This is a genomic window from Ruegeria sp. C10, from assembly GCF_056537805.1.
The window spans coordinates 223804-280882 of the sequence record NZ_JBQFSC010000004.1; the positions used below are offsets into that span (position 1 = coordinate 223804).

The window sequence follows — 57079 nt, forward strand, 5'->3', positions numbered from 1 at the left end:
CGCAGCTGTTGTTGGCCTGGCAGCCGTTGCTTACAACCAGATCCACAATGGTGCCAGCAGCCTGGCAGGCAACATCGATGACGCTCTGGGTTCGGTAACTGTGACAGTTCCGGATACCGAATAATCTGTTATCGGTCTAGCATAACAACTTGGGGCCATGTCTTTACTCAAAGGCGTGGCCCCTTTGTTTTCAGAAGAAAGCCACCCGGTATAGTCCAATGTTAAAAAGAGTACATAGTTTCCGAACCGATGAGACCGGCGCGATAACCGTAGACTGGGTGGTTTTAACTGCTGCAATCGCAGGTCTCGCCGCAATAATCTACTTCATCCTGAGCCAAGGACTTCTAACAGCGGGACAGCCGATCGCAAATGTAGAAGTAGAAGAGATGGTCTTTGAGTAGCGCGGGCCCGTTCCCATTTACTAGCGAGACGGCAACCCTGCGAATAAGCGTATTTTCTGCCAAAAATTACCGGGATTGTCCGCTTTTTCGACACAATTGAAAAATATCTTGGATCCTGAATCGATGTGACTTCAAGAGTCGCGGTCTACGGAAAATAAAGAGGGACAAATGCGAGCTGTTTTTGGACTTGTTCTTATCATCGGGGTCGCGTTGGCCGGTGGTGCTGTCTATATGGCACGCGAATACATCACGGACAATCAGGCCAAACTTGCACAGGAACGCAAGTTGCGCGAAGAGGCGCTTGCCAATGCGCAGGCGGGCATCGTCCCGACCGTAGGCGTTTTGGTTTCGAATCGCTCCTTCAAATACGGCGAACGTTTGAACCAGGAAGATATCCGCGTCGTTCAGTGGCCAGAGGATGCGATTCCCGAGGGTGCCTTCGTGGACATGACAACCCTATTCCCGGAAATCAAAAACAATGAACGATTCGTTCTCCGCGCGATGGAGAAAGACGAAGCGATTATGGAAGTCAAAGTCACCAATCCAGGCGAGACTGCTGGCCTCAGGTCACAATTGCCCAAGGGAATGCGCGCATTTGCGATAAGCGTTGATGTGGCATCTGGCGTATCGGGCTTTTTGCGCCCGGGCGATACGGTGGACGTGTATTGGACCGGCTCATTACGTGGCACCAGCGATTCTGGCCGCGGTGAGATTACTCGTTTGGTGCTGACGAACATCGAATTGGTCGCTGTTGATCAGTCGGCGGGTCTGGATGTGACCGGCACAACCATTGCTCGCACGGTCACAGTTGCAGCGACGCCACAACAGATCGCCGCTTTGGCACAGGCTCAGAACACGGGTCGCATGTCGCTGGCACTGGTTGGCGCTCAAGATGACAAGGTGGCAGAGGTGGTTGAAGTCGATCAGCAGTCTTTGCTTGGCATTGAAGAGAGGGCCCCGGCCCCCGTCGCGGCTCCGGAGAAGGTCTGCACAATCCGCACCCGTCGTGGCGGCGAGACGGTAGAGACCCCAATTCCCTGCACAAACTAACTAAGTTTCAGACCTTTACGAGACAAAGACCGCGCATTTTGCGCGGTCTCTTTCTTTGTGTTGTTGCGCATAATCCACATAAGGAACTTTCCAGAAACCATTGATTATTGCAATAAATCTGGTTCTGTCGCAGGGTTTCATAGCATAGGGCATAAGACCCAAAAAAAATCGAGTGGTGATCGGAGAGGCAGGTCACATGACAATACGTTCCTGGATCAGCGCAACCCTGCTGGGGTTGTCGCTAGTTGTGAGCCCAATCGGCGATGCCGCTTGGGCCCAAAATCTTCGCGTGGTTAAAAAGGGTACAGCGGAAACGCTGGATGTCCCCGTAAATCGCGCAATCGTGGTGGAAAGCGAACAACCGTTCGCAGACATCAGCATTGCCAATGCAGGCATAGCGGATATTTCGACCCTGTCGGACCGCACTATCTATGTTCTCGGTCGGGCACCGGGTACAACCACCCTGACAATGTTCGACGGCGCGGGTAATCTGATTACCAACGTGCGTGTGCGTGTTTCCCCTGATGTTTCGGAATTCAAAGAACGCTTGCGTCAGATTCTTCCCAGTGAGCGAATCGAGGTTCGGACCGCCAATGATGGGATCGTCTTGTCGGGAACAGTTTCCAGCAGTGCCAAACTGGCGCGTGCGCTTGAGTTGGCAGAACGGTATGCCCCTGAACGTGTATCGAACCTGATGAATGTCGGTGGCGTGCAGCAGGTCATGCTGAAAGTGCGCTTTGCGGAAATGAACCGCTCTGTAGCCAAAAACTTGTCGGCATCGTTGGGCTTTGGCGGTGGCGACACCACTGCGGGCTTCAATTCCTTGAATAACCAGGGCGCACTGAACAACGCACTGGCGAACAACATCCCGTTTGTTCAGACAAATTCCGGTGCCATTCTCTTCGGTTTCGGCGCGGGGTCGACACAGGTTAGACTGCTTTTGGAAGCCCTTGAAACCAAGGGTTTGGTTCGCAGCTTGGCAGAACCGAATCTTTCTGCACTGTCTGGCCAAGAGGCGGAGTTCCTTGCAGGTGGTGAGGTGCCAATCCCAGTACCCCAAGGCGACGGTGTTGTTGCGATCGAGTATCGTCAGTTTGGCGTACAGCTCCTGTTTGTTCCGCGCGTCGTCGATGGCAACCTGATCAACCTGGAACTGGGTGCATCAGTATCGAGCATCGACCAGAGTGCGAACTTCACGATTAACGGCGACAATGTTCCCAGCTTCATCACGCGTCAAACACGGACAACCATCGAGTTGCGCGACGGTGAGAGCTTTGCCATTGCAGGCCTAATCCAGGATGATTTCACGGATCTGAACAGCCAGGTTCCCTGGCTTGGCGATGTGCCTGTATTGGGCGCGTTGTTCAGGAGCGCTCAGTATCAGCGTGAGCAGAGTGAATTGATCATCATCATTACCGCGCATCTGGTGTCGCCCACTCGTGGCGAGGCGCTTGCCCTGCCGACCGATCGCGTGAAACCGCCCAGCGAGTTCGATCTGTTCGTAAACGGCAAGATCTCTCGGACTGAACGCGCCGGAAATGGTGCAGCCTCTGAAGTTGCCAATCAGGATTTTGGCACCTCTTACGGCTACGTGCTGGACTGATAGAGAGGATAGAACCAATGGAAAAGTGGATCATCACACTGGGTCTTTCGGTTGCTGTCGCCGGTTGTACACGCGAGGCCGGGTACGAAATCGATCAGGGCACGTTTGGTAACGCTACACTGAACAACATTCAGGTCATGAATGGTGAGTTGACGTATGGCCAAATCCTCGCGCGGCGTTTCGCTGCCGAGGTGCCAACACAGATCAACTTTGCCTTCGATAGCGCGCAATTGGACGCTTCGGCGCAACGAATCCTGTTGCAGCAGGCGGCCTGGATCAAACAGTTCCCCGAGGCGCGGTTCCGTGTCTATGGGCACACGGATGCCGTTGGCTCTGACGCATATAACAAGCGATTGGGCCAGCGCCGCGCCAATGCCGCCGTTGCATTCCTGACACGACAAGGAATATCGCGCTCACGGTTGGAAGCCGTTGTTTCCTTTGGTAAATCCAGGCCGTTGGTTGCCACCCAAGATCGGGATCGACGCAATCGGCGGACAGTGACCGAGGTATCGGGCTTCTTCGATCGGCATCCAAATATTCTGGATGGAAAATATGCGGACGTGATCTATCGCGAATACATCTCAAGCGCGATCCCGATAAGCGATATCCAACGGCAAGAAGACGCCGGTGGTACCAGCGACTAATAAATAGGAAATGGGCGGCATTGTCGCCCATTTCCCTACAATTGGTTCTTTTGCGCCCAATTCTTGCCTAACTTCCAAGCCACTTTGTGAACAATTGGGTGACCTGCGGCCAAAATCGACCGCATCGGGCGACAGCATACCAGAACTGAATCTTCTCGCGTTCAAATGGTTTGCTCAGCCCTCTCGATGAGGATTGTGTTAATGACGAGCGCGACGCCGCAAGACGATAATAACGCCATTTTGGCCTGTACCATCAGCCGTGATGTCCAGAACTTCGACCTTTTGATCGAGGATATGGAAGCTGCGCTGGGCGAACGATGGGGTGATCTTGGATTTGCCGAAGCGCTTGCGTTCTTTAGCCAACCCGAAGCCAAGACGCTTCAATTTGTAGCGCTGGCGCTGGACGGCGATGATGAAGACAACCTGACACTGATGGGTGAGATCATCACTCAGGCCAAGGAAAAAGGCATCAAGGTTGTCTTGATCGCCGAGGATGTCACCCCTGCCGCATTGCATCAGCTGCTACGCAGAGGTGCGGACGAGTTTGTCCCCTACCCGCTTCCCGAAAATGAACTTCAGGAAGCCATCGATCGTATGCAACAACCCGATCCGGTTGTGGCACCACAAGCAGCGCCCACTGCGACGAACGGCTCCTCGAAAGAAGGGGCGCTTTTTGTCGTGCAGGGCCTGGCAGGTGGTGTCGGTTCTACAACCATGGCGGTCAATCTGGCATGGGAACTTGCAACGGTTTCAGCCAAAGAAGCCCCGAAAGTGTGCCTGATCGATCTGGATCTGCAATACGGCACTGTTTCGACCTATTTGGATCTGCCTCGTCATGAAGCCGTGTTCGAAATGCTCTCAGATACGGATTCGATGGACGAAGACTCCTTTGGACAGGCGCTCCAGACGTTTGAAGAGAAACTGCAAGTTCTAACGGCACCATCTGACATGGTGCCGCTGGACATCATCACGCCTGAGGACATTCAGCGTGTGATCGACACCGCACGCGCGAATTTTGATTATGTCGTCATAGACATGCCAAAAACACTTGTTCACTGGTCAGAAACGGTTCTGCAGGCCGCCCATGTCTATTTTGCGTTGCTTGAGCTGGATATGCGCTCGGCCCAGAACGCATTGCGTCTGAAACGGGCACTGCAGGCCGAAGAATTACCCTTCAACAAACTGCGGTTTGCTATGAACCGGGCTCCTAAATTTACCGATCTCAACGGTAAAAGCCGGGTTAAACGTATGGGTGAAAGTCTGGGTATTTCCATTGATCTGCTTCTGCCCGATGGCGGCAAACCCGTCATGCAAAGCGGCGACCACGGTTTACCGCTGGCAAATTCAGCGGCCAAGAACCCGCTGCGCCGGGAAATCGCCAAATTGGCTCAATCGCTTCATAGCCTTGGCAGTAGTGACGCCGAAGCCGCATAACTCAAAGGGGAGCTGCCGTGTTTTCAAGATACAAAAAACAGCCTTCGGCACAGCCGGTTGAAACCCAGGCGTCGAAAGTCGAGGCCCCGGCAGCAGCAGCTGCGGCACCAGCTGCCAACGCAATTGCGCGCAAGCCGGTCAAGAAAAAGGCGGCAGAAGTTGGTGGAAACGACAAGGAACGCAAGCGCAAGGAACGGCTGGGCGAAATCAAGCTTGAGCTGCACCGCGAGCTTCTTGAAAACCTGAACCTCGCAGCCCTTGAAAAAGCTGAAGAATCAGAACTGCGGACAGAAATCAGCGCGATTGCCAGCGAAGTTCTGGAAGCCCGCAACATCGTTCTGAACCGTGAAGACCGCAGCCAGCTAAACAAAGAGCTTTATGACGAGGTCACTGGCCTCGGGCCGCTGGAAGCGCTGCTACAAGACGACTCGGTCAACGATATTCTGGTCAACGGCCCCCAGCAGATTTTTGTCGAACGGGCCGGTAAGCTAGAGATCAGCGACATCACGTTCAAAGACGAAAAGCACCTGATGCGGATCATCGACAAGATCGTTTCTGCCGTTGGTCGCCGTGTCGATGAATCCAACCCGTATGTTGACGCCCGCTTGGCTGATGGCTCACGTTTCAATGCGATGGTGCCGCCGATCGCGGTGGATGGTTCGCTTGTTTCCATTCGTAAGTTTAAGAAAGACAAGCTCGGCATCGACGATCTGGTCAATTTCGGTGCGTTTACCGAAGAAATGGCAGCCTATCTGCAAGCCGCCGTGTCGACTCGTCTGAATATCATTGTTTCGGGCGGTACCGGTTCCGGTAAAACGACAACGCTGAACGCGCTGTCAAGCTTTATCGACGACGCCGAGCGCATTCTGACCATTGAGGATACTGCGGAACTTCAGCTGCAGCAGACCCATGTGGGTCGGATGGAAAGCCGTCCGCCCAACGTTGAAGGCAAAGGCGAGGTCAGTCCACGCGATTGTTTGAAAAACGCCCTGCGGATGCGCCCCGACCGCATCATCGTGGGCGAGACCCGTGGCGCCGAAGTGATCGATATGCTGCAGGCCATGAATACCGGCCACGACGGATCAATGACCACGATCCACGCGAACTCGGCCCGTGACGGCATCTCGCGTCTTGAAAACATGATCGCCATGGCGGGGATCGAAATGCCGATCAAAGCGGTCCGCAGCCAGATCTCGTCGGCTGTGAATCTGATCGTTCAGGCCAGCCGTCTGCAGGATGGTTCGCGCCGGATGACATCAATCACCGAAATTACCGGCATGGAAGGTGACGTCATCTCGATGCAGGAAATATTTAAATTTCAACGTGTTGGCCTGACCCCCGACAACAAGATCATCGGTCATTTCACCGCCACAGGTGTGCGCAGCCACTATTCCGAGCGCTTCCGTCTGTGGGGCTTCGATCTGCCCGCCTCGATCTACGATCCAACCACGATGTAGGAGAACCAAGATATGCAACTGCCTGTCGAGGCGCTCATCTACATCGTGATTTTCGTCGGGGTCTTTGCCCTGGTCGAAGGTATCTATCTCGTCGCATTCGGAAAATCGATCAGCCTGAACAGCCGCGTCAATCGCAGGCTGGACATGATCGATAAGGGCGTCGGGCGCGAGCAAGTACTGGAGCAGCTGCGCAAGGAAATGCAGCAGCACATGAAGTCGCAGAGCATACCGCTCTACTCGCTATTGGCAGACAAGGCGCAGAAGGCGGCGATCGCCTTCTCTCCTCGGCAGTTGATTGTGATCATGGCGCTGGTTTCAGGGCTGGCTTTTGTAGGTTTGAGCGTAGGAACAGCGACCGAACCGACGCTTCGGGCGGCTCTATCGGTCGCGATCGGGGTCGGAGCGGTGTACGCTTGGGTCAATAACAAAGCCAATAAACGCATGGCCTTGATTGAAGAACAATTGCCCGATGCGGTGGAACTGATGGTTCGGTCACTTCGTGTCGGAAACCCATTTGTTTCTTCGATCCAAATCGTTGCTAACGAGGTCGAGGACCCCCTTGCGACAGAGTTCGGTGTTATCTCGGATGAATCCGCTTATGGCCGGGATGTCGGTGAAGCACTCAAAGATATGGCAGAGCGGCTGGACATGCAGGATTTACGGTTTTTGGCCGTCGCCGTTTCGATCCAGCAACAATCGGGGGGTAACCTTGCCGATATTTTGGCCGGTTTGGCCAAGGTGATCCGCGCACGTTTCCGACTGTTCCGCCGGGTGAACGCTATCACCGCCGAAGCCAAATGGTCGGGCAAATTCCTGTCGGGTTTCCCGGTCGCCTGTCTTCTGTTCATCATGGTTAAGGACCCGAACTACTACGACGCCGTAATCGACGATCCGCTTTTCATTCCGGCATGTTTCTTTGTCGGCATCACGCTGACCCTGAACCTGATCGTCATGCGTATCCTGACCGACATTAAGGTTTAAGAGGCCCAAAGATGGAATTTTTGAACCAGATCAATGAGCTGTTGAAGCAGAACTTGGGTGAATTCGGTCCGCTGATTGTCGTGGGCGTTTTGGGATTGTTCATGATCCTGGTCACAATCCCGCTGATGCTGAACCAGCCGGAAGACCCACTAAAGAAGTTGCAGCGGTCAAATTCACCGCCAAAAAACAACAAGAAAGAAAAGAAAGAGCGTCTCAGAACAGCCAGCCGGAACGAACAGCTTGAGAAGTTCGCCAACTTTCTAGAACCAAAGAACGAAGAAGAGTATACCGCCGTTCAACTCAAGTTGAGGCAAGCCGGCTATCAGTCCAAGGACGCGGTTCGTTTCTATCACTTCGCTCAGTTCGCATTGGGCATAATCGGGATCCTGATCGGCGTCTCGCTGGTTACCGTGTTTGCGGGCGATCAGGAATTTGACTCGACACAAATCCTCATTCGCGTTCTGGGACCTGGTATTGCGGGTTACTTCGTGCCCAAATACTGGATCACGCGGCGCGTAGAGGAACGCAAGGAAGCGATCGTAAATGGTTTCCCTGATACGCTCGATCTGATGTTGGTATGCGTCGAGGCCGGGCAGTCCTTGGATCAGGCCATTGTACGGGTCGCGTCTGAGATGAAAGCATCTTACCCAGACATCGCGCTTGAGTTCGAGGTTGTCGCCTACGAAATGAAAGCCGGTAAAGAAAAGGACACCGTTTTGCGCGACTTCGCGACGCGATGCGGCGTTCAGGACGTTAGTGCGTTCGTCACCGTGATGATCCAATCAGCGACATTCGGGACATCCATTGCCGAAGCGTTGCGGGTTTATGCCGATGAAATGCGTGACAAACGCGTGATGCGCGCCGAAGAGGCAGCGAATAAGTTGCCAACCAAAATGACGCTTGCGACAATGATGTTGACCGTCCCTCCTCTGCTGGTCATCCTTGTTGGACCTTCGGCAAAAGGTATTATGGAGTTTGGAAACCGATAACGCCTTCCCGCTTCTTCGCTGGGTTGCCAAATCAGGTTGTTGGCACCTTCGTATGACAATTCCGGCCGCCATGGTTTTCACCATGGTGGCCTCTTGCACTGAAACAGGCGCGACAGACGATCCGTTTGCCCCTGGCGTCGATCCTGATGGGCCTGCGGTAGATGAGGTGACGGTCGGAAACCGATTGATGGCGGCGGGCGAATATGAGCTTGCACTTGAATCCTTCACCCGTGCCGCGTTGCAACAGGGTATGACCCCGCAAATCCTGACTTCGCTTGGGACAGCTAATTTGGGATTGCGCCGGATTGGCCAAGCTGAACCGCTATTGCGTCGTGCTGTCGAGGACGATCCCGAGTGGCCTGTGGCATGGAACAACCTGGGTGTCTTCTTGGTGGAAACGGGCGAATATGCCGAAGCCGCGCAGATGTTCCGCAGAGCCTATGCGCTGGACAATGGCGAAAGTGACGCAATCCGCGACAATCTGCGGTTAGCACTCGCAAAAATGGAAAATCCTGTTAATAATACCCCTCAAGAACAAGAATTTGAACTGGAGCAGCGCGGCAACGGGCAATTTGTTCTGCGTAAAATCCAGTAATAGAGGCAGAGCAGTAAAGGACGCACAAAAATGCGCCAACCCTTCTTGATTCCGACGATGCTGGCGTGCGGGCTGGTTTTGGCCGCCTGCGCAAAGGAAACCGAAGAGGAAAAGGTTGAACGTACTTTTCAGGAAGTGAACGTTATCGACGAGACCAACCTGAATGACGTGATGCTGAATGCGGCCGATCCCAATGAGGCGGTGACCTATTTCCAAAGTGCGGCCGCCAAGAACCCCGACCGCATCGACCTGCAACGAGGACTAGCGATCACGCTGACCCGTGCCAAGCGCAGCACTGAAGCTTCCGCCGCGTGGAAACGAGTGCTGAGCATGAAAGGGGCCAACAACGCCGACCGTGTCGAATACGCTGATGCGCAGATTCGCAGCGGCAACTGGGACGGCGCAAAGGCGACATTGGACAAGATCCCCCCTACATATGAAACCTTTAAACGGTATCGGCTTGAAGCGCTGGTGGCAGATGCCAAAAAAGACTGGAATCGCGCCGACCATTATTACGAAACCGCAGTGGGCCTGACGACCCGCCCTGCCGGAGTCATGAACAACTGGGGCTATTCCAAACTGACGCGCGGGCAATATGCGGAAGCTGAGCGGCTGTTTACCGACGCGATTCGGCAGGACAATTCTATGTTTACCGCCAAAAACAACCTTGTTCTGGCGCGCAGCGCACAGGGCAACTACAGCGTTCCTGTCGTCCCAATGACGCAGACCGAACGGGCGAAACTGTTGAACACCATGGCCATTTCAGCCGTGAAACAGGGGAATATCAACCTGGCCAAGAACCTCTATCGCGAGGCGATTTCCACCCACCCGCAGCATTATGACGAGGCGGTCCGCTCGCTTCGGGCCCTTGAGGACGCCTGATCCATGATCATACCAGCGGCAGCGGCGGCGTGGTTACTACCTTTTGTTCTGCCGATCTGTTTCTACGTTGCCTTTACGGATATGCGTGAGATGCGGATCAAGAACCACGCGGTCATCGCGCTGGCGGTTGTTTATCTCATCGTCGGGCTTATCGCATTGCCACCGTGGTCCGGTCCGTGGATCCCCGGCAACATCGGGCCGTTAACCCTGACCCTGCCTGTCTACGGATGGCAGCTGCTTCACATGGTTGTCGTTCTTGTTATCGGCATCGTGCTAAATGCAGCTGGGGTGATGGGGGCCGGAGACGCGAAGTTCTGCGCCGCTGCCGCAGCGTTTGTCTGGGTCGGTGACCTGATGTGGGTCATGGTGATTCTGACGGCAACTCTGCTGGGAGCGTTCTTTGCCCACCGGTTGGCGAAATACACCCGGCTGCGCCAGATCGCACCACATTGGGAAAGCTGGGATCGCGGCAAACAGTTCCCTATGGGTCTGACGCTGGCTGGCAGCCTCGTTGTTTATTTGATTTTGGGCATAATCCACGGATCGTGAACAATCATCAGCGCGCCTTGCCCGCGCCTTTGTCCTGCCACAAATCCGCGCCAAATTCTTCCAAAGCGGCCCCGCAAGGGCCTTTTGCGTGATTTTTGGATGGACGAGCCCCGCTCATGAATATGCAGACCTCCTCTGTGATTGCCCCCCCTGCCCCTAAAGGCCTGGGAGAAATGCAACTTCCGCTGGTGATGATGCGGGACATTCTGTTGAAGACCGTCTTTCGCAAGAACGTGGATACGGTCAGCGAAATTGCGGGTGCCATCTGTCTGCCCGGGTCCGTGACACAGGAACTAGTTGATATCGCACGCGAGCAGAAACTGCTTGAAGCGACCGGGACTCTGAACGCCAACTCCGGCAATGAAATGGGCTATCAGCTGACCGATGCAGGCAAGGCCCGGGCGCTGGACGCGTTGAGCCAGTCTGAGTATTTCGGCGCGATGCCCGTGCCGCTCGATGTTTACCGCGAGCAGGTCAAGCGCCAGTCGATCCGCAACATTCAAGTCACCCGCGACCAGCTAACCGGCGCGATGGGCCATCTTGTTCTGCCCGACAGCCTGCTGGATCATCTGGGCCCGGCGGTCAGCGCCGGTCGCTCAATTCTGATGTATGGCCCTCCGGGCAATGGTAAATCCTCGATCTCGAACGGCATTCGTGATGCTTTGGGGGACAACGTCTATGTTCCGCGCGCAATCGAATATGCCGGTCAGGTGATTACGGTCTACGACCCGATCGTGCACACCGCGATCGAGCAAGAAGAGGACGATCCCAACAGTCTGCGCCGTCGCAAGCGGTTCGACACTCGCTATGTTCAATGCGAACGCCCCACCGTTGTGACTGGTGGTGAACTGTCACTGAGCATGCTGGATTTGGTCTACAACCCCACCGCGCGTACCTATCAGGCGCCTTTGCAGCTGAAATCCACCGGCGGCATCTTCATCGTGGACGACCTTGGACGTCAGGCAGAGCCCCCTCAGGCCCTGATCAACCGCTGGATTGTTCCGCTTGAAGAAAGCAAGGATATCCTTGGCCTGCAATCGGGTGAGAAGTTCGAAGTACCATTCGACACGCTGGTTATATTTTCGACCAACTTCCACCCGAATGAGATTTTCGACCAAGCGGCCCTGCGCCGGATTTTCTTCAAGATCAAAATCGACGGCCCGAACCAAGAGAATTTCCTGAAGATCTTTGCCATGGTCGCCCGCAAGCGCGGTATGCCACTAGACGAGGCGGCGTTGGTGCATTTGCTGAAGGTCAAATACCCGACCATCAACAACATCTACGCAAACTATCAGCCGATCTTCCTGATCGACCAGATGATCTCAATCTGCGAGTTTGAGGGTATCCCGTATCAGATGAGTCCGGACCTGATCGACCGAGCCTGGGCCAACATGTTCGTGAAGGAAGAAAAGATCATTCACTGATCCCCTTGTCCTGGTTTCCATGGCCTGAGGGCTGCGCTAGGTTTGCCGGATGGTGCAGATTCCCCCGGCAATCCAAAACTGGTTTTCGAACAAAGGCTGGTCGATTCATCCGCATCAGCAGGAAATGTTTGAGCGGGCGAATGATCCCGCGACCCTTCTTATCGCTCCAACTGGTGGCGGCAAAACCATGGCCGGTTTTCTGCCTTCCCTGGCCGAGTTGGCGCAGGGGCAGCATGACGGATTGCACACGCTTTATGTGTCTCCTCTCAAGGCGCTGGCAGCGGATATCAGGCGCAATCTGCGCGTTCCCGTCGAGGAAATCGGCCTGCCAATTCGGATCGAAGATCGCACCGGCGACACATCGGCCACGCAGAAGAAACGCCAGCGCGCCGATCCTCCACATATCCTGCTGACCACGCCCGAAAGTCTGGCGTTACTTACTTCATACGAAGATGCTCCGCGCATGTTTGCTGGGGTCCAGCGCATTGTTGTCGACGAAATACATGCACTTGCAGAAAGCAAACGGGGTGATCAATTGATGCTGGCGCTCGCACGATTGCAGACACTCTGCCCCGATCTGCGCCGCGTAGGCTTGTCCGCCACGGTTGAAGACCCCGAAGGCATCGCACGATTTCTAGCCCGCAATCCCGATCCTTGCCGAGTTATTCAGGCTGATCCCGGCCCTGACCCCGATATCTCGATGCTGCAAACACAAGAGATGCCGCCATGGTCGGGCGGTGGCGCAGCCTATTCCATCCCCGCTGTGATGGAGCAGATCAAAAAGCACAAGACGACACTTATCTTTCACAATACTCGGGCGCAGGCCGAGATTTTCTTTCACAACCTCTGGCTCGCCAACGACGACGCTCTGCCCATCGGCATTCACCACGGCAGCCTGGATCGGCAACAACGCGAACGGGTCGAGGCTGCGATGGTCAGGGGTGATCTGAGGGCAATTGTCTGCACCGGCAGCCTCGATCTGGGGATCGACTGGGGCGATGTGGATCTGGTGATCCAGATCGGCGCGCCGAAGAACGTCAAGCGGCTAGTGCAGCGGATCGGGCGCGCAAATCACCGCTACAATGCCCCTTCCAAAGCTATTCTCGTCCCAGCCAACCGGTTCGAAGTGGTCGAATGTGTTGCTGCACTGGAAGCTGTGCAAGAACATGATCTGGATGGCGACCCCCGCGGGCCAGGACCCAGGGACGTTTTGTGCCAGCATATTCTGATCGCCGCCGCAGCGGGACCGTTTGATGCAGATGCACTCTACGCCGAAATGACGGCTGCCGGGCCTTATGCGCAGATCACCCGTGCTGAATTCGATGCCTGTTTGGAATTCTGCGCCACCGGTGGATATGCCCTGCGAGCCTATGATCGGTGGCAGAGGCTTCAGCAGCGCCCGGATGGAGCCTGGCAATTGCGCGACCCGAGGGCGGCACAGCGTATCCGCATGAACCTTGGCACGATTCAGGACACCGACACGCTGAAGGTTCGGCTTAAGCGCAAACGCGGGGGCAAGCCTCTGGGTGAGGTAGAGGAGGGATTCGCGGCCTCGCTAACCCCTGGTGATACCTTTCTGATCGGTGGTCAGATCGTCCGCTATGAGGGTCTGCGAGAGATGGTGGTCGAGGTCAGCCGCCGCGCTGACCGCAAGCCCAAGATCGCGACCTTTTCGGGTACTAAGTTCGCCACGTCCACCCAGCTGAGCGACCGAATCCTACGGATGTTCGCACAGCCGGATTGGCCTCAACTGCCCGGACATACTGCCGAATGGCTGGGTCTTCAGCGCGAGATATCACGCCTGCCGCAAAGTGACCGCCTGTTGATTGAGAGCTTCCCTGACAGGGGGCGCGAGCATCTATGCGTCTACGGATTTGCCGGCCGCAATGCGCAACAGACGCTGGGCTTGCTGTTGACCAAACGCATGGAGGAAACCGGCCTTGCGCCGCTGGGATTTGTAGCCACTGACTATGCCACCTTAATCTGGGGGCTGGATGCGGTGACCGATCCGCGCCCACTATTTCAGTTGGACGCGCTACGAGAAGGATTGGAGACTTGGCTGGCGGGTAACGCCGTGATGAAACGCACATTTCGTGCTTCGGCCACAATCGCGGGCTTGATCGAACGCAACACTGGTGGGCAGCGCAAGAGTGGTCGGCAGGCGACATTTTCGTCAGATATCCTCTATGACACCTTGCTGAAATACGATCCTGAACATCTGCTGATGCAAATCACCCGCGAAGAGGCCATGCGCGGGTTGGTCGATTTCGGACGGATCGAAGCCATGGTCGCCCGGATCGGAGACCGGATTGACCTGCTGCGGCTAGACCGCGTCTCACCCCTGGCGGCGCCTCTGTTCCTCGAAGTTGGCAAAGTCCCCGTCAAGGGTGAAGCCGAGGAACGCCTGCTTGCGGAAGAAAGTGCCCGTTTACTGCAGGCGGCCGGATTGCAACCGGCATAAACCACTTGCGCAATCCGCAAAATCGTATGAAGAACGGATCATGAACAAGATCGCGTTTTCATTTTCCGGCCAAGACCTGACTGCGCTTGGGTCGGGCGCACTATGGTGGCCGGAACAGGGCTTGCTCTGTGTTTCCGATCTGCATTTAGGCAAATCCGAACGGATCGCCCGCAGAGGCGGCCCGACCTTGCCGCCGTATGACAGCCGCGAAACATTGACCCGATTGGCAAGTGATCTTGCCCGTACCGGTGCCACGACGGTCATCTGTTTGGGGGACAGCTTTGACGATCTCGATGCCTCGGGCGCGTTGGTTGCCGAGGATAGGCAACAGATCACCGCAATGCAGGCTGGTCGACGTTGGATCTGGATCGAGGGGAACCATGACCCCGGCCCGGTAGAAATGGGCGGCACACATCTGTCCGAGTGGGCTTGCCACGATCTAATTTTTCGCCATATCGCCCAGCAAAACAGTGCAGGTGAAGTCTCGGGCCACTACCACCCTAAAGTTAACCTGAATGCCCGAGGGCGCTCGATCACCCGCCCGGCTTTTTTGTTGGATCAATCACGTCTGATCCTTCCAGCTTATGGCGCTTACACAGGGGGGTTGCGCAGTTCAGCAGAGGCTCTGAGCGGCATCATGGCGCCGGATGCGCGGGCAATTCTGACCGGTGCGCAGCCTCAACTCATCCCGATGCCCAGATAGGTTCTAGAGCAACCCGTCGTCCACGAGCTGTTGCTTGTATTTCCTGCTGACAGGAACCTGATCGCCGTTGCTTAGGTGCAAAAAGGATTTTCCCTTTTCTTTTTCGACCCCAACAATCGCCGAATCCACGACCCAGTGTGAACGGTGCGTACAATGGCCTTGTACCGGCTCCATCTCGGCAATCGCGTCGGTAAAGCGCGAGCGGATTGTAAACGTACCATCGGACGTGACCACGTCGACATAGTGATCGCGCACGGTTAACCGATAAACCTGCCCCTCGAAAGTGGCGGGCAAACGATTGAAAAGACGTGGTCTGGGTTCGAATACCGGTGCTGCGGTTTCTTCCCGCTGACGCACCAGCAAAAGTCCGGTGGCGAAGAGAAGACCATAAGGGGCGACTTTCAATATGCCCGGTGCCATCAATCCATTTAGCGTGAACAGAATCCAGGTCAGAAACCACAGTGATGGTGCAAACAATGTCAGGATCAACAGGACGAAGGCAAAATCACGGACCAGCAATCCGGATCGATTTAGCCGTTCGCGTACCAGCTTTCCAGCCGACCAAGTCGCTGCAAGCGCGAGCAGCATAACACCTGTCCAGAACACCATCCGCTGACTGAATGGCAGTGTCATATCCCGAAAGGGGGCAAAGGAATACGCCAATAAAGGAATAAAAACGAGGCCGGCCACTACCCGTTGAAGGCTTATTAACGAGAAGATCGGACTCAGCTTCATCATACCAGGTAACGCACCTCGCCAAAGGTAAAACCATGAAACACGAACAGACAGGATTATAACCCCTTAAACGGCTGGAATAGAAGGATTATCACCGACCGACGCTAGGTCAAGTCAAGATGTAGTTATATAAATATCCTAATCTAATGAAAAAGGCCGGAGAGCTTTTCGCTCTCCGGCCAATTCAATCATTGACCTTGCGCCCGAATTGAACACCGAGGCTGCTATTAAGCAGTCAGACCTTCAGGTTCAGGCAAGCCGTTTGCACGGCAAGCCGCGGTGAGCGTGTTCGCAAGAAGGCAGGCGATCGTCATAGGGCCAACTCCGCCGGGAACAGGGGTAATCGCACCAGCGCGTTCTGCCGCAGTGGCGTAGTCAACGTCGCCAACCAGCTTGTTCTTGCCGTCGCGTTCGATCCGGTTGATGCCGACATCGATCACGGTTGCGCCTTCCTTGATCCAGTCACCCGGAACCATCTCGGGGCGACCAACTGCGGCGACCACAATATCAGCACGGCGTACAACATCGGGAAGATCTTTGGTGCGGCTATGCGCGATGGTCACGGTGCAGCTGTCGCCCAGAAGCAACTGCGCCATCGGCTTACCCACGATGTTCGACCGACCGATCACTACAGCATCCATGCCGGACAAAGAGCCGTGGTGATCGCGCAACATCATCAGACAGCCCAGCGGAGTGCATGGCACCATTGACTTCTGACCTGTTCCCAGCAGGCCCACATTCGAGATGTGGAACCCGTCCACATCCTTTGCCGGATCGATCGTGTTGATCACCAGATCTTCGTTCAGATGCTTGGGCAGCGGCAGTTGCACCAGAATGCCGTGCACCGCAGGGTCATTGTTCAGTTTGTCAATCAGCGCTAGCAGGTCCGCCTCGGACGTGTCCACATCCAGCTTGTGCTCGTACGAGTTCATGCCGACCTCGACGGTCATCTTGCCCTTTGAACGGACATAGACCTGGCTGGCCGGGTCTTCGCCCACCAGAACCACCGCCAGACCGGGGGTGATGCCGTTCTCTTCTTTCAGCTTTGCAACCTGGTCAGCCACCTGCGCGCGCACTTTGGCGGCAAAGGCCTTTCCGTCGATAACCTGCGCTACCATTCTTTGATCCCTTCTTTCACAAAACGGATCGGGCGCACTAGGCGCCCGTTTCTTCAGTCTGGGCCGAGCACGCGTTCTTCGCGGGCAATCGACCAATCAATCAGTATACGCCAGAGCTTTTCGGCAAGATCGGGGTCCATACCCAACTCATCCGAGCTCTTGCGGACGCGCTGCACCACATCTTCGACACGTTCCGGGATGCGGGCGGGCAGGCCCTCGCCGGGTTTCAGCTGCGACGCGCGGTCGATATAGGTTGCGCGCGTTACCAGCAATCCAATCAATTGGCGGTCCAGCTTGTCGATCTGAGGCCGCAATTCCTGCATCGAATGACAGTCTTGCGGAGGTATCAGAGTGGGCATTTTGGTCTCCTGCGGCCCGGGGATATCCCCGGACCACGAGATGTCTTATTTGAGCGCTTAGAACAAGCCCTCGATCTCACCTGCGTCGTTAAGGCAGATGGTTTCGGCTGCCGGTTTGCGCGGCAGACCGGGCATGGTCATGATCTCACCACAGACAACGACGATGAAACCAGCACCGGCGCTCAGGCGCACCTCACGCACCGGAACCGAATGGCCGGTGGGCGCGCCACGCAGGGTTGGGTCGGTCGAGAACGAGTACTGTGTTTTCGCCATGCAGACCGGCAGGTTGCCATAGCCCGCTTCTTCCCATTCGCGCAGTTGGTTGCGGATCTTGTTGTCGGCCAGAACTTCGTCGGCGCGATAGATACGCTTGGCGATAGTTTCGATCTTCTCGAACAGCGGCATGTCGTCTGGGTAGATCGGTGAGAAGTTCGCGGCACCATTTTCGACGATTTCGACAACTTTTTCGGCCAGAGGCGCAGAGCCATCCGAACCCAGCTCCCAGTGACGCGACAGGATCGCTTCAACACCATGCTCGCCGCAGTAGTCCTTGACCGCCTGAACTTCGTCATCGGTGTCGGTGACGAAGTGGTTGATCGCGACAACAACCGGAACACCGAAGGATTTGACATTTTCGATGTGACGACCCAGGTTGGCACAACCTGATTTCACAGCGTCGACGTTTTCTGCGCCCAAGTCAGCCTTGGCCACGCCGCCATTCATTTTCATCGCGCGCACGGTGGCAACCAGTACCACTGCCGACGGAGCAATACCCGCCTTGCGGCACTTAATGTTCATGAACTTCTCGGCACCGAGGTCAGCACCAAAGCCCGCTTCGGTGACAACATAGTCGGCCACTTTCAGAGCGGTTTTGGTTGCGATAACCGAGTTACAGCCGTGCGCGATGTTTGCAAACGGGCCGCCGTGGACGAAGGCCGGGTTGTTTTCCAGCGTCTGCACCAGGTTCGGCTGCATAGCGTCTTTCAGCAGAACCGTCATAGCGCCTTCTGCCTTGATGTCGCGGCAGTAAACCGGGGTCTTGTCGCGGCGGTAAGCAACAATAATGTCGCCCAGACGCTTCTCCAGATCTTTCAAGTCGTTTGCCAAGCAGAGGATCGCCATGACTTCGGACGCCACGGTGATGTCAAAGCCTGCTTCACGCGGGAAACCATTCGACACGCCGCCCAGAGACGCCGTGATCTGACGCAGAGCACGGTCATTCATGTCGACGACGCGGCGCCATGCAACGCGGCGTGTGTCGATTTCCTGCTCGTTACCCCAATAGATATGGTTGTCGATCATCGCCGACAGCAGCGAGTGGGCCGAGGTGATGGCGTGGAAGTCACCTGTGAAGTGCAGGTTCATTTCTTCCATCGGAACAACCTGCGCGTAACCGCCACCTGCGGCGCCGCCCTTCATGCCGAAGTTCGGGCCAAGCGAAGCTTCGCGGATACAGATCATCGCGTTCTTGCCGATGCGGTTCAAGCCGTCGCCCAGACCTACGGTGGTGGTGGTCTTGCCTTCACCTGCGGGAGTTGGGTTGATCGCGGTCACCAGGATCAGTTTGCCGTCTTCGCGGTCCTGTACCGAGTTGATGAAGTCCTGGCTGACTTTGGCCTTGTCATGGCCGTAAGGCAGCAGATCATCGCTGGAGATACCCAGCTTCGCGCCGATTTCCTGAATCGGCTTTTTGTTCGCCTCGCGGGCAATCTCAATGTCGGATTTGTAGCTCATTGGGCAGGGTCCCTGATTGAATTCCGTGCAAAACCGACGCACGGGCGTCGGCGCTGCGCAACATATACTGACGTACACAACTCTGATGGCTAAGGATTCCGACATTTTCATGCCGCGAAACGGCGTTGCGAGAAATCGTAATGCGCAAATCGGAAACGGATTGAACCTATGGGTTCCAAAGGGGCTGATCCGGCACAAACAATTGCATCTTGTCGCCGCGTTTCAGAGCCCCCGGGCGTTCAACCCAAGCCGTTATCCCGCGTCGCCCTTTGGCCGCAGGTTTGAATGCCGCCCCGTAACCAGTGTGATCCGCCTCGATCTCACGGCCCGGAAGAACGCAGGGGGCGTTTTCCATGTCCACAGTGATCGTTAAACCGCTCTCGGCCTGCAACCGCGAAGATGGAGGGATATGAGAGAAATCGGGAATGCCCTTCAGGACAATCGAAGCCCCAAGGTAAGACGGATCAAGCGTTGCCAACTCCATCTCAGCCGCAATATCACCCAATTCCTCTGCCGACAGCACTGACAGTTGCCGCACATTCCGGATCTCGGTGCCCTTTTGATAGAGATTCGCTACTCGAACACAGGACGCCCTATTGAGCCCCTGATGCCGTTCCCCCTGAACGCCATCAAAATTCAGGTCCAAATCGTTGACAGGCTTGGCCCGCAAAGACTGGCCTGCTGGAACATGGCCCAGCCATACCACCTCGGCTGAATATTCTGTTTCACGCAAGAATGGCATGAGGCGCCCCCCTTCAATCACAGGTTAGCAGGCATAATGCCTAGCAAAGCCCTGATGAAAAGAGAAAACCCGGAGGCTGGCTCCGAGTTTTGCAATTATGCAGTGGGTTCTGGTTCCATACCGCCATCTGGCGGCGATTTCTTGGACTTGGTCTTCGGGATGGCAGTTACGCTGGGGGCGTTGCCCTCATCGGGGCTGTCACCCTCATCATCGCTTTCGGTGGGCGGTTCGCCATTCATGACGCGCTTGATCTCATCGCCGGTCAGGGTCTCATACTCAAGCAGGCCTTGCGCCAGTCGCTCCCATTCCTCGTTCTTGTCGGTCAGGATCTTGTGCGCGCGTTCATAGCCTTGCTGGATCAGGCGCTTTACCTCTTCTTCGATCAGCTCTTTGGTATGAGCCGATACCGAGAACCCGGCGGTGTTGCCCTGATAGCCTTCATGCGCCTCGGCATAGTCGATGTTGCCGACCTTGTCCGACATGCCCCAGCGCATCACCATGGCGCGGGCCAACTGGCTGGCCTGCATGATATCACCCGCAGGGCCGTTCGACACGTGATCTTCGCCGTATTTAATCACCTCGGCGGCCTTGCCTGCCATAGTCATGGCCAGCTTCTGCTCACACTCATCGCGGTGATAGTTCAGACGATCCATTTCGGGCAGTGACACAACCATACCCAGCGCACCACCGCGCGGAATGATGGTCGCCTTATAGACCGGATCGCACAGCGGCAGTTCCAGACCCACAACGGCATGGCCGGCCTCGTGATAGGCGGTTTTTTCCTTCTGGTCCTGCGTCAGCACCATCGAACGGCGCTCGGCCCCCATCATCACCTTGTCTTTGGCGTTCTCAAAGTCCTCCATGGTGACAAAGCGACGACCGACGCGGGCGGCCATCAATGCGGCCTCGTTCACGAGGTTCGCCAGATCAGCGCCCGAAAAGCCCGGCGTGCCGCGCGCGATAATGCGCAGGTCGACATCGGGACCCAGAGGCGTCTTGCGCGCGTGAACGCCCAGAATTTTTTCACGGCCTTTGATGTCGGGGTTGCCGACGGTCACGTTACGGTCAAACCGGCCCGGACGCAGCAGCGCGGGGTCCAGAACGTCCTTCCGGTTGGTGGCAGCCAGAATGATCACGCCTTCATTGGCCTCGAAACCGTCCATCTCAACCAGCAGCTGGTTGAGAGTCTGTTCGCGTTCGTCGTTACCGCCGCCATAGCCAGCACCACGATGGCGCCCCACGGCGTCAATTTCGTCGATGAAGACGATACAAGGCGCGTTCTTCTTGGCTTGCTCGAACATGTCACGCACACGCGATGCACCAACACCAACGAACATTTCAACGAAATCGGAACCCGAGATCGTAAAGAACGGCACACCTGCCTCGCCCGCAATCGCACGGGCAAGCAGCGTCTTACCAGTGCCCGGAGGGCCAACCAGCAGCGCGCCTTTGGGAATCTTACCGCCCAAACGCGAAAATTTCTGCGGGTTGCGCAGGAATTCCACGATCTCTTCCAGCTCTTCCTTGGCCTCGTCGATGCCCGCAACGTCGTCGAACGTCACCCGGCCGTGCTTTTCGGTCAGCATCTTGGCCTTGGACTTGCCAAAACCCATCGCGCCACCTTTGCCGCCACCCTGCATCCGGTTCATAAAATAGACCCAGACACCGATCAGCAGCAGGAAGGGCAGCAGCGTGATCAGGAACGACTGGAAACCCGATTGCTGCTGTTTTTCAGCACGTACGGGGATGTTCTTGTCGATCAGCAGCTTCGTCACCTCGGCATCGGTGGGTTTGATGGTGACAAAGTCCTGATTCTCATTCGTGCGATAGCGGATCTGTTCGCCATCCAGCGTCACGCTGGTGACGTCTCCGGCGTCCACGGCGCTGACGAATTCGGAATAGGTGCGTTCATTGTTCTGAAGCGACCCGCTGGGTCCACTGAACAGGTTGAACAGTGCCAGGATCAGCAGAAACAGAACGACCCAGAAGGCGATGTTGCGAGCGTTGCCCAAGGAAAATCTCCCGAAAGGTTTCGGCAGGTGGGGACCTGCCGGGGTTGTTCCTTAAAATAGAGAGGATTGTGGCAGGTTCAATGAGATAAAATCACCGCATCGAAGTCGGACCTTTCTGGAAGCAGTTCGGCCCGCCATTCGTTTGCAAAACCGGCCAGAGGTGCCGCCAATAGCATGCCTTCGGCCCAGACCGAGGGCGTCGACAACACTGCAGCGCGAGGTTTGCCCACAGAGCGCCAGTTTTCCAGCTGCAATATACCATCCTCACCAAGCGCCCGGATTTCCGCAACTTCAGTTTTTGGCCCGGATATAATCCAACGCCTGTCCCAAGGTTCTGAGGGGCGCGCGTGCTGATTGCTGACGGCGTTTAGCTCTCTGCAAACCCAAGTTTTTTTGCCTTCCGGGGTAAAAATACAGCCCCCCAGGGTGGCCGTCTGAGCAGACGATATCGAATCCAGCACTTGATCAACCGCTTTGTGTCGTGGCGGATACTCTCCTCCCACGATCCATGAAACCGACGCGATCACAAGCCGACGACGGATTTCTTCGGGCAGAGTTTCGAAACCTTCGCGATCAATGCAAAGATCGCCATCCGTCACCGTCATGCACCGGAAAGCGGATTCTTGCGCGTATTGCGCCAATGCTTCACGCGCTTGCGCCATATTTTCAGCGACCCGTGATAATGACTCTGCCGTGATCCCGATTTGATTTAATCCGGAAAGTGCCTGGCGGGCTTTGATCCGGTCAAAACGAGGGTCCTGATTCGACGGATCATCAATCCACGAAATACCTTGCGCAGTCAGATATTCCCGAAGATCGGAGCGTGTCGTGGACAGCAATGGGCGCAGCAATGTGACCCGACCTTCTTTTCGCGATACAGCCATGGCCGAAAGCCCCGAAACGCCCGAAGCACGGGCCAGCCGCATCAGTACCGTTTCAGCCTGATCATCCTCCGTGTGGCCCAGCGCAACTGCCTCTAGGCCCTTCGATTCGGCCCACGCGACCAGCAACCGGTATCTCGCACGCCGCGCCTGATCCTGCAGATTTCCGGATCCATCCCACCCCTGCCATTTCAGCGTTTCATGAGGAATGCCTAAGCGCTGCACCAGTGTCGCGACGGCCAAGGCCTCTGACGCAGATTCAGCTCGCAGGCCGTGATCAACGGTCGCCGCAAACAGCTCGATCTGCTCTTGTCGCGCGATATCAACAAGTAATCGCAACAGGGCAGTCGAATCACTGCCCCCTGAAACCGCCACCCCCAGACGGCGCGGCAGTGGATCGGGCAGACCTGCCCGCAAATTGGCCCGAAGCGTATCGGCGTCAGAGGTCAAGAACAGCCCAGCGTTGCCATTTCCTGTGTGGCCGAAGCAGCTGGTGCCGATGCCGGAAATCGTACGCCAACTTCGCCGAGAGTGATGCAAGCCTGATCGGTTTGGCCCAGCTGTCCAAGCGCTGCGCCCAACTCAAACAACGCCTCGGGTGCCAGAGGCCCTTCGGAGTCGCCCGTGAAGCTGGCCAGAAAGGCGCGCGCCGCTTCGCGTGTATCGCCCACCCCTTTCAGCGCCTGCCCGCGCCGCAGGTTGGCTTGACTCGCCAGCGGGCTGCCCGGATAGGACTGGTCGAATTGCGCAAACAGATCGGCCGCGGTCTGGAAATCTCCATCCACCAGGGCCTGCGAAGCGGCATCAAAATCCGCTTGTTCACCGACTGCAAGCTCACCCTGATCAGTGACCGTGGGTTGCGTAGGGTTGAGGGTGGGTGCCACAGCCACATCGGTCGATGTCTCACCACCCAGCGTTGAGGTTTCACCCAACGCGCTCAGATCACCGCCTTCAAGTTCAACCAGACGAAACTCCAAATCACCGATACGGTTGGTGCCATCGGTCACGACATTCTGCACCCTTTGGTTCAACTGCTCGGTCTGGCGTGTCAGGCGCTGCAATTCTGCCTCGATCGCATCAACGCGCTCAAGCACGGAACTGCCAGACAGGTTTGGCGCGGGGGACCCAGTGGTTGAAAACTCGCGCTTGAGACGCTGAATTTCCACATGCAGTACGGTTAATTCCTGACGGATATCCGCCAAAGTCTGCTGATCCTGTGCCTGTGCCATACCAGCGACGGTCACGACCGCCGCCAGAACCAAACCTGCAATTCGCATCATCTTACCCCAAGGTTGAACCGGTCAGCACCGTCACCGCGCGGCGGTTTTTCGAATAGCAATCCTCGGTGCTGCAAATTTCGATCGGGCGTTCCTTGCCATAGCTGACGGTGGTCAACCGGTTGCCTGCCACCCCGCGCGAGATCAGATACTCCCGCGCCGCATTGGCCCGACGAGCTCCAAGCGCAAGGTTGTATTCGCGCGTGCCCTGCTCGTCCGCATGGCCTTCGATATTGGCGACAAAATCCGGATTGGCGAGCAGCCAATCGGCCTGCCCTTGCAGAATCGTCTGCGCCTGCGGGCTGAGCGTGGACTGATCGACCGCGAACAGAACCCGGTCACCAACTGTTTGCTGGAAATAGGCTGGCGAACGCGGATCACTGGGTGAGCCCGGAACCAGTGCGCCGCTGCCACCAGCGCCGCCACCCAGAGCCGACGGATCATTATTGGAACAGGCCGCAATCAGGGTCAGCGCCCCAATTGCCGCGACTTTGCTCAACAGTTTCATCTCAAGTGCCTCGTGTTTCGTTGTTTATTGCCGCGCTTCTATCACATTGCGGGTTTGTTGTGAACTTTACCTGCGGTCTGTTCCAATCAATTCTGCAGTGGCCCCCAAGACGGGTCGCTACCGCCATCCGGCGTTCTAACAGGACGCAAGTTACGGCCCGAAATATCCACAGAGTAAAGCGTCGATCGACCGCTTGCCCCCTGAGTTTCGCGGGTGAACATTATGACCCGCCCGTTTGGCGACCAAGTGGGACCTTCGTCCAGGAACGAGGCGGTCAAAAGGCGCTCTTCGCTGCCATCTGTGCGCATAACACCGATGTGGAAGCGACCTTTGTTCTGCTTGGTAAAGGCAATCAAGTCACCACGCGGAGACCAGACCGGCGTGCCATAGCGGCCTTGCCCAAAACTGATCCGCGTTGCCTCGCCTCCGTTGGCGGGCATGATGTAAAGCTGCGGAGTGCCCGACCGGTCGCTTTCAAACACGATCCGACTGCCATCCGGCGCATAGCTTGGTGCAGTTTCAATCGCGGGCGTATTGGTCAGTCGCACGCTTTGGCCCGAGGCCAGATCCATTTTCCACAAATCCGTGTTTCCGCCTTGGGTCAACGAATAAACAATTGAACGACCATCCGGAGAGAAGCGCGGTGAGAAACTCATGGTGCCTTCCTGCGTTTTCAACTCTTGCCGCTTCACGCGGCCGACATCCAGAACGTAAATACGCGGCTGACCGGTCTCGTAGCTGGTATAGAGCAACTGGTCGCCCGTCGGTGAGAACCGAGGCGCCAGAACAATCGCTGCGCTGTCGGTCAGATACTGCACATTCGCGCCGTCATAATCCATGATCGCCAACCGCTTGCGCCGCTGATCCTTAGGGCCGCTTTCCGACACGAACGCGACTCGGCTGTCAAAGTAAGCACCCTCGCCGGTGATCCGGGTATAGACTTGATCGGCAACCTTATGCGCCATGCGACGCCAGCCGTCGGTGGTGCCCGCAAACTGCAACCCATTGCCCAGTTCCTGACCCGAGAACACGTCCCAAACCCGGAACCGCACCGTCAGCCGTTTGCCCGAAACATTGACCGCCCCTGTCACCAGTGCCTGCGCGTTGATCGCTTTCCAATCGGCAAACTGCACCGGGGCATCAAAACTGCTGACCCGGCTGATGAATGCATCCGACGAGATTTCGCGGAACAGACCCGTTCCCGTCAGGTCCGATACCACCACGCGCGAGATGTCTTGCGCATATTGTGCCGCCGAAGGTCCGTCCGGCACAAAGCTCGGCACCGCAAATGGCATCGGCTCGATGATCCCTTCATCGATTTCCAGACGCAACGGCCCGCTTTGGGCGTAGGCCGAGGTCGACAGAAGGGTCAGGCCAACGAAGAGGCTGGTCAGAAGTTTCATCATTTGATCCGCATCCTCTCGGGATTGAATGTAATCTCAATATCCTGCCATTGATCGTATTTGTCAGCAGGTAGGTCGTATCCTTTAGACCCACAGCGCAAAATTGCGCGCCGCGCGGCTTCGTAGGCTTGTTTTGCTGATGCGGCTGAGCCGCCTGAACTGTCGAGTAGCTGCAAACTGCCGCCAACCACTTTGCCATCTCTGGTTAACGAAAACCCGACAACAACCACAGTTTCCAGCGCATCCGTCGACAGGGACCCGACATTCCAACACCGCGACACCGCAACCCGCATCGCGTCTTTTTCACCGCTTGTCAGTGGTGGGCCCGAAGGTTCGGTGCCATTGCCCAATGCTTCGGCCAAGGCGTCATTGATCGCTTGCTCGTTTTGCGCAGGTTCAGTCGGCGCGGGCTGGGGCGTTTCTGCAACCTCAGGCTCTGGCTGGGGTGCCGGTCGGTTCGGGCGCACGCGCGGACGAGGAGAGGTTCGCGGGGCCGGATCTTCGACTTCTTCCGCCTCGGTCACGATCTCGGGCGCGGCCTCTTCCGGTGCCGTTTGATCCTGCTGTTCTTGTTGGATTTCCGCCCCTTCATCCAGCGAAACCGGAGGGGTTTCAATGTCATCCGGCTTGGCCTCGGGCGGAGGAGGAGCAATCTGCTCGGGCGCGATCTTATCCGCAGGGCTTGGTTCTGCCTCTGGGCCCGGAGGCGCAGGAAGCGCCGCCAGCTCAGGCTCGGGCTCTTCAAGCATTGGAGGCTGTTCTATCAGTTCGGGTTCAGGTGGGATTTCCACTGTTTCTGGTTCTGGTTCCGGTTCCGGATCCGGTTCGGGTTGAGCAACCTGCTCAGGTTCGGGCGTATCTTCCGGCGTCGGGTCCAGTATTTCGATCTCATCAGGTTCTGCAGGCTGTTGCAGTTCAGCCGGGTCAGTCGGCACCTCGGGTGCCTCGCGTTGCGCGGTCATGGCCGCAAACTGCTCAGCCGAGATCACCGAGACATCCTGTACAGCCATCGGCAGCGGCTCGGACCGGAAGGTCCCGCCGATCAGCGCCCAGCCAATCAGGCTGACATGCGCAATTGCCGAAATCTTGGTGCCGGTATCCACCGCGCAGCCTCACTCTCACCCTTCGTCCAGCGTTGGCCCGCCGGTATCGGTCACAAGGCCAACGTTGGAAAACCCGCCCGCGTTCAAAGCACCCATGACCTGCATCACTTGCGCATATGGAATCGCCCCGTCGGCACGCAAGAACACGCGGTCGCTGCTGCGCTCAGCTGCGATCGCGCGCAGCTTACCGATCAGTTCTTCGCGCAGCACATCCGTGGTCTGGATCTGCACGCGCCCATCTGCGGTCAGGGTCACAGTCAGCGGCTCTTCGTTGTCACCGGGTAAGGCACTTGCGGCAGTCTTGGGCAGATCGACAGGTACGCCGACGGTCAACAATGGGGCCGCCACCATAAAGATGATCAGCAACACTAGCATGACATCAACAAAGGGCGTCACGTTGATCTCGGCCATCGGTTGGGCGCGCCCGCGCCGCCGCCCGCGCCTGCGTCCGTTCCCGCCCGAGCTTTGCTGAACTGCCGCACCCATCGTCAGCTATCCAACTGACGCGACAGGATTGTGGCGAATTCATCGGCAAAGGCTTCATACCCACCCACGATCCGGTCGCTATCCGCGCTGAGCTTATTGTAGAAAATCACTGCCGGGATCGCGGCCAGTAGGCCCAAACCCGTAGCCAGCAGAGCCTCGGCAATACCTGGGGCGACAACAGCAAGGTTGGTATTTTGCTGCTCTGCAATTTCGATAAAGGCATTCATGATGCCCCACACCGTGCCGAAAAGGCCGATGAACGGGGCCGTTGAGCCAACGGTAGCAAGAATGGGCAACCCTTTCTGCAGCCCTTCGGCCTCTTTCGCGATCGCCACATCCATCGAGCGATCGATCCGCGCCGTCGCCCCCGCGATCAAGCCGCCATCGGTGCGGTGCGAGCGTCGCCACTCGATCATCCCCGCCGCGAAAATCTTCTCGGAACTGCCATCGGGTTGGGTTCCGATCTGCTCGAACAGCTCATCTAGCGGATTGCCAGACCAGAAGCTTTCATCGAATACCTGCGCCTCGCGCCGCGCGGCTCGGTAGTTGATCAGTTTCTGAATGATAATGCCCCAGGACCAGATGGATGCACCGATCAGCATCAACATCACCAGTTTGACGATAAAGGTCGCGCGGGCATACAGCCCCCACATGGAGAAATCGATCTCCTGCGCCAGCGCCAGCGTTTCAGCTTCCATGAACCTGCTCTTTGTTTTGCCTGATGGCCATTTGGCCTTGTTTTGCCAAACGCTAACGCAGATGGAGATGAAAAGCCAACAGAACCACCCCGGAGGCTGAAAATGTTACATCAATGCGCGAATCTCTGCCGGAAGACGAACGGGCTTACCCTGCGCATTCATGCAGACAGCCGTTACCTCGGCGCGGAAAATCTCGGTCTCGCCACGCTTGACCAATTGCGACATTGTCAACCGAGCGCCCGATAGCGAAACCATCTCGGTCTCGACCATCAGCTCGTCTTCAAACCTAGCGGCGGCGAGATAATCCGCCTCGATCCGCCGCACGACCCAGACAATGCCTGCGTCTCGCATCGCGTTCTGATCATTACCCAGTTTACGCACCCAGTCCGACCGGGCGCGTTCGATGAATCTCAGATAATTTGCGTGATAGACCACGCCTCCCATGTCGGTGTCTTCGTAATAAACACGGACCGGGTAGTGATGCTTCATTGCGACGGCTCCAATCTGGCGAACAAGCGCAACGCATGAGAGGGGTCCTGCGCGGCACCGGGCAGAACAGGATCGTAGGCGGCGCGGATCAAGGCCGCAATATCAGGCCGCAAGATCGTCGCGTCACCAGCAATCGCCAGAGGTGAGGCGCTGCGAAAAGCTGTGTCGGACCAAAGCAGGATCGTTTGTACGACCTGGTTTAGCGCTAGCGTTTCTGCCGGCACTTTCGACAGCTCTTTGTCCATGCGCAAAAACACAAATGCCGCGCGGATGGCGCCGTCTTCTTCGAACCGGAAAATGCGATACTGATTGGCATCGGCAGCCACCAGCCGGTCAACCAGTGGGGCCAGATCCGGGATCAGGCGATCCAGATCGGGCACGTCCAACAATTCCTGCCACTCACGGAAGAAGAACACCATGCAATTGGCACCCAGTTCGGGATCCGTCTCGGCCATCTTGTGATTTGCCAGAGTGACAACCGCCTCGAACGCACCTTTTACGGTCGACAGCGTTTCATCCTCGACACCAAACACGATGGGCACGATGGGTCTGCCCCAGCGCGCAAACAGAAACTCACCGCTATCGCGTGTGAACAGCGCCTCAATCTCATCGGGTGTCACGCCCAGTCCTTCTTCTCGATTTAGATACGACTGCCTGAGGCTTAAAATCTAATGCGCCCCACTTCAACCAAACAGGTCGCTCTGTCCTTTGGGTGCAGCCATCCCCAGATGCGTCCATGCCTTTTGCGCCAGCATCCGTCCGCGCGGAGTGCGCTGGATCAGGCCTTGCTGCAGGAGATAAGGCTCGATCACCTCTTCCAGCGAATCCCGGCTTTCGGACAACGCCGCCGAGAGTGTTTCAATCCCCACTGGCCCGCCCGCATAGTTCTCGGCAATCAGCTTCAAATACCGGCGGTCGGCCCCGTCCAGACCAAGGTTATCGACCCCCAGCCGGGTCAGTGACCCATCCGCCAAGTCGCGCGTAATCCGCCCATCGCCTTCAACAATGGCAAAATCCACCACGCGTCTCAGCAGACGACCGGCGATCCGTGGTGTTCCACGAGACCTGCGCGCGATCTCACGCGCGCCTTCGTCATCCGCAGGTGCGCCCAGTTTGCGGGCATTGCGGGTGACGATCTCGTGCAACTCGTCGACCGTATAGAACTGCAGCCGGGTCGGGATGCCAAACCGATCGCGCAACGGCGTGGTCAGCAACCCCATCCGCGTTGTCGCCCCGACCAGCGTAAATGGCTGCAGCTCGATCCGTACAGTCCGCGCCGCCGGACCTTCACCAATGACAAGATCCAGCTCGAAATCCTCCATCGCGGGGTACAGCACCTCTTCGACCGCCGGGTTCAGACGGTGAATCTCGTCGATGAACAAGACATCCCGCGATTCCAGATTGGTCAGAATCGCCGCCAAATCCCCCGCCTTGGCCAGAACCGGCCCCGAGGTCATGCGGAAATTCACTCCCAACTCGCGCGCCATGATCTGCGCCAGCGTGGTCTTACCCAATCCAGGTGGACCATGGAACAGCGTGTGATCCATCGCCTCACCGCGTTGGCGGGCCGACTGGATGAAGATGCGTAGGTTGGCCCGCGCCTCGGCCTGACCAATGAATTCATCCAGCCCCTGCGGGCGCAGGGCGCGGTCATTGTCCTCGGGCATCGGTTCGGGTCGCAGGGCGGGATCAGCGTCTACCATTCAGTTACCCTTTCACTCAGCCCTTGGGGGCCAGTAGCTTCAGCGCGGCGCGTATCAGATCGGCCTCGCCCGCATCTGGCATATTAGCCGCTGCCTCGGCCACGGCCGATGCCGCCTCGGACGGTCCATAGCCCAGATTGCCCAACGCCGACAGCGCATCCGCAGAAGCAGCGGCAGCGCCCGAGGCCGGTTTCGCCACCCGTTTCGGAACAGGCGCAGGCTCGGTCGTCTCAACCACTTCAAGTGCCGGGCCATCCATCGCTTCGGTCACCGTGCCGCCCATCGCCATCACACCCGGGGCCTTGTCCTTGAGGTCAAGAACGATCCGTTGCGCGGTCTTGGGGCCGACACCCTTTGCGGCCTTCACGGCCCCCCAGTCGCCCAAGGCAATCGCGCGGCTGACACCATCGGGCCCCAGCGCACTAAGAATGGCCAGCGATACCTTCGCACCCACACCCTGAACCGAGCACAGCAGACGGTGCCATTCCTTCTCGACCAAGGACAGAAAACCATAAAGCTGCATCAGGTCTTCGCGCACGACCATATCGGTGTAGATTGACATTGCCTCACCCACCCCCGGCAGGGCCGCCATGGTCCGGTCCGAGCAATAGACGATATAGCCGACCCCCCGCACGTCGATCAGAACGTGATCCGCCGCGCGGTAATCCAGCCGTCCAGTGAGCTTGCCGATCATGCGCGTACCTCTTTCATCCGTGCCTGCGGTGCGGCGCCATAGTAGGAATGGCAGATCGCAATCGCCAATGCATCCGCAGCATCCGCCCCTTTGGGGGAACAACCGGGCAGTTGAAGTTTGACCATATGCAGAACCTGCTCTTTTTCGGCGTGGCCGACGCCCACCACCGTTTTCTTGACGCGGTTGGGGGCGTACTCGCCAACCGGCAAACCCGCCTGCGCAAGCGTCAGAAGCGCAACACCACGCGCCTGACCCAGTTTCAGTGTACCGGCCCCATCTTTGTTGACGAAGGTCTGTTCAATTGCCGCCTGATCTGGATTGTGCTCGGCGATGACTTCGACGATTTGATTGTGTAGCGACAGCAGCCTTTCCCCCAGATCATCACCATCGGATTTGCACAATCCATTCGCAATGTGGCTCAGGCGGCTGCCATGCGATTCGATGACGCCCCATCCCAAGGTTCTAAGCCCTGGATCAATGCCCAGAATTCGCATGTTTTGTCTCGGCCTGCTCGGGTTTGTGTGATCTTTTTTCATCGACTAGCACGAAGCGTGAACATTTTCCAAGGAAATCAACTCAGGGTCCAAAACCGACATTCATGTCGCCTCCGGTTCCTCGCGGCCTGTTTGCGACCGGGTTAGGTTCGTTTTCGACGCTTTTCCGATCGAACTTTAACCAATGATTTAAGGGGTTTTCATCAATTTCGAGCGTTGCAAAAAATGCATAGGACACATGCAATTTCTGCGCTTGCGCACGGCGAAACTCATCACTAGATGCCGCTCAGATCGCAAGATCAGAGTTTAACACAAACCAGAAGGAAACAGGATATGGCTGCACTGGATACCACCCGCACCACCACTGGCTCATTCGGCCTCGTCGGCCGTATCGGCGCACTTTTTGCATCGGTTGTAAACGCCGTTGTTGAATGGAATGACGCCCGCGCAACCCGTAACGCGCTGAACGGTCTTTCTGACCGCGAACTGGACGATATCGGACTATGCCGCGGCGACATCGACGTTGTCGCCGAAGGCCGCCGTTACTGAGATAACGGACTACCGCATACGCCCCTTCCTCCTCCCTGTGGGGCAAACAGAAACACCGCACGCCGTGAGGCAAGCGGTGTTTTTGTTAGGAGGGTGCAAGATATCCGGTTAGAACCATACCTTGTTCAGTTGGCTCGAGAAAAACGCGGTCACCGGATCGGCCTGCATGATCCAGGCGCCAGCTTTCTCAACCGGCGTGCCCTGATTCAGGCTTTCAACACGCGTTTCGTACGCAGTCGGGCCAAGATGAGACAGTAAAAAGGCCTTGAAGGCAAAGAAGCCAACCAAACACAGCAACAAAACCCTCGCTGGAACTGCTGAACGCATACGCTGTGGTTTCATCACCACCAGCCCGTCTGAGCGCAACGTGGCGCGATAGCCGCGGCTGAGTTTCTGGTGCTTTTTGTTCAAACGCGAGATGCGTTGATCGAATTCGAGTTGTTTTCCTGTCATGGCAGCCTCCGAAAACCGCCCCCCGAGTGCATTGAAAGACGGTAATTAGAGAATGCGACAAAAACGTGGCAAAAATCCACAAAACTCCCGTAAATGGCCTAAATTCAGCCCTGTTTGCTTAAGATTAGCGTCGTCCACTCACCAATCCGATCCTGGCGAACCAGATTGAAGCCGTTTTGGAGATAAACCGAGATCACGTCATCGGCCTGTTCATTGAGGATTCCCGATAGAATCGCTTGTCCACCCCCCCGCAGGTTCGCCGAAATTTCAGGCGAAAGGGCCACGAGCGGACCTTTTAGGATATTGGCGAATATCAGATCGTAAGGCGCACGCGCCTTCAGATCCGGGTGATCGAAACCTGCCGCTTCAACGCATTTAACCGCACCCGCCATACCGTTCGCCCGAAGGTTGGCCTCGGCCACGTCGACGGCAACCTCATCAATGTCGCTGGCGACAATATCGCCCTCCCAGACCCGCGCTGCGGCCATCGCCAATACGGCGGTGCCACAGCCGATGTCGGCAACCTTGCTGGCCGTAAACCCATCATCCAGAAGATGGTCCAAAGCCGTGAGGCAACCAAGCGTTGTCCCATGGTGCCCTGTGCCAAAGGCCATCGCAGCTTCGATCAGCAGCGGAATGCGGCCTTCGGGCAGTTTGTCGGCATCATGGCTTCCATAAACAAAAAACCGACCGGCCTCGACCGGGGCTAGTTCGCGGCGGACATGGGCGACCCAATCCGTTTCGGGCAGTTCCGAGACCACAAAGGGCTTGGCCACGAACGCGGCGGCCAGAACCGCCAGCGCGGTTTCATCCGGGGTTTCGGTAAAATAGCCGCCGACTTCCCACAGGCCCGAGCCATCCTCGACCTCGAACACGCCGACGCCGGTTGGTTCCGGGTCCAGCCGTTCCATCGCCCCGCCCAATCCTTCGGCGGCTTTCTTGCCGGTCAAAGTGGTCAGAGCAGTGAATGTTGGCATGGGGGCCTCCTGTTTCGATCGAAACAGCGCCTAGGGGCACCGACCGCCAAGGTCAAGCGGAGTCGCTTATTCGGCGGGCGCGGGGGCGTATTTCGACAGGATGGTTTCGTTGCCCGGTTCCGGATGACGCGGGATCAGTAGTGACAGCAGAAGCGAGATGATCGCCATTGCAGCGGCCAAACCAAACACTGCGCCGGGCGAAACGACCCATAGCAGACCTAAAAGTGCTGGCAGGAAAACAGCGGCGATATGATTTATGGTAAATGCCACCGCCGCAGTGGGCGCAATATCCGCCGGGTCGGCGATCTTCTGGAAATAAGTTTTCAAAGCCAACGCCAGAGCAAACAGCACATGGTCGATCACATAGAGAATCGCCGCCAGCAGCACGCCCCAGCTAAACCAGTAGATGCCGCCATAGGCTGCGAAAACGATCGCGAGCCCGGCATATTCAAAGATCAGCGTGCGGCGTTCGCCAAACCGCGCGACTGCCTTGCCCAGCAGCGGAGCCGCCATCATGTTGATCATCAGATTGATCAAGTACAGGCTGGTCAGTTCGTGCACTTCAAAGCCGAATTTCTCGACCATCATGAAACCGGCGAACACGACAAAAATCTGCCGCCGCGCGCCCGCCATGAACTGTAATGCATAATACAGCCAGTAGCGGCGGCGTAGGATCAGCTTCTTGGTCTGCGGCGTCGGCGCGTCGAATTGCGGGTAAGCGATCAGGCAAAACAATGCCAGCAAGGCCGTCACGCCGCCCGCCGCCATGAACACGAAGTTATAGGACAGGTCGAAGCGGTCCCATGTCAGAACGATCAACCCATAGACCACAGCCGTCGCAGCCGAGCCCATAGCCACCAGCCAGCCAAGCACCTGCGGCGCACGGTCTTTAGGCAGCCATTGCAGCTGCAGTGACTGGTTCACCGTCTCATAGTAGTGAAACCCGATCGAGCTGAACAGCGTCACAAACAGCAGCCCGCCAAGGCTGGGAAACCAGGCCGTCACCGCCGTCGCCACGCCCAACATCATCAATGAGATCATGGCCAGTACCTGTTCGCGGATGAAAATGATCACCGCAATCACGCCAACGGCCAGAAAGCCCGGAATCTCGCGTACCGTGTGCAAAAGCCCGATATCCGCCCCGTCGAAGTTCGCCGCCTCGATGACGAAATTGTTCAGCAATGCACTCCACGCGTTAAACGCGATCGGCATGGTCAACGCCATCACGAACAAGAGCGTCATAGGGCGGCGCCAGAGCGGAAGACTCTGCGCCTCAGACAAGGGCATGGGTTTCAGCATGAGTATGCTCTACGCCCATTTGTACTTTTTGGCGAGGGGAAAGCGGCAGGCGCACAGCGGCTCTGCACTGATGCAGGGGTCAGTAGAAGCTTTGCGGATCGATATCCACGGTCAGGCGGATATCGCCTTTCAACTTCAACGGGGCGATCCAGCGGGCGATGGCGTCCTGAATAGGCGCACCTTTCGGGGCTTTGACCAACAGCCGGACGCGGTGACGCCCACGTATGCGCGCGATCGGGGCTGGAGCCGGGCCAAATACCTGAGCACCAACATCGCGCAACGGCGCATCGTTGCGCGCCATGGCGTTGCCGATGTCGAAGACCGGCCCGACCTCGGGGCCAGACAGGACAATCCCGGCCATGCGGCCATACGGCGGCACCCCGGCGGCCTGACGCCCGGCGGCTTCAGCCTTCCAGAACCCTTCTTCATCGCCCGATAGAATCGCCCGGATCACCGGATGTTCCGGCTGGAATGTCTGCAACAACGCCTGCCCCGGTTTTTCCGCACGACCTGCCCGGCCCGCCACCTGCCGCATCAATTGAAAAGTTCGTTCCGCCGCGCGCAGGTCAGCCCCATGCAGGCTGAGGTCCGCATCGATCACCCCTACAAGTGTCAGCTTTGGAAAGTTATGTCCTTTGGCCACCAGCTGCGTCCCGATAACGATATCCGCATCGCCTTCGGCAATCTCTTCGATCTTGGCCTTCAGGGCACGAGCCGAACCAAACAGATCAGAGCTGAGCATAGCGATCTTGGCTTCGGGGAACGCCGCCTCGGCTTCTTCTGCCAGCCGTTCAATCCCGGGTCCGACCGGTGCCAGTTTACCCTCGACCCCGCAGGATGGGCAGGCCTCTGGCATTGGCTTGGTCTCACCACATTGATGGCACATCAGACGCTTGAGGAACCGGTGTTCAACCATTCGCGCGTCGCAATGATCGCAGGCAATCTGCTCCCCGCACGCCCGGCATAGTGTCACGGGCGCATAGCCACGGCGGTTGATGAACAGCAGTGACTGCTCTTCGTGTTCGATACGCTGTTGCACCGCCTGCCGCAGCGAGGGGGAAATCCAAGTCCCGGCCTGCATCTGCTCGGCGCGCATGTCGATCGGCTTCATTTCGGGCAGGACTGCTGCACCAAAACGCGAGGTCAGGTCCAGCCGTTCGTATTTACCCGCCTCGGCATTGGCCCAGCTTTCCAGTGAAGGCGTCGCGCTGGCCAGAATCACCCGCGCTCCGCAGATGGCCGAACGCAGAACGGCCATATCCCGCGCACTATAATGCACCCCATCTTCTTGTTTGTACGAGGTGTCGTGTTCTTCATCGACAACTACGAGACCAAGATCGCGAAATGGAAGAAACAGTGCTGACCGGGCACCAACGACCAGTTGCGCATCACCCTGACCGACCATCCGCCAAACCCGGCGACGTTCAGTCATGGTCGCGCCCGAATGCCACTCAGCCGGACGCGCACCAAATCGCGCCTCGACACGGGTCAGAAATTCAGCCGTCAGCGCGATCTCGGGCAGCAAGACCAGTGCTTGCCGCCCCACGCGCAGGGCTTCGGCGACCGCCTCAAGATAAACCTCGGTCTTGCCCGAGCCCGTCACTCCCTTCAGAAGAGTCGTTCCATAATCTCCCGTCCGTTGCCCGGTCTGAAGCCGCATCACGGCCTCCGCCTGATCCTCGGTCAGGTCCTTTCCCGGCAATTCAGGATCAAGATGAGGATAGGGAAGATCACGCGGGCTCTCCTCTTCACGCACAGCGTTCTGTTTGACCAACCCCTTGATGACCGAAGATGTGACCCCCGCTTGCTCGGCCAGTTCCTTCAGCGTAAAGGCCAAGCCGCCATAGTCTCGCAAAACTTCAAGTACCCGCATTCGTGCGTCGGTCATTCGGTCCGGTTGACCACCGCCCAAACGATAAACCTTGCGCATCGAGGGCGGATTGCCCAACCCCGGCGCGCGCGTTGCTAGCCGCAGCATCGCAGGCATCGGCGTCAGGGTGTAATCAGCCACTTTCCCCAGAAACACCCGCATTTCTTCACGCATCGGCGCGACCTCAAGCACCCGGTTCACCGATCGCGCCTTGGCCAGATCAAAACCACCCTGCCCCGGCCCCCAAACCACACCCAAGACTTTGCGCGGGCCCAAAGGCACCTCGACAAACGCCCCAAGAAAGCACCCGCCCTCGGGCGCTTTGTAATCCAACGTCCGGTCCAGCGGCTGCGTGGTCAGCACCGCAACCAGTTCTCCTTCGTCGAAAAACCCGTTAGCGCTCACGGCATATCCTTCGCAGGGGGTTCCAGCATGGGTCTCTTTGAGGTAAAGCCATCCGCGACCAAGGCCAACCCATCAAAGGACTGCCCTCATGAAATTCTTCGTAGACACCGCCGAGATCGATGCCATCGCCGAACTGAACGATCTGGGCATGGTGGACGGCGTAACCACCAATCCCTCGCTGATCCTGAAATCGGGCCGCGACATTCTGGAAGTCACCAAAGAGATCTGTGATCTGGTCGACGGCCCCGTCTCGGCCGAAGTTGTCGCCACCGAGGCCGAAGACATGATCGCCGAAGGCCGTAAGCTGGCCAAGATCGCGCCCAACATCGCAGTCAAAGTACCGCTGACATGGGCTGGTTTGAAAACCTGTAAAACACTGACCGACGAAGGCCAGATGGTCAACGTGACCCTGTGCTTCTCGACCAATCAGGCGATTCTGGCGGCCAAAGCGGGCGCAACCTTCATCTCGCCGTTCATCGGACGTCTGGATGATATCAACCTCGATGGCATGGACCTGATCGCAGATATTCGCCAAGTTTATGACAATTACGGGTTCGAGACCGAAATCCTCGCCGCCTCGATCCGCACCGTAAACCACGTGACCGACAGTGCCCGCATCGGGGCTGACGTGATTACAGCACCTCCGGGCGTGATCAAAAAACTGGCCGACCACCCGCTGACCGACAAAGGCCTTGAAACTTTCCTGGCCGACTGGGCCAAGACAGGTCAGAAAATCCTCTGATCCCAAGCATTGCCGCGCTGTGCCATCAGGCACCGCGCCCGGCCCAACGGCAAAAGCTGATCTTTGATCAGCGCCGGGCAGGCGGGAGCGCCCGCCACAGCAACGACGAAATTCGCCTTTCGCGTGCATTTTTCCCAAGGCAAATCCAGCAACCCATGTTATAAGCCCGCCAAACAAAAAAACGACCGGACGGGACATGAGCAGCGATCCTAAACTCAAGGACAATCTCCGCGCCGCAATTCTGGCTGAGCCTGACGCCGTGCTGGATGACAAAGACCTGATGCAGGCCTTGGTGGCTGCAAATGAGCAGGCGCGCGGTGACAACGTTATCGACCTGCGCGGTATCGCCATGCAGCGGCTTGAGGCGCGTCTTGACCGCCTTGAGGACACTCATCGCTCAGTCATCGCGGCGGCGTATGAGAACTTGGCGGGCACAAATCAGGTGCATCGCGCCATTCTTCGCCTGTTGGAGCCCACCGTGTTCGAGGATTTCCTGCGCGCGCTAGGCAATGACGTGGCCGAAATCCTGCGAGTCGATCACATCACTCTGGTCCTCGAAACAACCGTCGTACGTGATGATCCGGTCGTGAACCAGCTCGGCGGCGTGCTGACTGTGGCTGAGCCCGGCTTTATCGATAGCTATCTGACCGCTGACCGCAACGGTCAGCCGCGCGAGGTTACCTTGCGCGAAATCCGCCATCCCAATCCGCAAGTTTACGGTAAACAAGCCGATCAGCTACGATCCGAGGCCTGCCTGAAACTCGATCTTGGCACTGGCCGCCTACCCGGCATGATTGTCATGGGCGCGCGCGACCCGAGGCATTTCTCACCTCAGCTTGGAACTGATCTTCTTGCCTTCTTTGCCGGCGTGTTCGAACGCTCTATGCGCCACTGGCTGTCGTGAGCCTGATTTCCCCAGCCTGCCGCGATGCTCTGCAGCATTGGCTGGACAGTCTGGGGGCGCTGGCGGGGCGGTCTGAAAATACGCTCGACGCCTATCGCGGCGACGTGACAGAATTCCTGTCCTTCATGACCTTGCATCACAGCGAGCGCCAAGGGCTGGCCGCGCTGGAACGCATCAGCGTTTCTGACATGCGGGCCTGGATGGCAGAGCAGCGAAATTCTGATGTCGGCGCGCGATCTCTGGCGCGCAAGCTTTCAGCCGTCAAAACCTTCTATCGCTGGTTGGCCGAACGCGAAGGGTTCGAACCTACTGCGGTGCTGTCCACCCGAGCGCCTAAATTTACCAAGAAACTGCCCCGACCCCTGGCCGAAGATGCCGCGCGCGCAATGATCGACACGGTCGAGCTACAATCCTCATCGGACTGGATCGCTGCACGGGATGTTGCGGTTGTGACGCTCCTCTACGGGTGCGGGTTGCGGATTTCCGAGGCGTTGTCTTTGACCGGTGTGGACGCTCCTCTGCCAGAAACGCTGCGCATATCGGGTAAGGGCGATAAGGAAAGAATCGTACCGGTCTTGCCTGCCGCTCGGGCTTCGGTGGATCGCTATCTTCACCTCTGCCCACATCCGCAATCCCCCGATAAGGCGTTGTTCCGAGGTGTCAGGGGCGGCCCGCTCAACCCCGGAATCATTCAGGCTGTGGTCGCCAAGGCACGGATGCAACTTGGCCTTCCCGCAACAGCCACCCCGCACGCGATGCGCCACAGCTTTGCCACCCATCTGCTGTCTGCGGGTGGCGACCTGCGCGCGATCCAAGAGCTTTTGGGTCACGCCTCGCTTTCGACCACGCAGACCTATACCGCAGTCGATACAGCCCGGTTGATGGAAGTCTATAACCGCACGCACCCAAAAGCCTGAAGCAAAGACCCTTTTTGCTTTGCATCTGCGCCTTGCTTCCGTCATGACACCACCATGACACTCAGATTCAAAGCGCTTTCCGTTCATCTCTTCACCGCTACAGGTGCCGTTTTCGCAATGCTCGCCATGTTGGCAGCAGTCGAAGAGAAATGGAGCCTGATGTATCTCTGGCTCGTTGTCTCGTTCATCGTCGATGGCATCGATGGCCCGCTGGCGCGGCACTATCACGTTAAGAATAACGCACCCGAGTTTGACGGAGTCTTGCTGGACCTGATCATCGACTATTTGACCTATGTTTTCATTCCCGCTTTCGCCTTGTTTAAGTCAGGTCTGATGGACGGCTGGACCGGCTGGTTCGCAATCATCGTCATCACCTTTGCAAGCGCGATGTACTTTGCGGATACCCGCATGAAAACCAAGGATAATTCCTTCTCTGGCTTTCCAGGCTGCTGGAACATGTTCGTAATTGTGATCTTCGCCCTGGAGCCCAACTTCTGGGTCATCCTGCTGCTGGTCACCTTGCTGTCTGTCGCAATGTTCCTGCCGCTGAAATTCATTCACCCAGTCCGGACCGAGCGTTGGCGCACCCTGTCATTGCCTATGGCTTTTGCGTGGACATTCTTTGCAGGCTGGGCCGCCTGGGTCGACTTTCACCCCGAAAGCTGGGCCCATTGGGGGCTGGTGATCACCAGCTTGTATTTGGTCTCGGCCGGTATTGCGCAGCAGATCATTCCGCCACGCAAGGCCCGGGATTACAAGACTTCCTGAACCTCGAACTCAGTCCCGTTATGGGTGAACACGTCACCCTCTTGCAGGCCAACCATAGCTAGATAGATCGGGCTTTGGGTCGAAATGCCCATGTAGGTTTTGCCGTCCACCTCAAACCGAGTCGTTGAGACACATACGACGAAGCGGCGATTGTTGAACTTGATTACGGCGCCGGGCTGCACCGTATCCGTGAGGCCAAAATCGGTGTTCTCGATCACGTCAATCTTGGCGTGATGCGCATGAACAGGCGCATCAAAGGCGGCAGCCAGATCTGCATTCTCGCGCGAGGCAGCGATGTCGTCCTTGTCATGCCCTTCTCGGTCATCCAACTGCGAGTCCTTAAGGAAGGCATCATAATGTGCCTGTGCGGTTGCCAGTTCCTGTTCTTCCAAAGACATCAGATGATCGATGATGGCTTTCTTACGTGCGGCGGGGTCTATCTGGCCGGTCATTCAATTCGGTCCTTCAAATTCACTATTCGATATAGGTTGGGGCCGTACCGCTCCGATTGCAACAGATAAGTACCGATCAGATCAACAGGCTGGCAGCACCTTCGTGACGCAGCAGAGCCACTTTGGTCTCAACACCGCCGTGGCCTGAAAACCCAACCATCTTCCCATCTGCACCCAGAACCCGGTGACAGGGAATAATGATGGGGATGGGATTTCCTCCGCATCCGCGCCCAACCGCTTGCGCCGAGTAGCCAAGGTCGTTAGCCAACTCGCCATAGGTGCGCGTATCACCAAATGGGATAGCATACATTGCATCGCACACCTGACGCTGAAATTCCGATCCTTTGATCCGGTAGGGCAGTTCGAACTGCTGCAAACGCCCTTCGTCATAGGCACGCAACTGCGCCGCCGCTTCTCGCAGAACCGGGGTGGCTAGACCTTCGTCACGGCCATTCCAGACAAGACGCGTGATGGCGCCGCTGGTCTCTTCGACACCAAGGCAACCAAACTGAGTTTCTACGGCGATCATCGGCATAAGAGAACGGTTGCAGATGTTTCACCACACCTGCAACCCGAATCCTGACGATCCGCCTCTTCATCTGGCCAAAAATACCTCGGAGCGCGAGGCAGAGCCTCGCATCAGCGATCTCTCTCTCGCGCTCCGTTCGAATGTCAGCTCAGCGCCTCGTTGCAGCGCCCGCATACGCCCGGATGGGCGTGCAGCCCAACATCAGGAAGGATTTTCCAGCAGCGCTGGCATTTGTCACCTTGGGCTTTTTCGAACACTACAGCTACGCCCTCGATTTCCGGCACTCGGAACGCCTCAGCCGGGGCGGGATCGCCTGTGACAGCCAGACCAGAAGTGATGCACATGTCATCCACGTCGAAGGTCGCAAGCAGATCGCGGGTTTCCTGATCTTCGACATGCACGATCGGTGCGGCCTCAAGGCTGGATCCGATCACCTTGTCCTGCCGCTGAATTTCCAGCGCTGCGGTCACGGCGCGGCGCACGCGGCGGACTTTGGCCATGCTGGCTTCCAGTTCTTCATGGCGCCAATCAGCGGGCGTTTCAGGGAAATCCATTAAATGGACCGAACTATCATCGGCCGGGAACCGTTCCAGCCAGACCTCTTCCATAGTGAAGACCAGAACTGGGGCCAGCCATGTGGTCAGACGGTGGAATAGGATATCCAGCACAGTCCGCGCGGCACGGCGGCGTAGGCTGTCACCGTCGCAATAAAGCGCGTCTTTGCGGACATCGAAATAGAACGATGACAGATCAACCGTGGCGAATGTAAATACGGCGCTGAATACACCCTGGAAGTCAAATGCTGCATAACCTTTGCGCACCTGCTCATCCAGATCGGCCAGTCGGCTTAACACCCAGCGCTCCAGGCGCGGCATATCTTCAGGCGCAACCCGATCCGCTTCGGTGAAGTCCGCCAGCGAGCCCAGCATGAACCGCATGGTATTGCGCAGGCGGCGATAGCTGTCGGCTGTCCCTTTCAGGATCTCCGGTCCGATCCGCTGGTCGGCGGTGTAATCGGTCTGAGCCACCCACAAGCGCAGGATATCGGCGCCGTATTGTTTAACGACCTCTTCCGGCACGATGGTGTTGCCCAGCGATTTGGACATCTTGTTGCCCTTGGAATCCAGCGTAAATCCGTGGGTCACTACGTTGCGGTATGGTGCACGCCCCTTGGTGCCGCAAGCCTGCAGCATCGACGAATGGAACCACCCGCGGTGCTGGTCGGTGCCTTCCATATAGACGTCAGCGATACCGTCCGCGGTCCCGTCCTCACGATCACGCAGCACAAAGGCGTGGGTCGAGCCAGAGTCGAACCACACATCCAGCACGTCGAACACCTGATCGTAGTCGTCGGGGTTCGCGATACCGTCGAGGATCTTCTCCTTGAACCCGTCCGTGTACCAGACGTCTGCGCCATCCTTCTCAAACGCCGCCTTGATACGCGCATTAAGTTCGTCGTTGCGCAGCAGGTAGTCCGCATCGGTTGGCAATGCCCCCTTCTTGGTGAAGCAGGTCAGCGGCACGCCCCAGGCGCGTTGGCGCGACAGAACCCAGTCCGGGCGTGCTTCGATCATGGAATACAGACGGTTGCGGCCGGTCTGCGGCGTCCATTTCACCAGTTCATCAATCGAGCGCAGGGCACGTTCACGGATGGAGTCGCCCATCTCGCCCATGCCGTCCTCCAGCTTGCGGTCAACCGAGGCAAACCACTGCGGCGTGTTGCGGTAGATGATCGGCGCCTTCGAGCGCCACGAATGCGGATAGCTGTGCTTGATTTTGCCACGCGCCAGCAGCCCGCCAACCTCGGCCAACTTGTCGATGACGGCCTTGTTCGCATCGCCTTCACCGCCCTTGCGGGACAGGATGTATTTACCGCCAAAGAACGGTAGATCGGCGCGGAAGCTGCCATCATCCATCACGTTGTAAGTGATGACCTGTTCCAACATCCCCAGATCACGGTAAAGCTCGAATTCCTCCATCCCGTGCGACGGCGCGCAGTGGACAAAGCCGGTGCCTTCGGTGTCGGTCACAAACTCAGCGGCACGGAAATCGCGGATGTCGTCCCATTCGCCATTGCCATCTTCGGCCCCGGCCAGCGGGTGTGCCAGTTGGATCTTGGCAAGATCCTCCTGCGTGACATCACACAGGCGGCGGTACATCGTATCGTCCAGACGCGCGCGGGCAAACACATCCGCCGCGCGGTCATCGGCCAGTAGATAGCGTTCACCGATCCGCGCCCAGCACTCCTCGGGGCGGCCGATGACTTCGTAGAGACCGTAGGAGATATCCTCGCCATAGACCACGGCCTTATTCGAAGGCATCGTCCATGGGGTCGTCGTCCAGATTACCACATAAGCGTTGTCCAGCGTCACATCGCCGGTGTTCACAACCTTGAACTTCACCCAGATGGTGAAGCTTTCCTTGTCGTGATACTCGACCTCGGCTTCGGCCAGCGCGGTTTTTTCGATGGGGGACCACATCACGGGCTTGGAGCCCTGATAGAGCGTGCCATTCATCAGGAACTTCATGAACTCGTCGGCGATCACGGCCTCGGCATGGTAATCCATGGTGATATAAGGATCGGGCCAGTTGCCGGTGATGCCCAGACGCTTGAACTCTTCGCGTTGGATGTCGATCCAGCCTTCGGCGAACTTGCGGCACTCCTGACGGAAGTCGACGATGTTCACCTCGTCTTTGTTCTTGCCCTTCTTGCGGTACTGTTCCTCGATCTTCCATTCGATGGGCAGGCCATGGCAGTCCCAGCCGGGTACATAGCGTGAATCGTAGCCCATCATCTGATGGGACCGAACAATCATGTCCTTGATGGTCTTGTTCAGTGCGTGGCCGATATGCAGATGGCCGTTCGCGTAAGGAGGGCCGTCATGCAGGGTAAAAGGTTTGCGACCCTCTTTCTCGCGCAGGCGGTCATAGACGCCGATCTTTTCCCAGCGTTCCAGCCATGCTGGCTCGCGCTTGGGCAGGCCTGCACGCATGGGGAATTCGGTTTTCGGCAGGTTCAGCGTGTCTTTGTAGTCAGGTGTTTCGGCGCACATTTGGGGCGTCCTCAGGATGTTCTGGTGGTGTATGGATCGAAGCGGTCAGTGCGATAACTCAAGCACCTTTGCCCGGCGTCTCGCGATATCAGAGCGCCGGGGATATAATTCGAATAATGATGGCCAGCCGGTCAAACATGGCCGCGCTTATAGGACGCCTGCTCTCAATGGTCCAGAGGTTCCGGGTCTTGCGACGAATGGCGCAGCTTGGCCCAGCGATTGAGCCATGCGAGACCCGCCAGTGCGAGACCGAGCGCCAACAGCGAAAACACCCGGATCAGCCCGCCCAATCCGGCAATATCGATCAGAAACACCTTGGCCACCGCGAGGCCAATCACGGCCAAACCGGCCTTACGCATCAAATCGGACCGGCGGGCCAGCGACTGGTAGAACAACCCTGCGCCGACCACCAACAAGGTGATGGTGTATGAATAAAGCTCGGGCTGGGTGACGCCGTTGCCTTCATACATGCCACCCGCCCCCTGCCAGACATGACGGATTGTAAGCCCCAGCCAAAAAGCGATCAGAGCACCGGCGACCCCATAACTGATCTGCTTCAGTAGCACGGGCTGCGTCACGACGCGCCAAGCCGAGAAGCCGATGGCCAGCGCAGGCAACAGATAGGCCACCGCCAACGTGTTCAGCACCGGCGGGCCGAGCACGGAATCGGCAAATGGGTCGAGCAACGGGTTAGCCTCAGACAAAGCCTGAACCAGACGCATCATGCCGTGTGCCGCAAAGAACGCCGCGAGCGCGTAACGCGCGTAGTTCAGCTTACCGCCAAGCTCGAACCGCTGTATTTGTGCAAAAGCCAGCAGCAGCCAGATCACCGCCAGCAGCCCCAGCCCCCAATGGCTGTCTGTCGCGCCGCCTTCTCCGAAGCTTTCCAGCCAGCGCAGCAACAAGAGCGATAGCAGTATTCCCGCCGTTGCCCAGGCCGCGCTTTCAAGCAGCAATGAGGCAATCGGGCGGTCCAAGGACCTTAGCAACGCCCACCCCATGATGAACCCGGCAACCGCTACCGCATAGACCCAGGTCATTTCGATCAACGGCGCGGTTTCGGCCCAATCGAGCCCCGGGTCGAGCACAAGCCGTACGGTCACCGTGAACACACCCGCCCAAATGAACCAACTCATCGGAGCCAGAACAAATCGCCGGTCCAGCGCCGCGGCCACAACGATCATGGCGACAAGTGCTACGGTCAAAGCGGCAGAGCTGAGTACGATGATGCAGGCAAAGCTAAGGCACGATAGCGCAGACAGAGTTGCCAGTGCAGGCCGCATCCGTTTCTCACCATCGGCCCGCGCAAACCGTTCGGCCAAAACCACCATCATCGCGCCTAATGCGATTGCGTGTAAGGCCCACGCATAAGCTCCGATCACGTTTGCAGGCTGCCATCCGACTTCAAGCGCGATCGCCAGCGTCGGAGCATATAGGGCTGCACCCCCGGCCCAGACCACAGCGTAGCGCCCGGCGTGGAAGGACCGCCACGCAGCGAGCACGCTGATCAAGGCCCCGAGGGCAACCAATAGCGTGACTACCCAAGGATAATCGGCCTCGGCCGTTTCCACGTATGTGTCGGCAAAGCCGCGCCACACGGAGCCACCGTCCAACCCGTGCAGCAGAACAAACCAGATCAGACCCAACGCAGGCAGCGCCGTCACATCCTGCAACGCACGCGCAGCTTTTGTCCAAAGGATCAGCGCCAGTATCAAAGCGGTAAACAGAGCAACGCCCAGCCAAAACTCACCGCTTGAATCCGACCAATGCAGCGACAGGATGATGGAACTGGTGAGAACTGCACCAAAGGCAATTCGGGTTGGAAACTCGGGCCATGGATCCCCTTTCCGTCGCCGAATGACTTCAGCAATCATCGGGCCGGTGTGTTCGGGCCAGATACTGCGCACGGGTATCGCCATCGCAATAAGCGCCAGTGCTGTCACACAGGTCAGATACCCCGGTTCCGTGGAGGGGGAAGACAGCACCAGCAAAAACGCCGCCCCGTATGCACCTACTAGCGTCAGAATAGAAATCCATGCCCAACGCCTGACGGTATCGATACCCAAGCCCAAAATGGCGATGATAAAGAAATAACCATAAAGCCAACTGGGATCGTCCGATGCGCCTCCAACCATAAAGGGCGCGGCAAAGGCTCCGATTAGGCCTACGGCGGCGAGCAGCGGCCCGTGGAACCATCCCAAGACCAACGCAAACAGAGCGATGATAACGAGACCGGCCAGAGCGGCCTCGGGGCCGATCAGATCATAAAGCTGGCGCGCCGCCAGAACGCCACCGAACAGGGTCACCAGACCCGCGCCCGAGAAGACCGATGGTAGATAAGCGGTCGACGCGTCCTCGTCATCGCCGAAGCGGCGGCGGATCACTTCACCTGACCCAATCAGCAGAAGGCCAAAGATCAGGGCTGCGGCGACCCGCGCGGTGGGTGGCAACAGCCCGTTCTCAACCCCGTATTGCACCAGAAATATCCCGGCCAAGGCCAGTGACAGCGCCGAAACCGCATAGAACCAGTTCTCACGCAACCACGCGCCCAGCGCGGCGATCTTTTCCTCACGAAAAACGATGGTGGCAGGAGGATCGGCGGCCTCAACGGCCTGCGGCGCATCCGATGGGCTTTCGTCAGTGGTAGACGAGGTTTTCGCCGCGGCCAAGGGATCATGCTTGTTTTGCGTCGTCTTCGGCTCCGGCCTTGATGTCTTGGAGGTTTCGGCGCCGCTTTCCGGTATTTGCCTGGCCAATTGCCGCTCAAGCTGTTCGACGCGCTTGCGCAACCGCGATTGACCAATCAGCAAAGCGATGATCGAAACAGGAATGGCCAGAACGATCAGACCAACGAGGACAAGCAAGGATTCCAACCGAAACCTCCGGGATGCGATGCGCCAAACGTACCGTGCAGACAGGCTGGTTTATAGTCTGGAAATCCACATGGATACCGCCTGCTGCACAGGTAATCGGCCTAGAAAAGCAGGATGTGAGGGCGTGCCAGCATCAGCCAAGGGATCGCCAGCACTGCAGCAAAGGCTGGAATACCGCAAGCGAACCATCTGCGGAACATTTTGTAGTAACTGCTTGGCAAGGAGGTACCATCCCGATCAGCCTGCCTTGCATAATCCCTCAGACGCACCTGAATCCAAACCACCGGCAGCCAGAACAGGCCGGTCAGTACGTAAAGCAACAGTGATATCGCGATCCGACCCTCCGACAGCAACCAGCCCAGTTGCCAGCCCAGTTGCCAGGCCAGCAACACGCCGGTGAACAGCTGGAAAATGACTGAGGTGGCCGTAATAACTGTGTCGGCCAGCACCACGATTCCCGCCGTATGAGCAATCACCCGTGCATCTGCTGTGCGGCGCGCCATCAGCATGAAAAAGGCGATCCCCGCGCCAGTGCCCAATAGAACGCATGCTCCGATCACGTGAAGCCAGTGCAAGATCAGATCCGGGTCCATCAGCGGCTCTCCAACAGGGGTCGCGCGATCAGTGACAGCATCAAAGCCGGTGCTATCTTGACCAACGGTCCCAAAGGGTCGAGCCACAGTTCAGGCACCGTCAACGTGGCGGCGATCAGATAGAAAGCGGCGATTGCAGCCTGCGCGAGGCAAGCGCGCGCGGCCCATGGACGCCACTAGATTGCCAGCCCCAGCGCGATGTCGATAATCGACCAGAACAGCACGCTCGCGTTGGCAATCCCAACGGGCCAACCATTGCACGACAGTATCTCGGCTGCCTGCGATAGCCTCGTCAATCCGCCGCCGACTTGAAATCACGTAGATCCCCCGAGATCAGCGCAATATCCGAAAGGACCCGCTCAGCCGTCTTCCGGCTGCGCACAAGACCCTTCACACAGGCACCATCCGCATGCAGCGATCGAACCACCGCAGCCCCAATGAACCCATAAGCGCCCAGCACCAAAACAGTTTTTTCAGGACGATCCGTTGCCACGAGTTGCCTCGCATTGGTTTACAACACCCTAGCGAATCAGATTCTGAGGATCAGCCTGATCACCCCGTCCGCGACAACAGCACCATTCAGGGGTGAAACAACGAGCCAACCCAGAAGGCGATAGCTGCCGCCGCACCCCCGATCAGCAGGGTTTCTCCGCCTGATCGCCACCAGGGGGCAAGCGACCACCGGCTTTTCATCGCGCCAATGGCAAAGAATACGCCCACAGTCATCCAGGCTGATACGGTGAACGCATTTGCAACGGATAAGAGGAACGGCAACAACGGAATCATCCCCGCGATCAGAAAGGCAAAGAACGTCGCCATCGCGGCTTTGAGGGGATGCGGGTCGACGCTGCCCAGCCCGTATTCGCCCTCGATCATCAGGTCGACCCAATTGTCGTGGTTCGAAGTGATTTCAGCTGTCGCGTCATCCAGAACGCTGCCTGAAAGGCCTTTTTGTGCGAGGATTTCGCGCACCTCCTTTCGCTCGCCATCCGGGTACAACTTGATATGCCGTTCCTCGATAGCGCGAATACGGTGGATGTTATCGAGCTCGGCCTTGGTTCCCGAGTAGTTGCCCGCCGCCATCGAAAAACCATCCGCCAGCACGTTGGCCAACCCAAGTGCCACGATGACAAAAGGCGATAAACCTGCCCCGGCAACCCCGGCAACGATCGCGAATGTCGTGACTGAGCCATCGATGCCGCCATAAACCACATCGCGCAGAACCCCACGACCCGGAGGCGCATTGATCCGTTCGAAAATCTCTTGCTGGCTGTGGCCGTGTTCGGTCATGGCTGGCTCCGTCCTGTTTATGCAGGACAGGTTCAGGCACTGCCTTGCGCCAGATCAAGTCCTGGAGAACAACCCGCTGAGCGCGCGTTTGATCATGCCACGGGTCGAGGGCTGGTGGCGTTTCGAGAAAGGCAAAGGTCGACAGACCTCCATCGCAGCGACACCCACGCGGGCGGTGAGCGCGCCGTTGACCAGCCCCTCACCGAACCGGCGCGACAATTTGCTGAGGACTGAGCCGCCCAAAATCGGCTCCAGAAGATCATCCCCCACTGCCACCGCGCCAGTTGCAATCAGATGCACGAATACGGCGCGGGTTAGGCGCCAACTGCCCAAGAAACCTGCACGACCGCCATAGATTTCGGCAATACGTCGGATCATTCGCAATGAGCTTGCAAGCGCGGTCGCGACATCGGCCAGCGCGAGCGGAACCAAAGCGGTAACGGTGGCAACCTGCCGGGCTGCGGCCTCGACCTCGCGGCTAGCAGCAGCGTCCAGCGGGGCCAGCAATTCGTCTTCGGCCAAGCTCAGCAGGGTTGCCGCATCGAATTGCTCTCCCATGCGTTCGGTCAAACGGTCGCGACCCCAGCGTGTTTCATCGCGTCCCTTATAGAACGCAATCAGCCGTGTGTTTACAGCGCGGGCTTGCGACAAGTCCTCGTCTGTTAAAGCTGTGTCCGCCGCGCGCCGCAGCCCGTCGACGCGAGACAGACGGCTGATTGCGGCCAACTCGCGCAGTGCAATGATCAGGACGACCAGCAACAGCGCAGCGATCAGACCGGTGACGATCCAACCCAGAATTGGTGCGCGTTCCAGCAGAGAGATGGCAAAATCCCATGCGGCGACCGAGACCACCGCCCCCACAACCGCTAGTGCCAGCCCCCAGAACCAACGCGCTAAAACCGAAGGTTTCCGCGCTGCAAACCGTACCGCTGCCTGCATCGCCTGCCCCTGCGGAGGCGCGATGTCCGGAACAGGAGGCGCGGTCGAGACATCAACTGCCGAGGCATCGTCTTCCAGATCAATCAAAACGGGGCCTTTAGCCATCGACCAACTCCTCGCGCGTCCAAACATATCTGATGTCGGGCAGGTTTTCGTCGTTCTCGGACCCATCGCCGCGTGCGACCTCGACAAAGCCGTTACGCTCATAGAACCGGCATGCGGAAGGATTGGCCTGAAACGCATACAAGTTGAGCGTGGGACGCTGCGCTTTGGCACGATCCAGTAATCGCTGCCCGATCCCCTGCCCGCGCGCCGAGGTCGCCAGATAGAGCGACTGCACTTCGTCCCCATTCAACGCCAGAAATCCGGCCACCTGCCCCTGCTTTTCGGCCACCGTGACCCAGCCGAGATCAATCATCCTGCCGCAAAACGCAATGGTCTCGGCCTCAGAATGCAGTTCAGGCATCCAGTCGTTTTCGCGGGCGAACCCGTGCAGAATAGCGCCTATGGTTCCGGCATCGGTACTGCGAGCGGGGCGAAGGATCACGTTCACAGCCGGTCTCCGATCAGAAACTGCGCAGCCCGGTCCAGCCGAATATGTGGCGGACCGTCACCGGGATTCAGGGTCAAATGTGCGGGTGCAAAGGCCATATTGCCATAGTCCTCGCCCAGCCATCGCTCGGCCCCATTGCGCGCGGGGCCCAGCAGATGGGCAGGGTCCTCTGGCAAATCACCGGGGTAAAAGGCCGCCTGCTTACCGCTGTCTAGCAGAGTGCCGCGCACGCATGGCAGTTCTACGCCGTTATGGCTGCGCATCTCTTCCGTCGTTGTCCGAAGTGAAGCCAACGATAAGGCCGCAGTTTCAGCCCCGGCAAAGCTGGCGCGGTCGCGGGCCTCACGGGTCAGGGCCTCAATGATCGCGGTCAGGCGCGGGTGCTGCAGATGGTGCAGATGGTCCGCTTTGGTGGCCGCAAACAGGATACGCTCGACCCGCTTGCCAAGCAGCAGCCTGTTGAGCCATGCGTTGCGACCGGGGCGGAAGGCCGACAGGATATCGGCCATCGCGCGGCGCATATCCTCGACCGCTTGCGGGCCTTTATGGATTGCCCCCAACGCATCTACCAGAACGATCTGCCGGTCGATCCGGGCAAAGTGGTCGCGAAAGAAAGGTTTGACCACACGCGATTTGTACGCCTCGTACCGCCGCTCCATCTCGCGGTGTAGTGAACGCCGAATTGACGCCCCCGACACCGGGAGCGGCGCGAATGTCAGCACAGGAGACCCGGCCAGATCGCCCGGCAGAAGAAACCGACCGGGAGTGCAGTCATAGAAACCGGCATCACGCGCGGCATTAAGGTAATCGGTGAAGCTGCGGGCGAGGTCCTGCGCCTGCGGCTCATCATGTGGCGCGGTTGGGTCGGTCGCCTGGACCTTTGCCAGAAATGCCCCTGCTTGTGGGCGATTGGATATGTGTTCGAGCGTGTCCCGCGACCAATCTTCATAGGATTTGTCCAGTAGGGCCAGATCCAGCAGCCACTCACCCGGATAGTCCACAATGTCCAGATGCAATGTTCGAGGGCCCTGCAATCCCGAAAGCAGACCTGCGGGCTGGACTTTGAAGGACAGGCGTAACTCGGAAACAGCACGCGTGCTGTCCGGCCAGTGCGGCGCTGGTCCGGTCAGCGCGGACAGATGGGATTCGAAATCGAAACGGGGCACGGTGTCGTCGGGTTGCGGCTGCAGATAGCTGGCGGTGACACGCCCCTCTTGCTGCGCCACAAGACCGGTCATGCGGCCCCGATCCAGCAGGTTGGCGACCAGTGATGTGATGAACACCGTCTTGCCCGACCGCGCCAATCCCGTGACGCCCAGCCGGATGACCGGCTCGAAGAATGTCTCGGACACACGGTCACCCACGGATTCGACGCCGCGCACCAGACTGTCTGCCAAAGATGAGATGACCAAGCTGTCGCCCCGCAATTATCGTTTTGCCCAAGATAGGTAGCGGTTGCGGCACTTGCCAGAGCTTTCGCCCCCTTGCCCGTCCGACCAAGGCGCGATACCAGCGCCCCATGCCCAGATACGCGCTGCAAGTCGAATACCAAGGGGAACCGTTTGCCGGATGGCAGCGGCAAAAGGAGCTGCCTTCGGTTCAGGGCGCGATCGAACTAGCGCTTTCGCGGATCGAACCCGGAGACCACACAATCGCCGCCGCCGGTCGTACCGACGCGGGGGTTCACGCGCTAGGACAAGTGGCGCATTGCGATCTAGTCAAAGAATGGGACCCATTTCGCCTGTCTGAGGCGTTGAACTATCATCTCAAGCCGCAGCCTGTCGCCATCATGAAAGCCGCATGGGTGGATGATGACTGGCACGCGCGGTTTTCGGCGCTTGAGCGGCAATATCTGTTCCGTATCCTGATGCGTCGCGCACCTGCAACCCACGACAAGGGGCAGGTCTGGCAGATCAATCATTCTCTGGACGTTGCAGCGATGCAGGCCGGGGCGGATGTGCTGATCGGGCGGCATGATTTCACCACCTTCCGGTCCTCCATCTGTCAGGCCGCCAGCCCGGTCAAAACACTGGATGAGTTGCGGGTGGAACAGGTTCAGGGCTTCTCGGGGCCCGAAATCCACTTCCATGTTCGCGCCCGGTCGTTTCTGCACAATCAGGTACGTAGCTTTGTTGGCACGTTGGAGCGTGTGGGGGCCGGAGCTTGGACGCCCGAGGACGTTCGCGATGCGCTTGAGGCGGTTGACCGTGCGGCTTGTGGGCCGGTTTGCCCGCCGCAAGGATTGTATCTGGCACGGGTAGGATATCCCGAACCGGTGTTTGGCTAAGTCTACAAGGCCCGCAGTAGCAGCCCGCTTGCAATCACGGCGATGATAAGACCCGCAACCAGTTCGATGGTCGGGGCCAGTACCGATGCAAAGCGCGTAGCCGAGGCTGAGGCCAGCAACCCGCCGCGCAACCCAAAAGATGTCCAACCGACCAAAGTGGTGACGGTTGCGGTGCCTAAAGCCATGGCGAATGCGCCTGCGATGCCGACCATTGCGATACCCATCTGCCATGTCAGGATCAGCACAAACAACGCGCCCGTACAGGGGCGTGCGGCTATACCAGCGATCAGGATCAACGCCTCGCGAAAGCTGCCGACCTGAGCGACCTCATCGGCCGTCGGGCCGTGGCGGTGGCCGCAGTCAGCGCAAACCTCGTGGTCGTGATGATGGTGGTCGTGATCATGCGCATGGTGATGGTGGTCGTGCATTTGAGAGGCTTGGTTTTTGTGACGTCGCGCAAAACTGCGGATGGCGCGGAAAACCAGCCACAGGCCTATAGCGGCAATTGCGCCGTAGCTGATCGGTGCCATGACCTGTTCGGTCGTGCCTACAAGCGACTCGCGTGACATCTGGAATACCAATACCCCGGCATAAACCAGCACAACCGCCGTCACTGCTTGCCCTAGGCTCGACAGGACACTGATTGCAGAAAGTCGCCAAAACGCAACACGACGGCCAAGCCCATATCCTCCGATCAGAACCTTGCCATGGCCCGGTCCGATGGCATGAAAAAACCCATATGCAAAACAGACCGTCAGTAGCGTTGCCACAGCTTCGGGCTGCTCGGCGCGTGCTGCGCGAAGGGCGCGGGCGATCTGGTTCTGGAATTCGCGTTGCTCTCCGGCAGCCCAAGCGGCCAGATGGTCAAAACCACCGCTGCCCCAGAACCACAGCAGCACCCCGCAGGCGATGGCAACGGGAACGATCAGGTATTTGGACATGAAAGCCGAATCTCGGTTGCGAATTTCTCACCGACCAGAGGGATATCATTTTCTTCAAGGTCATACTCGGCATCCAGCGTCAGCAAAAAAGCCTGCATTTGGGCCAGTTCGTTGTCGATATCCGGATCGCTCCGTTCGATATCACAGGTCGTGGGGCCTGAAACCAGAACCGGGCGGGTCACTTCGTATGCGGTATAAAAGCTCTCATCAAAGGCTTTGATCGACAGCGCATCCGCGGGAACGGGGTCTCCCTCGATTGCGCGCAGATGTGTGGTTACGATGCGCGCATCCTCGGTCGTAGCCTGCGGCTCAAGTGGGCCAGAGAGCGGGATCACGGTTTCGCCCATGCGGATGACCAGATCGCCATTGTAGCCTTCGACCCACTGCGCGTCGAAACCGCTTAGAAACTGCTCTTCGGCCTCGGTCAGGACGCCATCCGCGTCCTGATCCAGTCGCATGTCTTCGAGAACCAGCAATGAATAGAACTCATCATAGGCCCAGGTCACACGCACATGGGTCAGGTTGCCTGCGTCATCGACCATGAACTCCAGCCCCGTGTCGATAAAGACATGGGGATGGGCTAGAGCCGGTATCGGCAGAAGGCAGGTCAATGAGAAGGCAAGCCAGCGCATACGGCGAAGATAGGGCGTGCAATGCCATACGGCAATCCGATTGAACGCAATCATGCATAAACCTGCCGCTTTATCCCGGCGGAAACAGGACCAATGTCTGCAGCGCCGTGCCGACCGGCCCCTGCGTATCGAAAAGAACCGACTGCGACATGCCGATCCCCGAGCGCTGCCAGTGCGAGATCGAGTCAGATGCCAGCCAATCCGAGACAGGCTCGCGGTGGATTTGCACCGTTAGGTCAGTATTCATGAAACCCATCTCAGATGTGGGCGCGTTCCACGATATGCCATTGCCGCAATCTGCAAGCGGGCAGAGCGCTTGGATCGGCGATGGGTCCTCTCCTTCCAGCAAGGCAGGTGTGCGCATCCAGACGGTTTTCGGACCTGCCCCTTGCTTGCCATCAGCGGGATAGCCGATCTGGGAGTGATGGGCAAAACCGGGCAACTGATGGCGCATCTCACCGATCGGAAACGGGCCATCGACCATATCTTCGACCCTGGGCGCGGGCAGTTCGACATTGGGCACGGCCCCAAGGTCTTTGCGCACCATATGCATGGTTGTGGCGGTGGCGCAAAGCGTGTCGTCCAGATCATGTACGGTGACCCGTGTGGTCGCCAGCGTCTTGGTATGGCGTGTCGTCTCTGCCGCGACTCGCAAACCAGCCAGAGGCAATGGACGCAGCAGATCGACGGTCAACCGGGTCAACATCTTCTCAGGGCCAACTTCGGTTTCTGCCGCCCGCACGATCAATCCGCTGACTGGCCCAGCATGGCAATGATCGGCTGACCAAGGCCCGCGCGCGGGGTCATTTCCGACAAACACACCCTGCGCATTTTGGTGGAAATACGCCTGCCCCAACACATCCGATGTCATTGTGGTTCTGTCGCCTCAGACTTTTTCCTGCGTGTATTTCTTCAACTCGGCGCGAGCGACCTGACGGCGATGCACTGCGTCCGGCCCATCCGCCAGACGCAGGGTGCGCACATGGGTCCATGCATTTGCCAAGGGCGTATCCTGACTGATCCCCTGTGCGCCGAACATTTGCACGGCCTCATCGATCACCTTCAGCGCGACCTTGGGGGCAACGACCTTGATCTGGCTGATCCATGGGGCCGCCGCCCTTGCATCGCCCTGATCCATGTACCAGGCGGCCTTGAGGCACAGCAAACGGGCCATTTCGATCTCCATCCGACATTCGGCGATGATGTCGTAGTTTGCCCCCAGCTGCGCCAGTTTCTTCCCAAACGCCTGGCGCTGTAGTGAACGCTTGCACATCTGCTCCAGCGCAGACTCGGCCTGACCAATCGCGCGCATGCAATGGTGAATACGGCCCGGCCCCAAGCGACCTTGCGCAATCTCGAACCCGCGCCCTTCACCCAGTAGAGTGTTTTCGGCTGGGACCCGAACTTCTGTGAAACGGATGTGCATGTGTCCATGGGGCGCATCGTCGTGGCCATAGACCTCCATCGGGCGCAGCACTTCGATCCCGGGCGCGTCCGCTGGGACCACGATCATCGACTGGCGCTGGTGCTTTGGCAGATCGTCCCCGCCGGTTTTGACCATCACGATATAGACCTTGCAACGCGGATCGCCCGCCCCAGACGACCACCATTTTTCGCCGTTCAGAACATAGTCGGCCCCGTCCCGCACGCAGGACATCGAAATGTTGGTGGCATCTGATGAGGCCACATCGGGCTCGGTCATCAGATAGGCCGAGCGAATCTGCCCGTCGAGCAAAGGCTTCAGCCACTGCTCTTTCATCGCGCCTGACCCGTAGCGTTCAAACACCTCCATATTCCCTGTATCGGGCGCGGAGCAGTTGAAAACTTCGGCCCCCAAGGGCGTCTTGCCCATCTCCTCGGCGAAATAGGCGTATTCAACTGTACTGAGGCCAAAACCTTTGTCGCTGTCTGTCAGCCAGAAGTTCCAAAGCCCCGCCGCCTTGGCCTTGGCTTTCAGCCCCTCGAGAATCTCGGCCTGTCGCTCGGTATATTTCCAACGATCGCCTTTATTGATTTCTGCCTGATACTCATCTTCAAGCGGCATGACCTCGTCGTGAATCATATCCCTCACCCGCTGTAACAGGGCGCGGTTTTCCTCACGCAATCCGAAAGTCATGGTCATGTCTATTCCTTCCCTGTGGCGCAATGCGGGTCTTTGGCTTTGGTCCGAGGATGGCTTAGTGGCCATGAGCGTGTCCAGCTAAGTGACGGAACGTCATTCACGCAAATTGAGCCCGGTCCAGCATCAATGCGATGCCCAGCAGGGGGCCTGCGGTCAAATTAGCTGGAGCAAATCACAAGGGTGCAGCTGTGCTAGTTCGGGTGCTGGCCAGGGCACCGACCTTTAAGGTGTCAGGATCCAGTTCCCATCAGCGGTCTTGCAGCGGCGCGTTCTGATATCGCGGGCCTGTGCAGCACCTTCAGGCTGCACAAAGTGCTGAAGT

Annotated in this window: 57 protein-coding genes and 1 pseudogene (2 of these 58 running past the window's edge); 20 read left to right on the top strand and 38 right to left on the bottom strand. The window is 57.9% G+C overall.

Going from position 1 to position 57079, the window contains the following annotated elements; genetic code table 11:
• From ACR0DE_RS17435 to pdeM, 14 genes are all read left to right on the top strand, one after another.
• A protein-coding gene (locus ACR0DE_RS17435) for a hypothetical protein (RefSeq protein ID WP_170397337.1) crosses the window boundary here: on the top strand, positions 1–124 show its 3' portion. The gene continues 71 nt to the left of window position 1, outside the view; the window shows 124 of its 195 coding nt (coding positions 72–195); the start codon falls outside the window, past its left edge; its stop codon occupies positions 122–124.
• Between the two features lie 445 nt (positions 125–569).
• Complete coding sequence (gene cpaB, locus ACR0DE_RS17440; protein ID WP_170424295.1) at positions 570–1451, top strand: Flp pilus assembly protein CpaB; 882 nt, start codon at positions 570–572, stop codon at positions 1449–1451.
• A gap of 196 nt (positions 1452–1647) precedes the next feature.
• Entirely contained in the window at positions 1648–3054 is a 1407-nt protein-coding gene (locus ACR0DE_RS17445; protein WP_170397343.1) for a type II and III secretion system protein family protein, read from the top strand.
• A 17-nt stretch (positions 3055–3071) separates the two neighbouring features.
• Positions 3072–3698 carry an OmpA family protein gene (locus ACR0DE_RS17450; protein WP_170818072.1) on the top strand — a complete coding sequence of 209 codons (627 nt, stop codon included), beginning with the start codon at positions 3072–3074 and terminating at the stop codon, positions 3696–3698.
• A gap of 201 nt (positions 3699–3899) precedes the next feature.
• Positions 3900–5132 (top strand): CpaE/TadZ family protein, encoded by a 1233-nt coding sequence (locus ACR0DE_RS17455; protein ID WP_170424297.1) that lies wholly within the window; start codon positions 3900–3902, stop codon positions 5130–5132.
• Between the two features lie 17 nt (positions 5133–5149).
• Complete coding sequence (locus tag ACR0DE_RS17460) at positions 5150–6589, top strand: TadA family conjugal transfer-associated ATPase (RefSeq protein WP_170564707.1); 1440 nt, start codon at positions 5150–5152, stop codon at positions 6587–6589.
• A 12-nt stretch (positions 6590–6601) separates the two neighbouring features.
• Positions 6602–7570, top strand: coding sequence for a type II secretion system F family protein (locus ACR0DE_RS17465; RefSeq protein ID WP_170397358.1), 969 nt, complete (start codon positions 6602–6604; stop codon positions 7568–7570).
• An 11-nt stretch (positions 7571–7581) separates the two neighbouring features.
• Positions 7582–8559 carry a type II secretion system F family protein gene (locus ACR0DE_RS17470; RefSeq protein WP_170397360.1) on the top strand — a complete coding sequence of 326 codons (978 nt, stop codon included), beginning with the start codon at positions 7582–7584 and terminating at the stop codon, positions 8557–8559.
• Between the two features lie 52 nt (positions 8560–8611).
• Positions 8612–9154: a tetratricopeptide repeat protein gene (locus ACR0DE_RS17475; RefSeq protein WP_480503818.1), complete on the top strand. Its 543-nt coding sequence runs from the start codon at positions 8612–8614 to the stop codon at positions 9152–9154.
• Positions 9155–9184: 30 nt separating this feature from the next.
• The gene (locus tag ACR0DE_RS17480) at positions 9185–10036 is read left to right on the top strand and encodes a tetratricopeptide repeat protein (protein WP_170397362.1); all 852 of its coding nucleotides are present in this window, start codon (positions 9185–9187) and stop codon (positions 10034–10036) included.
• A 3-nt stretch (positions 10037–10039) separates the two neighbouring features.
• Entirely contained in the window at positions 10040–10585 is a 546-nt protein-coding gene (locus ACR0DE_RS17485; RefSeq protein ID WP_480612752.1) for a prepilin peptidase, read from the top strand.
• Positions 10586–10701: 116 nt separating this feature from the next.
• On the top strand, positions 10702–12009 hold the full coding sequence (locus tag ACR0DE_RS17490; protein ID WP_170397365.1) for an ATPase: 1308 nt from the start codon (positions 10702–10704) through the stop codon (positions 12007–12009).
• 49 nt (positions 12010–12058) lie between these two features.
• Positions 12059–14470: a ligase-associated DNA damage response DEXH box helicase gene (locus tag ACR0DE_RS17495; protein WP_480754469.1), complete on the top strand. Its 2412-nt coding sequence runs from the start codon at positions 12059–12061 to the stop codon at positions 14468–14470.
• A 40-nt stretch (positions 14471–14510) separates the two neighbouring features.
• A complete protein-coding gene (pdeM, locus tag ACR0DE_RS17500) occupies positions 14511–15173 on the top strand; it encodes a ligase-associated DNA damage response endonuclease PdeM (protein ID WP_480754470.1) in 663 nt (220 codons plus the stop codon).
• 3 nt (positions 15174–15176) lie between these two features.
• Here pdeM and ACR0DE_RS17505 read toward each other — a convergent pair whose 3' ends face one another.
• The 18 genes from ACR0DE_RS17505 to ruvC all read right to left on the bottom strand — a co-directional run bounded on the left by ACR0DE_RS17505 (position 15177) and on the right by ruvC (position 31609).
• A complete protein-coding gene (locus tag ACR0DE_RS17505; protein ID WP_170397371.1) occupies positions 15177–15911 on the bottom strand; it encodes a LytTR family DNA-binding domain-containing protein in 735 nt (244 codons plus the stop codon).
• Positions 15912–16135: 224 nt separating this feature from the next.
• Positions 16136–17026 (bottom strand): bifunctional methylenetetrahydrofolate dehydrogenase/methenyltetrahydrofolate cyclohydrolase FolD, encoded by an 891-nt coding sequence (gene folD, locus ACR0DE_RS17510; RefSeq protein WP_170612115.1) that lies wholly within the window; start codon positions 17024–17026, stop codon positions 16136–16138.
• A 53-nt stretch (positions 17027–17079) separates the two neighbouring features.
• Entirely contained in the window at positions 17080–17385 is a 306-nt protein-coding gene (locus ACR0DE_RS17515; protein ID WP_170404363.1) for a chorismate mutase, read from the bottom strand.
• 57 nt (positions 17386–17442) lie between these two features.
• Entirely contained in the window at positions 17443–19119 is a 1677-nt protein-coding gene (locus ACR0DE_RS17520; RefSeq protein WP_170404366.1) for a formate--tetrahydrofolate ligase, read from the bottom strand.
• Between the two features lie 166 nt (positions 19120–19285).
• A complete protein-coding gene (locus ACR0DE_RS17525; RefSeq protein ID WP_170511399.1) occupies positions 19286–19861 on the bottom strand; it encodes an MOSC domain-containing protein in 576 nt (191 codons plus the stop codon).
• 95 nt (positions 19862–19956) lie between these two features.
• Positions 19957–21873 (bottom strand): ATP-dependent zinc metalloprotease FtsH, encoded by a 1917-nt coding sequence (ftsH, locus tag ACR0DE_RS17530; RefSeq protein ID WP_170424311.1) that lies wholly within the window; start codon positions 21871–21873, stop codon positions 19957–19959.
• A 77-nt stretch (positions 21874–21950) separates the two neighbouring features.
• Entirely contained in the window at positions 21951–23204 is a 1254-nt protein-coding gene (gene tilS, locus ACR0DE_RS17535) for a tRNA lysidine(34) synthetase TilS (protein ID WP_480754472.1), read from the bottom strand.
• A complete protein-coding gene (gene ybgF, locus ACR0DE_RS17540; protein ID WP_480754658.1) occupies positions 23201–24031 on the bottom strand; it encodes a tol-pal system protein YbgF in 831 nt (276 codons plus the stop codon). The genes tilS and ybgF overlap by 4 nt, the downstream gene beginning before the upstream one ends.
• Positions 24032–24035: 4 nt before the next feature.
• Complete coding sequence (gene pal, locus ACR0DE_RS17545) at positions 24036–24539, bottom strand: peptidoglycan-associated lipoprotein Pal (protein WP_170397385.1); 504 nt, start codon at positions 24537–24539, stop codon at positions 24036–24038.
• Between the two features lie 86 nt (positions 24540–24625).
• Positions 24626–25945 (bottom strand): Tol-Pal system beta propeller repeat protein TolB, encoded by a 1320-nt coding sequence (gene tolB / locus ACR0DE_RS17550; RefSeq protein WP_480754473.1) that lies wholly within the window; start codon positions 25943–25945, stop codon positions 24626–24628.
• Complete coding sequence (locus ACR0DE_RS17555; RefSeq protein WP_480754476.1) at positions 25942–27045, bottom strand: energy transducer TonB; 1104 nt, start codon at positions 27043–27045, stop codon at positions 25942–25944. Before ACR0DE_RS17555 ends, tolB begins: the two co-directional genes overlap by 4 nt.
• Positions 27046–27060: 15 nt before the next feature.
• Complete coding sequence (gene tolR, locus ACR0DE_RS17560) at positions 27061–27531, bottom strand: protein TolR (protein WP_170424320.1); 471 nt, start codon at positions 27529–27531, stop codon at positions 27061–27063.
• 2 nt (positions 27532–27533) lie between these two features.
• Entirely contained in the window at positions 27534–28229 is a 696-nt protein-coding gene (gene tolQ / locus ACR0DE_RS17565) for a protein TolQ (protein WP_170397391.1), read from the bottom strand.
• Between the two features lie 105 nt (positions 28230–28334).
• On the bottom strand, positions 28335–28718 hold the full coding sequence (gene ybgC / locus ACR0DE_RS17570; RefSeq protein WP_170404386.1) for a tol-pal system-associated acyl-CoA thioesterase: 384 nt from the start codon (positions 28716–28718) through the stop codon (positions 28335–28337).
• A complete protein-coding gene (locus ACR0DE_RS17575) occupies positions 28715–29338 on the bottom strand; it encodes a hypothetical protein (protein WP_170636437.1) in 624 nt (207 codons plus the stop codon). The genes ybgC and ACR0DE_RS17575 overlap by 4 nt, the downstream gene beginning before the upstream one ends.
• Before the next feature lie 63 nt (positions 29339–29401).
• A complete protein-coding gene (gene ruvB, locus ACR0DE_RS17580; RefSeq protein ID WP_170397397.1) occupies positions 29402–30421 on the bottom strand; it encodes a Holliday junction branch migration DNA helicase RuvB in 1020 nt (339 codons plus the stop codon).
• 16 nt (positions 30422–30437) lie between these two features.
• Complete coding sequence (gene ruvA, locus ACR0DE_RS17585) at positions 30438–31115, bottom strand: Holliday junction branch migration protein RuvA (RefSeq protein WP_170424326.1); 678 nt, start codon at positions 31113–31115, stop codon at positions 30438–30440.
• A complete protein-coding gene (gene ruvC, locus ACR0DE_RS17590) occupies positions 31112–31609 on the bottom strand; it encodes a crossover junction endodeoxyribonuclease RuvC (protein WP_170818083.1) in 498 nt (165 codons plus the stop codon). The genes ruvA and ruvC overlap by 4 nt, the downstream gene beginning before the upstream one ends.
• Before the next feature lie 333 nt (positions 31610–31942).
• On the opposite strand from ruvC, the gene ACR0DE_RS17595 reads away from it, so the two are divergent.
• Positions 31943–32158 carry a DUF1127 domain-containing protein gene (locus tag ACR0DE_RS17595; RefSeq protein ID WP_170397404.1) on the top strand — a complete coding sequence of 72 codons (216 nt, stop codon included), beginning with the start codon at positions 31943–31945 and terminating at the stop codon, positions 32156–32158.
• A 108-nt stretch (positions 32159–32266) separates the two neighbouring features.
• Here ACR0DE_RS17595 and ACR0DE_RS17600 read toward each other — a convergent pair whose 3' ends face one another.
• From ACR0DE_RS17600 to ACR0DE_RS17615, 4 genes are all read right to left on the bottom strand, one after another.
• Positions 32267–32611 (bottom strand): hypothetical protein, encoded by a 345-nt coding sequence (locus tag ACR0DE_RS17600; protein WP_170397406.1) that lies wholly within the window; start codon positions 32609–32611, stop codon positions 32267–32269.
• A gap of 104 nt (positions 32612–32715) precedes the next feature.
• On the bottom strand, positions 32716–33588 hold the full coding sequence (locus tag ACR0DE_RS17605; RefSeq protein WP_480754478.1) for a 50S ribosomal protein L11 methyltransferase: 873 nt from the start codon (positions 33586–33588) through the stop codon (positions 32716–32718).
• A 66-nt stretch (positions 33589–33654) separates the two neighbouring features.
• A complete protein-coding gene (locus ACR0DE_RS17610) occupies positions 33655–34887 on the bottom strand; it encodes an MFS transporter (RefSeq protein WP_170511419.1) in 1233 nt (410 codons plus the stop codon).
• Between the two features lie 79 nt (positions 34888–34966).
• Positions 34967–37162, bottom strand: a complete 2196-nt coding sequence (locus ACR0DE_RS17615) for a primosomal protein N' (protein ID WP_480754480.1) — start codon at positions 37160–37162, stop codon at positions 34967–34969.
• A gap of 88 nt (positions 37163–37250) precedes the next feature.
• On the opposite strand from ACR0DE_RS17615, the gene fsa reads away from it, so the two are divergent.
• The 4 genes from fsa to ACR0DE_RS17635 all read left to right on the top strand — a co-directional run bounded on the left by fsa (position 37251) and on the right by ACR0DE_RS17635 (position 40493).
• Entirely contained in the window at positions 37251–37904 is a 654-nt protein-coding gene (fsa, locus tag ACR0DE_RS17620) for a fructose-6-phosphate aldolase (protein ID WP_170404410.1), read from the top strand.
• Between the two features lie 196 nt (positions 37905–38100).
• Positions 38101–38808, top strand: coding sequence for a DUF484 family protein (locus ACR0DE_RS17625; protein ID WP_170397417.1), 708 nt, complete (start codon positions 38101–38103; stop codon positions 38806–38808).
• On the top strand, positions 38805–39725 hold the full coding sequence (locus ACR0DE_RS17630) for a tyrosine recombinase XerC (protein ID WP_480754482.1): 921 nt from the start codon (positions 38805–38807) through the stop codon (positions 39723–39725). The genes ACR0DE_RS17625 and ACR0DE_RS17630 overlap by 4 nt, the downstream gene beginning before the upstream one ends.
• A 54-nt stretch (positions 39726–39779) precedes the next feature.
• Positions 39780–40493 carry a CDP-alcohol phosphatidyltransferase family protein gene (locus tag ACR0DE_RS17635; RefSeq protein WP_480754485.1) on the top strand — a complete coding sequence of 238 codons (714 nt, stop codon included), beginning with the start codon at positions 39780–39782 and terminating at the stop codon, positions 40491–40493.
• Here ACR0DE_RS17635 and ACR0DE_RS17640 read toward each other — a convergent pair.
• From ACR0DE_RS17640 to ACR0DE_RS17690, 11 genes and pseudogenes are all read right to left on the bottom strand, one after another.
• The gene (locus ACR0DE_RS17640) at positions 40478–40945 is read right to left on the bottom strand and encodes a hypothetical protein (protein ID WP_170733273.1); all 468 of its coding nucleotides are present in this window, start codon (positions 40943–40945) and stop codon (positions 40478–40480) included. The genes ACR0DE_RS17635 and ACR0DE_RS17640 overlap by 16 nt on opposite strands.
• A 76-nt stretch (positions 40946–41021) precedes the next feature.
• A complete protein-coding gene (locus tag ACR0DE_RS17645; RefSeq protein ID WP_170397424.1) occupies positions 41022–41480 on the bottom strand; it encodes a methylated-DNA--[protein]-cysteine S-methyltransferase in 459 nt (152 codons plus the stop codon).
• A gap of 137 nt (positions 41481–41617) precedes the next feature.
• A complete protein-coding gene (gene ileS / locus ACR0DE_RS17650; protein ID WP_480754487.1) occupies positions 41618–44527 on the bottom strand; it encodes an isoleucine--tRNA ligase in 2910 nt (969 codons plus the stop codon).
• Between the two features lie 164 nt (positions 44528–44691).
• On the bottom strand, positions 44692–47400 hold the full coding sequence (locus ACR0DE_RS17655; RefSeq protein WP_480754490.1) for a DUF2339 domain-containing protein: 2709 nt from the start codon (positions 47398–47400) through the stop codon (positions 44692–44694).
• Positions 47401–47501: 101 nt separating this feature from the next.
• Positions 47502–47993: a DUF2269 family protein gene (locus ACR0DE_RS17660; protein ID WP_480754492.1), complete on the bottom strand. Its 492-nt coding sequence runs from the start codon at positions 47991–47993 to the stop codon at positions 47502–47504.
• Positions 47993–48157 (bottom strand): annotated as a pseudogene (locus tag ACR0DE_RS17665) (DoxX-like family protein); the annotation flags it as partial. The pseudogene ACR0DE_RS17665 and the gene ACR0DE_RS17660, both read right to left, overlap by 1 nt.
• Before the next feature lie 128 nt (positions 48158–48285).
• Positions 48286–48486, bottom strand: a complete 201-nt coding sequence (locus tag ACR0DE_RS17670) for an NAD-dependent epimerase/dehydratase family protein (protein WP_480754494.1) — start codon at positions 48484–48486, stop codon at positions 48286–48288.
• A gap of 86 nt (positions 48487–48572) precedes the next feature.
• Positions 48573–49283 (bottom strand): VIT1/CCC1 transporter family protein, encoded by a 711-nt coding sequence (locus ACR0DE_RS17675; protein WP_480754496.1) that lies wholly within the window; start codon positions 49281–49283, stop codon positions 48573–48575.
• A 54-nt stretch (positions 49284–49337) separates the two neighbouring features.
• The gene (locus ACR0DE_RS17680; RefSeq protein ID WP_480754498.1) at positions 49338–50327 is read right to left on the bottom strand and encodes a YcjF family protein; all 990 of its coding nucleotides are present in this window, start codon (positions 50325–50327) and stop codon (positions 49338–49340) included.
• Positions 50320–50775 (bottom strand): N-acetyltransferase family protein, encoded by a 456-nt coding sequence (locus ACR0DE_RS17685; protein ID WP_480754500.1) that lies wholly within the window; start codon positions 50773–50775, stop codon positions 50320–50322. Before ACR0DE_RS17685 ends, ACR0DE_RS17680 begins: the two co-directional genes overlap by 8 nt.
• Positions 50772–52187: a YcjX family GTP-binding protein gene (locus tag ACR0DE_RS17690; protein WP_170564644.1), complete on the bottom strand. Its 1416-nt coding sequence runs from the start codon at positions 52185–52187 to the stop codon at positions 50772–50774. Before ACR0DE_RS17690 ends, ACR0DE_RS17685 begins: the two co-directional genes overlap by 4 nt.
• Positions 52188–52294: 107 nt before the next feature.
• On the opposite strand from ACR0DE_RS17690, the gene truA reads away from it, so the two are divergent.
• Positions 52295–53062, top strand: a complete 768-nt coding sequence (gene truA / locus ACR0DE_RS17695; RefSeq protein ID WP_480754502.1) for a tRNA pseudouridine(38-40) synthase TruA — start codon at positions 52295–52297, stop codon at positions 53060–53062.
• Between the two features lie 2 nt (positions 53063–53064).
• Here truA and ACR0DE_RS17700 read toward each other — a convergent pair whose 3' ends face one another.
• The 5 genes from ACR0DE_RS17700 to ACR0DE_RS17720 all read right to left on the bottom strand — a co-directional run.
• Positions 53065–54003, bottom strand: a complete 939-nt coding sequence (locus ACR0DE_RS17700; RefSeq protein ID WP_480754504.1) for a nickel/cobalt transporter — start codon at positions 54001–54003, stop codon at positions 53065–53067.
• Positions 53988–54689, bottom strand: a complete 702-nt coding sequence (locus ACR0DE_RS17705) for a DUF1007 family protein (protein ID WP_480754506.1) — start codon at positions 54687–54689, stop codon at positions 53988–53990. Before ACR0DE_RS17705 ends, ACR0DE_RS17700 begins: the two co-directional genes overlap by 16 nt.
• Positions 54690–54705: 16 nt before the next feature.
• Positions 54706–55506, bottom strand: coding sequence for a thioesterase family protein (locus tag ACR0DE_RS17710; protein ID WP_170564635.1), 801 nt, complete (start codon positions 55504–55506; stop codon positions 54706–54708).
• A 15-nt stretch (positions 55507–55521) separates the two neighbouring features.
• On the bottom strand, positions 55522–56757 hold the full coding sequence (locus ACR0DE_RS17715) for an acyl-CoA dehydrogenase family protein (RefSeq protein ID WP_170564632.1): 1236 nt from the start codon (positions 56755–56757) through the stop codon (positions 55522–55524).
• Between the two features lie 222 nt (positions 56758–56979).
• Positions 56980–57079: the 3' end of a hypothetical protein gene (locus tag ACR0DE_RS17720; RefSeq protein WP_170404458.1), read on the bottom strand. Its footprint extends 257 nt past the window's final position; the window shows 100 of its 357 coding nt (coding positions 258–357); its start codon lies off the right edge, out of view; the stop codon is at positions 56980–56982.

Excerpts from the sequence above, each read along its gene's own strand:
- ACR0DE_RS17515 (WP_170404363.1), bottom strand. The coding sequence starts at position 17,385 with ATGCCCACTCTGATACCTCCGCAAGACTGTCATTCGATGCAGGAATTG.
- pal (WP_170397385.1), bottom strand. The coding sequence starts at position 24,539 with ATGAAACTGTTGAGCAAAGTCGCGGCAATTGGGGCGCTGACCCTGATT.
- ACR0DE_RS17495 (WP_480754469.1), top strand. The coding sequence starts at position 12,059 with ATGGTGCAGATTCCCCCGGCAATCCAAAACTGGTTTTCGAACAAAGGC.
- ACR0DE_RS17675 (WP_480754496.1), bottom strand. The coding sequence starts at position 49,283 with ATGACCGAACACGGCCACAGCCAGCAAGAGATTTTCGAACGGATCAAT.
- tolB (WP_480754473.1), bottom strand. The coding sequence starts at position 25,945 with ATGATGAAACTTCTGACCAGCCTCTTCGTTGGCCTGACCCTTCTGTCG.
- ACR0DE_RS17470 (WP_170397360.1), top strand. The coding sequence starts at position 7,582 with ATGGAATTTTTGAACCAGATCAATGAGCTGTTGAAGCAGAACTTGGGT.
- ruvC (WP_170818083.1), bottom strand. The coding sequence starts at position 31,609 with ATGCGAATTCTGGGCATTGATCCAGGGCTTAGAACCTTGGGATGGGGC.
- ACR0DE_RS17490 (WP_170397365.1), top strand. The coding sequence starts at position 10,702 with ATGAATATGCAGACCTCCTCTGTGATTGCCCCCCCTGCCCCTAAAGGC.
- ACR0DE_RS17625 (WP_170397417.1), top strand. The coding sequence starts at position 38,101 with ATGAGCAGCGATCCTAAACTCAAGGACAATCTCCGCGCCGCAATTCTG.
- ACR0DE_RS17455 (WP_170424297.1), top strand. The coding sequence starts at position 3,900 with ATGACGAGCGCGACGCCGCAAGACGATAATAACGCCATTTTGGCCTGT.
- ACR0DE_RS17600 (WP_170397406.1), bottom strand. The coding sequence starts at position 32,611 with ATGACAGGAAAACAACTCGAATTCGATCAACGCATCTCGCGTTTGAAC.
- ACR0DE_RS17450 (WP_170818072.1), top strand. The coding sequence starts at position 3,072 with ATGGAAAAGTGGATCATCACACTGGGTCTTTCGGTTGCTGTCGCCGGT.
- folD (WP_170612115.1), bottom strand. The coding sequence starts at position 17,026 with ATGGTAGCGCAGGTTATCGACGGAAAGGCCTTTGCCGCCAAAGTGCGC.
- ACR0DE_RS17635 (WP_480754485.1), top strand. The coding sequence starts at position 39,780 with ATGACACTCAGATTCAAAGCGCTTTCCGTTCATCTCTTCACCGCTACA.
- ACR0DE_RS17610 (WP_170511419.1), bottom strand. The coding sequence starts at position 34,887 with ATGCTGAAACCCATGCCCTTGTCTGAGGCGCAGAGTCTTCCGCTCTGG.
- truA (WP_480754502.1), top strand. The coding sequence starts at position 52,295 with ATGCCCAGATACGCGCTGCAAGTCGAATACCAAGGGGAACCGTTTGCC.
- ruvA (WP_170424326.1), bottom strand. The coding sequence starts at position 31,115 with ATGATCGGCAAGCTCACTGGACGGCTGGATTACCGCGCGGCGGATCAC.
- ACR0DE_RS17465 (WP_170397358.1), top strand. The coding sequence starts at position 6,602 with ATGCAACTGCCTGTCGAGGCGCTCATCTACATCGTGATTTTCGTCGGG.
- ruvB (WP_170397397.1), bottom strand. The coding sequence starts at position 30,421 with ATGGTAGACGCTGATCCCGCCCTGCGACCCGAACCGATGCCCGAGGAC.
- ACR0DE_RS17445 (WP_170397343.1), top strand. The coding sequence starts at position 1,648 with ATGACAATACGTTCCTGGATCAGCGCAACCCTGCTGGGGTTGTCGCTA.
- ACR0DE_RS17520 (WP_170404366.1), bottom strand. The coding sequence starts at position 19,119 with ATGAGCTACAAATCCGACATTGAGATTGCCCGCGAGGCGAACAAAAAG.
- cpaB (WP_170424295.1), top strand. The coding sequence starts at position 570 with ATGCGAGCTGTTTTTGGACTTGTTCTTATCATCGGGGTCGCGTTGGCC.
- ACR0DE_RS17710 (WP_170564635.1), bottom strand. The coding sequence starts at position 55,506 with ATGACATCGGATGTGTTGGGGCAGGCGTATTTCCACCAAAATGCGCAG.
- ybgC (WP_170404386.1), bottom strand. The coding sequence starts at position 28,718 with ATGAAGCATCACTACCCGGTCCGTGTTTATTACGAAGACACCGACATG.
- ACR0DE_RS17475 (WP_480503818.1), top strand. The coding sequence starts at position 8,612 with ATGACAATTCCGGCCGCCATGGTTTTCACCATGGTGGCCTCTTGCACT.
- ACR0DE_RS17715 (WP_170564632.1), bottom strand. The coding sequence starts at position 56,757 with ATGACCATGACTTTCGGATTGCGTGAGGAAAACCGCGCCCTGTTACAG.
- pdeM (WP_480754470.1), top strand. The coding sequence starts at position 14,511 with ATGAACAAGATCGCGTTTTCATTTTCCGGCCAAGACCTGACTGCGCTT.
- tolR (WP_170424320.1), bottom strand. The coding sequence starts at position 27,531 with ATGGGTGCGGCAGTTCAGCAAAGCTCGGGCGGGAACGGACGCAGGCGC.
- ileS (WP_480754487.1), bottom strand. The coding sequence starts at position 44,527 with ATGTGCGCCGAAACACCTGACTACAAAGACACGCTGAACCTGCCGAAA.
- ACR0DE_RS17595 (WP_170397404.1), top strand. The coding sequence starts at position 31,943 with ATGGCTGCACTGGATACCACCCGCACCACCACTGGCTCATTCGGCCTC.
- ACR0DE_RS17645 (WP_170397424.1), bottom strand. The coding sequence starts at position 41,480 with ATGCCGATGATCGCCGTAGAAACTCAGTTTGGTTGCCTTGGTGTCGAA.
- ACR0DE_RS17640 (WP_170733273.1), bottom strand. The coding sequence starts at position 40,945 with ATGACCGGCCAGATAGACCCCGCCGCACGTAAGAAAGCCATCATCGAT.
- ACR0DE_RS17525 (WP_170511399.1), bottom strand. The coding sequence starts at position 19,861 with ATGCCATTCTTGCGTGAAACAGAATATTCAGCCGAGGTGGTATGGCTG.
- tolQ (WP_170397391.1), bottom strand. The coding sequence starts at position 28,229 with ATGGAAGCTGAAACGCTGGCGCTGGCGCAGGAGATCGATTTCTCCATG.
- ACR0DE_RS17680 (WP_480754498.1), bottom strand. The coding sequence starts at position 50,327 with ATGGCTAAAGGCCCCGTTTTGATTGATCTGGAAGACGATGCCTCGGCA.
- ACR0DE_RS17605 (WP_480754478.1), bottom strand. The coding sequence starts at position 33,588 with ATGCCAACATTCACTGCTCTGACCACTTTGACCGGCAAGAAAGCCGCC.
- fsa (WP_170404410.1), top strand. The coding sequence starts at position 37,251 with ATGAAATTCTTCGTAGACACCGCCGAGATCGATGCCATCGCCGAACTG.
- ACR0DE_RS17485 (WP_480612752.1), top strand. The coding sequence starts at position 10,040 with ATGATCATACCAGCGGCAGCGGCGGCGTGGTTACTACCTTTTGTTCTG.
- ACR0DE_RS17705 (WP_480754506.1), bottom strand. The coding sequence starts at position 54,689 with ATGATTGCGTTCAATCGGATTGCCGTATGGCATTGCACGCCCTATCTT.
- ACR0DE_RS17660 (WP_480754492.1), bottom strand. The coding sequence starts at position 47,993 with ATGGACCCGGATCTGATCTTGCACTGGCTTCACGTGATCGGAGCATGC.
- ACR0DE_RS17505 (WP_170397371.1), bottom strand. The coding sequence starts at position 15,911 with ATGATGAAGCTGAGTCCGATCTTCTCGTTAATAAGCCTTCAACGGGTA.
- ACR0DE_RS17480 (WP_170397362.1), top strand. The coding sequence starts at position 9,185 with ATGCGCCAACCCTTCTTGATTCCGACGATGCTGGCGTGCGGGCTGGTT.
- ybgF (WP_480754658.1), bottom strand. The coding sequence starts at position 24,031 with ATGCGAATTGCAGGTTTGGTTCTGGCGGCGGTCGTGACCGTCGCTGGT.
- ACR0DE_RS17700 (WP_480754504.1), bottom strand. The coding sequence starts at position 54,003 with ATGTCCAAATACCTGATCGTTCCCGTTGCCATCGCCTGCGGGGTGCTG.